A 42420-nucleotide genomic window follows, 5' to 3' on the forward strand; every position below is an offset into this window, starting at 1 on the left:
GGGTACCGGCGGTGGAAATGTCGACGGCGGCATTGGTTTCGGTGAGGTTGGAGACGCCGGTGGACAGCACGGCCGCATCGTTGGTACCGAGGATGTGCACGGTGACCGAAGTGAGGGTGCCRTCGGCACTGCTCACSGCGAAGGTGTCGGTGTAGGTGGTRCCGGCGGCGAACTCGTTGTGCGCGGAGTTGGCGACGTAGGTCCAGGCTCCGTCGGTGCCGATGGAGAACTGGCCGTAGCTGCCGGCGGTGTTGGTTTGCGTGTGGAAGCTTTCCGGGCTGTCGATATCACTGACGGTCAGGCTACCACCCGTAGTCAGCGGAGCATTGGTTTCGGTCAGTGTGACACTGGTCGAGGACAGCACGGCGACGTCATTGCTGCCGGTGACGGTGACAGTGACCTGTTGGGTGTCGACACCGCCGAGGCCATCGCTGACCTGGATGGTGAACACTTCGTTATGACTTTCGCCGGCCTTCAGCGATTGCACCGCACTGGCGACGCCATCGGTGCCGTTGGCTAGGGTGTAGGTCCATTGACCGGTGCTGTCGACGGCGATCGAGCCGTAGCTGCCGGTATTGGACCCGGCGATGCTCCAAGTGGCGGTGGCCGCATGGTCGATGTCGCTCGAGTTGAACTGGCCGCTGACGCTGAGGATGCTGTCTTCCTGCACCGCGCCCATATCATTGCCGCTGGCGAAGCTGAGCACCGGCGCATCGTTGCTGCCAGTGACGGTGACGGTTACCTGCTGGGTGTCGACGCCGCCGAGGCCGTCGCTGACCTGGATGGTGAACACTTCGTTGTGACTCTCGCCGACCTTCAGCGACTGCACGGCACTGGCGACACCATCGGTGCCGTTGGCCAGGGTGTAGGTCCACTGGCCGGTGCTGTCGACGGCGATTGAGCCATAAGTGCCGTTAGCCGTTCCGGCGATGCTCCAGGTAGCCGTGGCCGCATGGTCGATGTCGCTTGAGCTGAACTGGCCGCTGACGCTGAGGATGGTGTCTTCCTGCACCCCGCCGGCATCATTGCCGCTGGCGAAACTGAGCACCGGTGCATCGTTGCTGCCGGTGACAGTGACGGTCACCTGCTGGGTGTCGACGCCGCCCAGGCCATCGCTGACCTGCACGCTGAACACTTCGTTGTGAGTCTCGCCAACCTTCAGCGACTGCACGGCACTGGCGACACCGTCGGTGCCATTGGCCAACGTGTAAGTCCACTGGCCCGTGCTGTCGACGGTGATCGAGCCGTAGCTGCCGGTGTTGGACCCGGCAATGCTCCAGGTCGCGGTGGCCGCGTGATCGATGTCGCTCGAGCTGAATTGGCCGCTGACGCTGAGGGTGGTGTCTTCCTGCACGGTGCCGGCATCGTTGCCGCTGGCGAAACTGAGTACCGGCGCATCGTTGCTGCCGGTGATGGTGACGGTCACCTGCTGGGTGTCGACGCCACCGAGGCCATCGCTGACCTGCACGGTGAATACTTCATTGTGAGTCTCGCCAACCTTCAGCGACTGCACGGCACTGGCGACGCCATCGCCATCGCTGCCGTTGGCCAGGGTGTAGGTCCACTGGCCCGTGCTGTCGACGGCGATCGAGCCATAAGTGCCGGTTGCCGAGCCATTGATCGACCAGGTGGCGGTGGCCGCATGGTCGATGTCGCTCGAGTTGAACTGGCCGCTGACGCTGAGGATGCTGTCTTCCTGCACCGCACCGGCATCATTGCCCGACGCGAAGCTGAGCACCGGCGCATCGTTGCTGCCGGTGACAGTGACGGTCACCTGCTGGGTGTCGATGCCACCGAGGCCATCACTGACCTGCACACTGAACACTTCGTTATGGCTCTCGCCGGCCTGCAGCGATTGCACGGCACTGGCRACGCCATTGGTGCCGTTGGCCAAGGTGTAAGTCCACTGACCGCTGCCGTCGACGGCGATCGAGCCGTAGGTTCCAGTTGCCGAGCCATTGATGGACCAGGTGGCAGTGGCTGCATGGTCGATGTCGCTCGAGCTGAACTGGCCGCTGACGCTGAGGGTGCTGTCCTCCTGCACCGCACCGGCATCATTGCCCGACGCGAAGCTGAGCACCGGCGCGTCATTGCTGCCGGTGACAGTGACGGTCACCTGCTGGGTGTCAACGCCGCCCAGGCCGTCGCTGACCTGGATGGTGAACACCTCGTTATGGCTCTCGCCGGCCTGCAGCGACTGCACGGCACTGGCGACCCCGTCGCTGCCGTTGGCCAGGGTGTAGGTCCAYTGGCCGCTGCTGCTGTCGACGGCGATCGAGCCGTAAGTGCCGGTATTGGACCCGGCAATGCTCCAGGTGGCGGTGGCATTGTGATCGATGTCGGTCGAGCTGAACTGGCCGCTGACGCTGAGGATGGTGTCTTCCTGCACTGCACCAAGCTCGTTGCCGCTGGCGAAACTGAGTACGGGTGCATCGTTGCTGCCGGTAATGGTGATGCTGACAGTCTGCGTTGCCGAAGCAGCGTTAGCCGCGCCGCTGTCATCGGTGGCGACCACCGTGTACGAAAAGGTGATGGTTTCACCCGCGCCGAGGAAGTCGAGGTTCTGGCTGGTGCTGTAATCCCAGCCGTCCTGATCGACCGAGAAGCCGGCGACCAGTGCCGAAGCCACGCCCGCATTGAGTGTGCCGCCGCTCCAGGTGATGTCGCCGTTGGCGGTGTGTGACACGGTCACCACGTCGGTGCTGTCCAGATCGGCAAAGCTCAGGGCGCCGCTGTCGCTCAGCATTGCCGCACCATCGCCCTCGTTCATAGCGCCGGTGGTGTCGGCAATTGTCAGGGTTGGTTGGTCGTTGGTGCCGGTGATAGTCACGTCCACAGTACTAGACGAGAGCGCGCCGTGTTCGTCCTGCATGGTGTAGCTCAGTGTCACGTGCTGGATTGCACCTTGCGCCAGATGATCGAAGTCGCTGCCGGGGGTGAACAGCAATTGGTTGGCGACCACGCTGACGGTGCCCTGGCCGAGCGGCGCGCTGGCGCTGTTCAGGGTGAACAGGTGGCCGTCATCGACGTCGGTGTCGTTGGCCAGCACGTCGATGGTCAGGGTTTGATTTTCCGTGCCGGCGGCCGTATCGGCCACCGCGACCGGACCGTCGTTGGTGCCGGTGACGGTCACGTCCACGGTGGAACTCGAAAGCGCGCCATGTTCGTCCTGCATGGTGTAGCTGAGTGTCACGTGCGCGACGGCGCCTTGCGCCAGATGATCAAAGTCGCTGCCTGGGGTGAACACCAATTGGTTGGCGACCACGCTGGCGGTGCCTTGGCCGAGCGGAGTGCTGGCGCTGTTCAGGGTGAACAGGTGGCCGTCATCGACGTCGGTGTCGTTGGCCAGCACGTCGATGGTCAGGGTTTGATTTTCCGTGCCGGCGGCCGTATCGGCCACCGCGACCGGACCGTCGTTGGTGCCGGTGATGGTCACGTCCACGGTGGAACTCGAAAGCGCGCCGTGTTCGTCCTGCATGGTGTAGCTGAGTGTCACATGCTGGACGGCACCTTGCGCCAAGTGGTCGAAGTCGCTGCCGGGGTTGAACACCAATTGGTTGGCGACCACGCTGGCCGAGCCCTGGCCGAGCGGCGCGCTGGCGCTGTTCAGGGTGAACAGGTGGCCGTCATCGACGTCGGTGTCGTTGGCCAGCACGTCGATGGTCAGGGTTTGATTTTCCGTGCCGGCGGCCGTATCGGCCACCGCGACCGGGCCGTCGTTGCTGCCGGTGATCGTCACGTCCACCGTACTAGACGAGAGYGCGCCGTGTTCGTCCTGCATGGTGTAGCTCAGTGTCACGTGCTGGATTGCACCTTGCGCCAGATGATCAAAGTCGCTGCCGGGGTTGAACASCAATTGGTTGGCGACCACGCTGACGGTGCCTTGGCCGAGCGGCGCATTGGCGCTGTTCAGGGTGAACAGATGACCGTCGTCGACGTCGGTATCGTTGGCCAGCACGTCGATGGTCAGGGTTTGATTTTCCGTGCCGGCGGCTGTATCGGCCACCGCGATCGGACCGTCATTGGTGCCGGTGATGGTCACGTCCACGGTGGAACTCGAGAGCGCGCCGTGTTCGTCCTGCATGGTGTAGCTCAGCGTTACGTGCTGGATTGCACCTTGCGCCAGATGATCGAAGTCGCTGCCAGGGGTGAACASCAATTGGTTGGCGACCACGCTGACGGTGCCTTGGCCGAGCGGRGCATTGGCAGTGTTCAAGGTGAACAGGTGGCCGTCGTCGACGTCGGTGTCGTTGGCCAATACGTCGATGGTCAGGGTCTGGTTTTCCGTGCCAGCGGCGACATCGGCCACCGCGACYGGGCCGTCGTTGGTGCCGGTGATGGTTACGTCCACGGTGGAACTCGAGAGTGCACCGTATTCGTCCTGCATGGTGTAGCTGAGCGTTACGTGCTGGATTGCACCTTGCGCCAGATGATCAAAGTCGTTGCCGGGGTTGAACAGCAACTGGTTGGCGACCACGCTGGCCGAGCCTTGGCCGAGCGGCGCGCTGGCGCTGTTCAGCGTGAACAGGTGGCCGTCGTCGACGTCGGTRTCGTTGGCCARYACGTCGATGGTCAGGGTCTGGTTTTCCGTGCCAGCGGCGACATCGGCCACCGCGACTGGGCCGTCGTTGGTGCCGGTGATGGTTACGTCCACCGTACTAGACGAGAGTGCGCCGTGTTCGTCCTGCATGGTGTAGCTCAGTGTCACGTGCTGGATTGCACCTTGCGCCAGATGATCAAAGTCGCTGCCGGGGTTGAACASCAATTGGTTGGCGACCACGCTGACGGTGCCYTGGCCGAGCGGGGCATTGGCAGTGTTCARGGTGAACAGGTGGCCGTCGTCKACGTCGGTGTCGTTGGCCARYACGTCGATGGTCAGGGKCTGATTTTCCGTACCAGCGGCSGTATCGGCCACCGCGACTGGGCCGTCGTTGGTGCCGGTGATCGTCACGTCCACCGTACTAGACGAAAGCGCGCCGTGTTCGTCCTGCATGGTGTAGCTGAGTGTCACGTGCGCGACGGCGCCTTGTGCCAGGTGATCGAAGTCGCTGCCTGGGGTGAACAGCAATTGGTTGGCGACCACGCTGGCGCTGCCCTGGCCGAGCGGGGCACTGGCGCTGTTCAGGGTGAACAGATGACCGTTGTCGACGTCGGTGTCGTTGGCCAGTACGTCGATGGTCAGGGTTTGGTTTTCCGTGCCGGCGGCGACATCGGCTACCGCGACCGGACCGTCATTGGTTCCGGTGACGGTGACAGTGACCAGATGGGTGGCGACGCCGCCGAGGCCATCGCTGACCTGCACGCTGAACACCTCGTTATGACTCTCGCCAACCTTCAGCGACTGCACGGCACTGGCAACGCCATCGGTGCCGTTGGCCAGGGTGTACGTCCACTTACCGGCGCCGTCGACGGCGATCGAGCCATAGGTGCCGGTATTGGACCCGGCAATGCTCCAGGTGGCGGTGGCATTGTGATCGATGTCGGTCGAGTTGAACTGGCCACTGACGCTGAGGGTGGTGTCTTCCTTCACGGCGCCGGCATCATTGCCCGTTGCGAAACTGAGCACCGGCGCATCGTTGCTGCCGGTAATGGTGATGGTCACGGTCTGCGTCGCCGAAGCAGCGTTAGCCGCGCCGCTGTTGTCGGTGGCGACCACGGTATACGAGAAGGTGACGGTTTCACCCGCGCCGAGGAAATCGAGGTTCTGGCTGGTGCTGTAGTCCCAACTGTTCTGATCGACCGAGAAACCGGCGACCAGTGCCGAAGCCACGCCCGCATCGAGCGTGCCGCCGCTCCAGGCGATGTTGCCGTTGGAGGTGTGCGACACAGTCACCACGTCGATGTTGTCCACATCGGCAAAGCTCAGTGCGCCGCTGTCGCTCAGTGTGGCCGTACCGTTGCCTTCGCTCATGGTGCCGGCGGTGTCGGCAATTGTCAGCGTCGGCCGGTCGTTGGTGCCGGTGATAGTAATGGTCACGGTCTGTACCGTGCCGTCGCCGATCGCCACGTTATAGGTCTGGGTGAGGGTCTGGCCTTCGCCCAGGAACTGCACGGCGGCGTTGTCTACCGCGAAGTGCCAGCCCAGCGAGCCGCTACCGGTGCCGGTGCTGTCGTGCAGTGGATCTGTGGTGAAGCTGCCCAGGTAGCCGGAAGCGCCCGGTGTGACGGTGACGCTGTGGGTGTCGATCAGGTCGGCGTCGGTGAAGGTGATGCTGCCGTTGGCTGCGTAGTCGCCACTGTCTTCCTTGGCATCGCCGGTCTGCACGCCGCTGGTGATGTGCACCTGGTCGTTGGTGCCGGTGAGGGTGATGATCACATTTTGCGTTGTCGACGAACCATGCCCATCGTTGACGGTGACCACATAGGTTTCGGTAGCTGTCTGACCTTGGGCCAGGTACTGGGCTGCCGCATTGTTCACGGTGTAGGTCCAGTTAACGGTGCCGTTGGCCGCATTGGCCGCTTCCATTACAGAGGCAAGGGCGAAGTTGCCCAGCGCTGTGGTATTGCCTCCCGCCGCCACGAATGAAGCGGTATGCGTGTCGCTCAGATCGACATCGCTAAATGCAATCGTGCCGGTCGTGCTCAGCGAGTCGGTCGTGCTCGGCGTCGTGGTTGCATCTTCGGTTACGGTGCCGGCCTGTGCGCCGAGGCTCATCGTCACGCTGTCATTCACACCTGCGAATTGCACCTGCGCAGTGGCCCAGCTGAGGGTGCCATTGCCGAGACGAATCGCGTACGTAAAGCTGTCTGCCAGGGACGCGCCGGCAGCAAGCTCTTGAAGTTGCGCCTTGAAAGCAGTCGATAAGGTCGCGGCGTCATAGCCAACTTTGCCATCCGATGTAATCCAGATTTTTGCCCCGTTGAGGCTGGTGTCGGTACTCGTAGCCTCAATTCTGCACGTGTCCTGGACCAGCAGATCGGCTGGAGCATAAACCTTGGTGGCAGTAGAAAGACTGGTCGCGTTATCAACTGACCAGAGCGTCTTTGCGTTACCGCCCAGGTCATTGGACATGACGTCCAGGTACACGACACCCTGCAGGTCTTCAGTGATGGTCGCGCTGCTCGTACCAATGACACCTGTTGTGAAAATGTCGTCCTGCGCCTGCGGCGTATTGGAAAACGAAGTAACGGTGCCGCCGCTGGTCGTGGTGGTGGTAGCCATGTCTTTCTCCCGAGAATGCTTTTTTATTGGAATCGCCAGGGACTGCTAACAGGACGAAGTCCCGTGTTTGTGCCGCTCAGGGTGTTCAGGAGCGGTGCGGGGCGGCCGCCGGACATCGTCGGCATTCCGGGCCCGACGCAATAGGCGCTGCGGGCAGAGGGACGCTGGTGTCGCGGGGGTGAAAAAGTTCGCCGCACTTGAGGAGCGAATCGCAGGAGCGGTTGGGCGAACGAGGGCCCAAGCCTGGGGCTGCGTTGCGCATGGCGCGCAATGATCTGAGAGTACCCATATGGCAGGGACCCCTGAAGTGATGGCTGGGTGAGGCCGTGTTTTGGTACAGCACTGACTCAGGGATACGGCCTTTCCTGATATCAGTTTGATAGGTGTTTAGTTGTGGGGTCAGGCTTTGTAAAGGTGTTAAACCAAGGTAACAGTACGATGTGCCAATATTCCGACAAGTGGATGTTTTGGTGTCAATATTACGTCGATTTGTTTTTGGCGAAGGGGCCGCAGGCACTCAATACGGGTGCGCCTAAAATGAGCTGAAACCCTTATGCGGCAAGGGCTGGCTGCGTATTTAAAGTGCTGGGACGCCCTCAAATTGCAACGTCAGCGGTTAAGAAAGCCCATCAGAGCATTCCTCTGGCGGTTTTTTTCTTGCTCGAACCACCTGACGACTTACGTGGAAAACCTGTCATGACAACGAATTACGCGATTGCACACCCGCTGCTTCAAGGGATTGCCACTGCTGGCCGATAACCCGATCGGTCGTTGTGAATTTCGTCTCCGGCGACCGGCAAACCTTATTGCGAGATTGTGCGAAATTGCTTGATAGCTGATGGCCTCCCGCTATTATCTGCGCGCCCAAAAAGTCGCCAAGCTGAACTCGCAGCCATTGCCTTTAGGTTGTTCTTCCTTAAATTGCCTGGAAATCTTCGATGCTGTCGTATCACCAAAAAAGCTTTTTGATCGTCGATGATTTCTCGGATTTCCGCAGTTCCGTCAGGTCCATGCTGCGGGAGTTGGGCGTCAAGGACGTCGACACCGCCGATACCGGTGAGCAGGCGCTGCGCATGTGCTCGCAGAAGTCTTACGACTTCATCCTGCAGGATTTCCACCTGGGCGATGGCAAGAAGAACGGTCAGCAGGTACTCGAAGACCTGATGATCGAAAAGCTGATCAGCCATGAAAGTGTGTTTGTCATGGTCACCGCCGAAACCAGCCAGGCCATGGTACTTAGCGCGCTGGAGCATGAGCCCGACGCTTATCTGACCAAACCGTTCAACCGCTCCGGCCTGGCCCAGCGCCTGGAGCGACTGGAACAGCGCAAGACCTTGCTCAAACCGATCCTGCAAGCGCTTGACCGAGGTAAACCGGTTGAAGTGCTCAATGCCTGCATCGCCTTGTGCAAACAAGACATTCGTTATTCGCCGCTGTGCCTGCGTTACCGCGCCGATGCGTTGCGCGACCTGAACCAGAACGAAGCGCTGGAGCGTCTTTACGACAGCATCATTGCGGATCGGCCTTTGCCCTGGGCGTTTGCCGGGTTGGGCCAATTGCTGTTCAAGCGCGGGCAGGTCAGCCAGGCCAAGGGCATTTACGAAAAAGCCTTGAAAGTCTTCCCGATGATGCCGGCCCTCTACGATGGCATGGCCGATGTGCTGGTCGCCGAAGGCGACACCAAAGCGGCGCAGAAAGTGTTGGAGGAAGCAATTCGCCTGTCGCCGCTGGCGGTGCGCCGGCAAGCGTTGCTGGGCAAACTGGCAATGGCCAACGAAGATTTCGACACCGCCTCCAAAGCCTATCGCCAGGCCGTGAACCAAGGGGCGCAGTCACGTTTCAAGGATGCAGAAAGCAACCTCGGCCTGGCCCATGCCTTGATCAGCAAAGGCGCGGAAAAGGGCCTGGACACACGGACCCGCCTGGAAATCAACACGACGCTGAGTGCGGTGGCGAAGGAGAACCCTTCCGACCCGGGCCTGCAGATTCGTGCGCGTCTGATGAAGGCCACCAGCCTGCTGCTCAACGATGCCGAAACCGCCGAGAAGCTCACCGAGCAAGCGATGATGCGCCTCGATGGCATGGAACAGTTCATGAGCGCCGAAGCGGCGCTGCTGGTGGCCAAGCAGTTGCAAATGCTGGGGCAGGCGAGTGCCGGTGCTTCGATGTTGAAAAACTGTGCGGAAATCTACGGCGACGATCCGACCGTGATGAAGGGCATCGCCAAGCTGACCGACGACCCGACCATCCTCAACTCGGGCAACGCCGCCGCCGACCTCAACCGTCAGGGCGTGCGGGTGTACAAGACCGGCAACCTGGTGGAAGCCCGGGAGGTGTTCCGCAAAGCCCTGGCGCTGCAACCGAAGAACATCAGTATTGCCCTGAACATGGCGCAGTCGCTGCTGCATGGCACCGACACCAGCGTCCCGTCGGCCGAGCTGGAAGAGTGCCGGGCCTGCCTGAAAACGGTCGGCCTGATGCCCGATACCGATGCGCGTTATCCGCGCTACCAGAAACTGAAAATCAAGGCGTTCGGCGAATGATCGACAGCGAACCGTCACTCGACTTCTCCACGGTGATTGCCTCCACCGTGCACGACATGAAGAACTCTCTGGCCATGCTGATGCAGGCGCACAGTCAATGGCTGGCACGCTTACCCGATCCTGAGCAGCACACCCCGGAGCAGGGCGTCATCGACTTCGAGTTCGCCCATCTCAATGACATGCTGGTGCAGTTGTTGGGGCTGTACAAACTCGGCGTCAATCAGATGCCATTGCAGCCGGCCTACCATGAGCTGGATGATTTCATTGAGGCGCAACTGGCGGCTCACCAGGACGTGTTCGCCAGCCGCGGCATTATCGCGACCTATGAAGTGGACCCGTTGAGCCCGCTGGGTTTCTTCGATCGAGAGCTGATTGCCTCGGTGCTCGCCAATTGCATCAACAACGCCATTCGTTACGCTCGCCACGCCTTGTTGATCAGCGTCAGCGATGAAGCCGGGCAACTGGTGCTGACCATCAACGACGATGGCGAGGGCTATCCAGCCGAGATGATCGAGCGTCAGGCCGATTACGTGCAGGGCATCAACCACAGCAGTGGCAGTACCGGCCTTGGTTTGTACTTCGCCGGGCGGATTGCTGCCTTGCATCAGCGTGATGGTGTGGGCGGACGCACCGAAATCAGTAATGGCGGGCCATTGGGCGGTGGTGTGTTCAGCCTGTACCTCCCATAAAACGCCGTTTCTGACCTGGAATACTCCCCGTAGGAGCTGGCGAAGCCTGCGATCTTTTGACTTTGTTTTTTAAAGGCAAGATCAAAAGATCGCAGCCTGCGGCAGCTCCTACGGTGCGATTGTGCCTTTTTGTTTGACGCTGCTTGATATTCCGAACGGCCGGAGCCTATTTTGTACGGGTCGCCGTTCGCGGCTCGTACAACAACAAGGATTGCGTCATGACTACCGATGGCCATCGTTCACTCGCTCAGCGATTGACGGGCATTGATGAGATTGAATGTGTCACGCCGGACCTGAACGGCGTACCACGCGGCAAGGTAATGACCGCTGAAGGATTTCTTGAGGGGCGGCGTTTGCAGATGGCGCGGGGAGTGCTGCTGCAATGCATCATGGGCGGCTATCCGCCCGCGCACTTTTACGGCAGCGACGATGGCGACCTGGCGCTGGTGCCTGATCCGGGGCAGATCCACCGCTTGCCCTGGAGTTCGCACCCTCGGGCACTGGCCATATGCGATGCGCAGGAGCTGACCGGCGAGAGCTCGCACCTGTCGACTCGCGGCCAACTCAAGGCGGTGATCGCTCGCTACGCTGCCCTTGGTCTGGCACCCGTTGTGGCGACCGAGCTGGAATTCTTTGTGTTCGCGCCCAACCCTGACCCGACGCAACCCTTCCAGCCGCCAGTGGGCCTGGACGGTCGTCGCGAGGACGGTCATTCGGCATTCAGCATCAGCTCCAATAACGGCTTGCGGCCGTTCTTCACTGAAGTCTACGCAGGCATGGCGGCGCTGGGTTTGCCGCGCGATACCTTCATGCACGAGATGGGCGTCAGCCAGTTCGAGATCAACCTGTTGCATGGCGATCCGCTGTTGCTGGCCGACCAGACCTTGCTGTTCAAGCATCTGCTCAAGGAAGTGGCGCTCAAGCATGGCCTGACCGTGGTCTGCATGGCCAAGCCGTTGGCTCACACGCCGGGCAGTTCGATGCATATCCACCAGAGCGTCGTCGAGATCGACAGCGGGCGTAACGTGTTCAGCGACGAGGCTGGCGAGCCGACCGCGACCTTCCGTCATTTCATCGGTGGCCAACAGGCTGGCCTGGCGGATTTCACCGCGCTGTTTGCGCCGAACGTGAACTCTTATCAGCGCCTGTGCCATCCTTTTGCATCGCCCAATAATGCCTGCTGGTCCCATGACAACCGCGCGGCCGGCCTGCGCATTCCGGCCAGTTCACCGGTCGCTCGTCGGGTCGAAAACCGCCTGCCGGGGGCTGACGCCAACCCGTATCTGGCGATCGCCGCGAGCCTGGCGTCGGGGCTGTATGGCATCGAAAACAAACTGGAACCGAGCGAAGCGGCCCGGGGCGAATTTGTGGTGCCGGATAATCTTGCGTTGCCGTGTACCTTGCATGCCGCTCTTGAACGTCTGAAACGTAGCCAATTGGCGAAGGAACTGTTCGGCAAGGAGTTCATCGAAGGCTACATCGCTTCGAAGACCCTGGAGTTGACCAGCTTCCTCGATGAAATTACTCCCTGGGAACGGCGTGTTCTAGCAGCCCAGGCCTGACGTCCTGTCGCCATCGGGCTATCGTTGTCGATAGCCCGATACTCACTGCAAGGAGCCGCTCGGAACGCCGATGCGCCAAATCCTGAAATCCTTTCGAGGACTTTATTTCGCCTCGCTGATGATGTTGATCGGCTCGGGCCTGTTGAGTACCTACCTTGCCCTGCGCCTGGCGGCCGATAAGGTCGACAGCCTGTGGGTCGGCGCGTTGATGGCGGCCAACTATTTCGGCCTGGTGCTGGGCGGCAAGATCGGCCATCGGCTGATTGCCCGGGTCGGGCATATTCGAGCTTATTCAGCCTGCGCCGGGATCGTCGGTGCGGCGGTGCTGGGCCATGGCCTGGTGGACTGGCTGCCCGCGTGGTTGTTCCTGCGGGTGATCGTTGGCCTGGGCATGATGTGCCAGTACATGGTGATCGAAAGCTGGCTCAACGAGCAGGCAGAAGCCAAGCAGCGTGGCGTGGTGTTCAGCGGCTACATGATCGCCTCGTACCTGGGGCTGGTGCTGGGTCAGCTGATTCTGGTCATGCACCCGGGCCTGGGCCTGGAACTGTTGATGCTGGTCGCGCTGTGCTTCGCCCTGTGTCTGGTGCCGGTGGCCCTGACCCGGCGGATTCACCCGGCGCCATTGCACCCGGCGCCGATGGAACCGCGCTTCTTCATCAAGCGCGTGCCGCAGTCACTGAGCACGGTGTTGGGGGCGGGATTGATCGTCGGTTCGTTCTACGGCCTGGCGCCGCTGTATGCCTCCCAGCAAGGATTGTCCACCGAGCAGGTCGGTCTGTTCATGGGCAGCTGCATTTTTGCGGGCCTGGTGGTGCAGTGGCCGTTGGGGTGGCTGTCGGACCGCTACGATCGGGCGCTGTTGATCCGCAGTTTTGCGTTTAGCCTGGCACTGGCCGCGTTGCCGCTGGCGATCATGCAGCAGGTACCGCTGGAGGTGCTGTTCATCGCCGGGTTCCTCTGTTCGTTGGTGCAGTTCTGCCTGTACCCGCTGGCGGTGGCGTTCTCCAACGACCACGTCGAGGGTGATCGCCGGGTGTCGCTGACGGCCATGTTGCTGGTGACCTACGGTGTCGGCGCGAGTGTCGGACCGCTGGTGGCCGGGGTGCTGATGAAGTTGTTCGGCAGTCACATGCTCTATGCCTTTTTCAGCTTCTTCGCGCTGGTGCTGGTGTGGCGAATCCGTCCGAAAGCGGTGACCAACCTGCATCAGGTGGACGATGCTCCGCTGCATCACGTGGCCATGCCCGACAGCATGTCGAGTTCGCCACTGGTGGCGTGCCTTGACCCGCGTGTCGATGAGCAGGTGGTGCAGGATCAGATGCAGAATCCGGTCAACCCGGAGCCTGATGCCAATCCGGATGCCGGGCCCGAACCTGAACCTGAAACAGTTTCGGATTCAGAAGACCCGGACGCAGGTCGCGAGCAAAGTTTTACCGAAGCGCGGCCTTGATCAAGGCATAAAAAAACGGGCAGTCACCGCAAGGGACTGCCCGTTTTTTATTGGCGGGGCGTATCAGAAATCGTCTTTATCGAAGCGCCGCGCTTCACGCTGAAGCTGATAGACGAACCGCTCGACCTGCCGTTGCACCAAGCCGCTCATGTTGTGAAAACGCACGCCGGCGAAGGTGGTGTTGATCTTTTCTTCAAAGTGCAGGTAACGCAGCTCCACCGGTGCCGTCATGCTGCCGAAGGGCAGGGCGGCGATGAAGCGGTCGTAGACCTGGCCCAATTGCAGCTTGGCGGTGATGTCGCCTTCGAAGCGCAATTTGCAGCCGGTGGCGGAGATGTCCAGCAGTTTGCCGGCGATGGGCGACTTGAGTTTCTCACCCCCCAGCTCGACATTGACCAGTTGTGCCAGCTTCAACGCCGCGCGGAAAGCATTGCGGCGCTGGTGGTAAACCACCTCATCGGGCAGCGTGCCACGGTAGCAGCGGCCATCACCGGATTCGTCGATGGTCAGCGGGCCATTGCTTTCCCACGCGATGCGCACGCCATCGTGGAAGCCTTCGACCTTGAACGGTTCACCGGCCAGCAGAAAGCGTTCGCCGTCGCGCGGGATCATTTCGTCCAGGGCGATCATCTTGCTGTCACGGTCGACGTCCACCAGATAACTCTGGAAGCGCTGGCTGCGCTCGTGGAACGTGATGATCAGCGGGTCATGGCTGTCTTGCAGCTGACGCAGGTTGCCGGAGATTTCCAGGGGCGTGGTGAGCACCTTGGGGGGCTGCGGAGCATCTTCCGCGCTTAAGGCATTGGACACGGGGTATCAATCTCCAGACAAATATGACTACTAGCCAGCATTCTGCCAGCATGTTTCGCGTCTTGATAGGGCGTGCTCATCGAAAGGCTCAAGCCTGACTGAGCTGGCGTGGCTTGGCGAGCTTGGAGGTTGATCCGCGGGCATCGTAGAGCGCTGGCGGCTCGCCGCCGGTGAGGATTTTCAGCTGGTTGGCCGTGGCGGCCTGCTGCACCAGAATCGACTGGCCATTGTTGGCATTGGCGGCCTGGCACTGGGCCAGGAGGTCGGTCAGCACGTCGCTCTGTTCCAGCAACCGTTCGCCAATGCTCGACTGGCTGGCGAGCTGCTCCAGGCCTTGGCGGTTGGTTGGCAGGTTGAGGCTGGCGAGGATTTCACTGCGCTTGCGGCCATGCTGTTCGAGCAGAATGATCAATGCCTGTTTATGCGCCAGAATTTCTTCGAGCAGTGGCATGTCACGACCGTGCAAGGCGAGGGACTCGGTTTGCAGTAGCTCCAGCAGTTGTTGCGCCGGGGCAAAGTCATCGATGATCAGTTGCAGTAAATGAGTGTCGTGCATGGCTGGCCTTGGGTTTTAAGCGTCCAAAAGCCTGGCGCGGGCCGTGGCCTAGCGCTGGGCTTCGAAGTTGAGCAGTTTGCTGGCTACACGGTTGCTGTCGACTTTATAGCTGCCATCGGYAATCGCTGCTTTCAACTCGGCCACGCGGGCGTTGTCGACGGCAGGCTGATCGCGCAGCTTGTCAGTGACCTTCTGCAACTGTTGAGCCTCATTGCTGAGGTGTACCGATTCCCCGCTTTTGGTGGTACTGGCCTGTTCGGCCGGGGTATTCAGCGGCGCGGATTGGCCGGCTTCGGCGGTTTCCTTGGCGGTGCTGGTACGCGTACTGCCCGTAAGTGACGAGGAGCTGTTTAAACGACTGAAATCGATGACCATGACAAAAAACCTCTGGATATTTGGACGCTTGCCATGTTTTCGGCGATTCCCCGAAAAACTTTAGGCCCATTTATCAATGAGCTCGCATGCGCCAGCGCATGCCCTGCATGCGGCACAGTTTAGGCAACCGCCAGGCGGTGCGCCATCACTTCACAAACACAGAGCCCTTACATGGCCACTTCCACCTGGCCGGGCGCGGTGACTTGCGCCTTGATGACCCGCTGGGAGTTAAGGTTCTTCACGCGAATCTGTTCGCTCAGGCCGCCGTTGGACAGCGCTTCACCCGGCATGCGCACACTGAGCGTACCACTGCGGGCGGTAATCACCACCTGGTCGCCCTTGCGAACCACTTCCGCCTGTTCGAGATGCACCAGCGTAATGATCTGATCGGCGACCATTGGTCGGGTAAGTTTTTGCCCGATCGCCTGATCGACGGAAGTCAGAAACCCCTGATTTATCAGGCTGATATCACGCTCGCGCAGGGTTACATCCTGAGGTTCGATAATCCCTGTGCGCTTGAGCGGACGAGTGGTCGTCACGATGTCGCGAAACAGCTTCACTTGAGCGGGCACGAAGACCGTCCAGGGCGAGGCGCCCTCGCAGCGAACCTTGACCGTGACCCGTCCCAGAGGCCTTGCCGGGCTCTCGAGGGTGGCTGTCAATTCCTTGTCGCACATAGGCATGCGCAGGCGCGGATCGAGCTGGTTGACCTGGATTTCGTAGCGACCTTGCGTTTGACTGGTGGCCAGATAGTCCTCTACGGTGAATTCAAGAAAGCCCTGGGTGACGCCGATAAGCATGTCAGGCAAGGTAACCGTATCAGCAAGGGCAGGGCTGCCAGCGTTGAACAGGCAAGCGGCCGACATCGCGCAGAGCAATCTGCGGCAGGTTGATGTCAGGTGTCGGAAAAATGTCGGTTCTGTGTTCATAAGAGTTAAAAAGCAAGCGCCGTGCCGTTTCGTGATGAATGTGCGTCGCAACACACTTAGCGTTGGTGTAGGAGTCTGGGCATGGCTGGTGTAATGGATTCGGTGAACCAGCGCACGCAACTGGTAGGGCAGAATCGCCTTGAGCTGTTGTTGTTCCGTCTCGACGGCCAGCAGCTGTATGGGATCAACGTGTTCAAGGTTCGCGAGGTGCTGCAATGCCCCAAGCTGACCCTGATGCCCAAGTCCAGTCCTGTCGTGTGCGGTGTGGCGAATATTCGGGGGGCAACCATTCCGATCCTGGATCTGGCGATGGCGACCGGTGCCGGTCGGTTGCTGGACCAGAGCAATCCCTTCGTGATCATCACGGAGTACAACACCAAGACCCAGGGTTTCCTGGTTCGGTCGGTGGAGCGCATCGTCAACATGAACTGGGAGGAGATTCATCCGCCACCCAAGGGCACGGGGCGCGATCACTACCTGACGGCTGTGACTCGGGTCGACAACCAGTTAGTCGAAATCATCGACGTCGAGAAGGTGCTGGCGGAAGTGGCGCCGACACCGGAAGCGATTTCGATCGGCGTGGTCGATGTTGAAACCCAGCACAAGGCGCTCTCGTTGCGCGTATTGACGGTCGACGACTCGTCGGTGGCGCGCAAGCAGGTGACCCGTTGCCTGCAAACGATCGGTGTCGAAGTGGTGGCGTTGAACGACGGCCGGCAAGCGCTGGATTACCTGCGCAAGCTGGTTGACGAGGGCAAGAAGCCGGAAGAAGAGTTCCTGATGATGATCTCCGACATCGAGATGCCGGAGATGGACGGGTACACCCTGACGGCCGAGATCCGCGCCGATCCGCGCATGCAAAAGCTCCATATCATCCTGCATACTTCGTTGTCGGGTGTGTTCAATCAGGCGATGGTCAAGAAGGTCGGTGCCGATGACTTCCTGGCCAAGTTCCGTCCTGATGACCTGGCATCCCGGGTAGTCGACCGGATCAAAGCAGCAGATAACAGCTAGAGGCCTTCTGCCCCTGGCGGTCAACACGATTTAAGAGGYGGTATCTTTGTCTACGGGTAATTTGGATTTCGAACAGTTCCGGGTATTCCTGGAAAAAGCCTGTGGCATTTTGCTCGGTGAAAACAAGCAATATCTGGTCTCGAGCCGTCTCAACAAACTGATGGAACAGCAGGGCATCAAATCGTTGGGTGAGCTGGTTCAGCGCATCCAGACCCAGCCGCGCAGCGGTTTGCGCGAGATGGTGGTGGATGCCATGACCACCAACGAAACCCTGTGGTTTCGTGACACCTATCCGTTTGAAGTCTTGAAGAACAAGGTATTGCCTGAAGCGATCAAGGCCTGCCCCGGTCAGCGCCTGCGGATCTGGTCGGCGGCGTGTTCGTCGGGTCAGGAACCGTATTCGCTGTCGATGTCCATCGATGAATTCGAACGGGTCAATATGGGCCAATTGAAGATGGGCGTGCAGATCGTTGCCACCGACCTGTCCGGCACCATGCTGACCAATTGCAAAACCGGCGAGTACGACAGCCTGGCCATCGGTCGCGGTCTGTCGCCCGAGCGCCTTCAGCGTTACTTCGACCCCAAGGGGCCGGGGCGCTGGGCCGTCAAGGCACCGATCAAGAGTCGGGTGGAGTTTCGCTCGTTCAACCTGCTGGACAGCTACGCAAGCCTGGGCAAGTTCGACATCGTGTTCTGCCGCAACGTGCTGATCTACTTCTCCGCCGAGGTGAAGAAAGACATCCTGTTGCGCATTCACAGCACGCTCAAGCCGGGCGGTTATCTGTTCCTTGGCGCGTCCGAAGCGCTGAACGGTTTGCCGGACCATTACCAGATGGTCCAGTGCAGCCCGGGGATCATTTACCAGGCGAAGTGATTCGTTGACGGCATAAAAAACGGGAGTCCATTGGGGCTCCCGTTTTTTTATGCCTGTGACACCACGCTCCCACAGGGTCAAGTGGTGTTCTTTGGATGGTGAGAAGCGGCAGAAAAGCGGCAGGCGGCGGAAATCGGTTGCCGCTTTTCTGGCATTGCCGCCTCGCGACTGCCCGCAAAGCCCCGGTTTACGGGCTTTTTTGAATTGGCACGCCGCTTGCTATGTTCACGTTACGAAAAATCAGGTCACCCGAAGGTTTCCCGACATGAGCATCAGCTTCGATAAAGCGCTCGGTATCCATGAACAAGCCCTGGGCTTCCGCGCTCAGCGTGCCGAAGTCCTGGCCAACAACATCGCCAACGCCGACACCCCGAACTACAAGGCTCGGGATCTGGACTTCTCGAAAGTGCTTGCCGAGCAGAACGAGAAAACCAAAAACGGCAAGTTCGCCTTGAGCATGACCAACAGCCGTCACATCGAAGCTGAAGGGCTGGGCAATGGCGATGAGTCGCTGATGTATCGCACGCCGATGCAACCGTCGATCGACCAGAACACCGTGGACGCCCAACTGGAACAGTCGAATTACGCGGAAAACGCGGTCAACTTCCAGGCCAGCTTCACCCTGCTCAACAGTAAATTCAAAGGGCTGGTGTCAGCCCTGCGCGGAGAGTAATCCATGTCTCTATCCAGTGTTTTCAACATTGCCGGTAGCGGCATGAGTGCCCAGACCACTCGCTTGAACACCGTGGCCTCGAACATCGCCAACGCCGAGACCGTTTCGTCGAGCATCGACCAGACCTATCGCGCCCGTCATCCGGTGTTCGCCACCATGTTCCAGGGCGGCCAGAGCGGCGGCAGCGATTCGCTGTTCCAGAACCAGGACGCGGCCGGTCAAGGCGTGCAAGTGCTGGGTGTGGTCGAAGACCAGAGCAACCTTGAAGCGCGCTACGAGCCGAATCATCCGGCTGCCGATGCCAAGGGCTACGTCTACTACCCGAACGTCAACGTCGTCGAAGAAATGGCCGACATGATTTCCGCAAGCCGTTCGTTCCAGACCAACGCAGAAATGATGAACACCGCCAAAACCATGATGCAGAAGGTCCTGACCCTCGGTCAGTGATAAGGGGCGACTTTCGATGAGTGTTACCGATACCACCAGCGGCGTAAGCATCAAGGATGTCCTGGCCAACTCTTCGGTCAAGACCACGACCACCAGTGATGGTCTTTCCGCGGCGACCAGCAGTGCCACCGGCAGCAAGGCATTGGGCAAGGATGCGTTCCTGCAACTGCTGGTCACCCAGCTGAAAAACCAGAACCCGCTCGATCCTCAGGACAACAGCGCGTTCGTAGCCCAGTTGGCGCAGTTCAGTAGCCTGGAAGGCATCACCACGCTGAACGACACCGTCAGCGGTATTGCCGGCAACTACAACTCGTCGCAAGCCTTGCAGGCTTCTTCGCTGGTGGGCCGTTCGGTCATCGCGCAGACCGACAAAGCCGTGGTCGACACCTCCAAGAGCCTCAACGGTACCGTCGTGGTGCCGACATCGGTTTCTGCAGCCACCGTCAAGATCACCAACTCGGCAGGCACGGTCATCCGCACCCTCGACCTGGGCAGTCAAAGCGCCGGCAATGCCAGCTTCATTTGGGACGGCAAGGACAGTTCGGGCGCGGTGGCACCGGCGGGTACTTACACCTTCGGCGCAACGAGCACCATCGACGGCACGAACACCTCACTGATTACTTACCTGCCGGCAACGGTCAACAGCGTGACCATCAGCCAGACCGGCGGTGAGTTGATGTTGAACCTGGCAGGTCTGGGCAGCGTTGCCCTGTCCAAAGTGCAAACCATTGGTCTATAGAGCCGACTAACACGGCACAAAGGAGTGGAATATGTCTTTCAATATCGGCCTTAGCGGTCTCTATGCAGCCAACAAACAACTGGACGTGACCGGCAACAACATCGCCAACGTCGCGACCACCGGTTTCAAATCGTCCCGTGCAGAATTCGAAGACGTGTACTCGGCCACTCGCCTGGGTACCGGCAGCAAGACCATCGGTAACGGCGTGCGCCTGGCCAACGTTTCCCAGCAGTTCAGCCAGGGTGATGTGAACAACACCGGCAACGTGCTGGACATGGGCATTCAGGGCAACGGCTTCTTCATCCTCAGCGACAACGGTTCCCTGAGCTACACCCGTGCCGGTGCGTTCAAGACCGACGCTCAAAACTTTGTGGTCGATAACAACGGCAACCGACTGCAGGGTTATGGCGTCGACTCCAATGGCAAGATCATCAACGGTGTGTTGACTGACTTGAAGATTGATACGTCGAGCCTGAAGCCGAATCCGACTACCAAGGTTGATCAGACGATGAACCTGAACTCGGCGGAAACCACGCCGACCGTGGCCCCGTTCAGCCCGACCGATACCAACAGCTATAACAAGACCATCTCCACCAAGGTCTACGACAGCCAGGGTAACGAGCACACCATGGACCAGTACTACGTGAAAACGGGTACCAACGCCTGGCGTGTCTATACCTACATGGACGGTCGCTCCCCGGCCAACCCTGCAACCACGCCTCCAGTGGCGATCACTGCTGACATCACTTTCAACTCCGACGGTAGCATCAACACGCTGACGGCGGGTGCCGGCTGGACCCAGACTGGTAACACGTTGACCATGACTGGTTGGGTGCCAGGTGCCATTACCAACGCCGCAACGATTCCTGTGACCTGGGGCCCGAACGGTTCCGTCGCTGCCACTGGCGGTATCGCGTTCAACATGGCGCTGACCACCTCTTACAACTCGCCTACCGCCCGTACCGCCCAGTACCAGGACGGCTACGCCACCGGCCAGATATCCAGCCTGACCATCGACGCCAGCGGCGTCATGACCGCCAACTTCAGCAACCAGCAAACCAAGGCCATCGGCCAGGTTGCGGTGGCCAGCTTCGCCAACGAGCAAGGCCTGCAGCCAATTGGCGGTACGCGCTGGAAAGAAACCTTCGCTTCCGGCGTTGCCGGTGTCGATGCGCCGAAGACCGGTACCCTGGGTTCAGTCGTGTCCAACTCGCTGGAAGAGTCCAACGTCAACCTGACCAACGAACTGGTTGATTTGATCAAGGCGCAGAGCAACTACCAGGCGAACGCGAAGACCATCTCCACCCAGAGCACCATCATGCAGACCATCATTCAGATGACCTGATGCTGTATAGCGCTGCATAAAGAACCCCTCTCACGAGGGGTTTTTTTTGTCTTGCAGAATCAAGATCAAGAGATCGCAGCCTCGTTTCACTCGACAGCTCCTACAGGAAATCGCGCGCCCCTTGTAGGAGCTGTCGAGTGAAACGAGGCTGCGATCTTCTGACCTTAAAAGCAGGCAAAAGAAAACCCCCGACCAGCCAGTGGCTCATCGGGGGTTTCAGGTAAACGCCTTTCAGCGCCTACCAGCTCAGCTTATTGGCAAGCTTCGCAATCCGGCTCGTCGATGGCACAAGCCTTCGGCACTGGCGCAGGACCGGCTGGCGCTGCCAGGACCGAGTCGTCACCGTGGTTGCCGCCGCTGGAAACAGCGTTCAGCTTGCCGGTGTTGATGGTCGACTTCTCGGTGCTGGTCGCGGCCAGGGCACGGAGGTAGTAGGTGGTTTTCAGACCACGGTACCAGGCCATGCGGTAGGTCACGTCCAGCTTCTTGCCCGAAGCGCCGGCGATGTACAGGTTCAGCGACTGAGCCTGGTCGATCCACTTCTGACGACGKCTGGCGGCGTCGACGATCCACTTGGTGTCCACTTCGAAGGCAGTCGCGTAGAGCTCTTTGAGTTCTTGCGGGATGCGCTCGATCTGCTGCACCGAACCGTCGTAGTACTTCAGGTCGTTGATCATGACCGAGTCCCACAGACCGCGAGCCTTCAGGTCGCGAACCAGGTACGGGTTGATCACGGTGAATTCGCCCGACAGGTTCGATTTCACATAGAGGTTCTGGTAGGTCGGTTCGATCGACTGCGACACGCCGGTGATGTTGGCGATGGTTGCGGTCGGTGCGATGGCCATGATGTTGGAGTTACGAATGCCTTTCTGTACACGGGCGCGAACCGGTGCCCAGTCCAGGGTTTCGTTCAGGTCAACGTCGATGTACTTCTGGCCACGCTGCTCGATCAGGATCTGTTGCGAATCCAGCGGCAGGATGCCTTTGGACCACAGCGAACCCTGGAACGTCTCGTACGCGCCGCGCTCGTCGGCCAGGTCGCAGGACGCCTGGATGGCGTAGTAGCTGACCGCTTCCATCGACTTGTCGGCGAATTCGACGGCAGCGTCGGAACCGTAAGGGATGTGCTGCAGGTACAGAGCGTCCTGGAAGCCCATGATGCCCAGACCGACCGGACGGTGCTTGAAGTTGGAGTTCTTCGCTTGCGGCACCGAGTAGTAGTTGATGTCGATCACGTTATCGAGCATGCGCACGGCGGTGTTCACGGTGCGTTGCAGCTTGGCGGTGTCCAGCTTGCCGTCGACGATGTGGTTCGGCAGGTTGATCGAGCCCAGGTTGCAAACGGCGATCTCGTCCTTGTTGGTGTTCAAGGTGATCTCGGTGCACAGGTTCGAGCTGTGGACCACGCCCACGTGCTGCTGCGGGCTGCGCAGGTTGCACGGGTCTTTGAAGGTCAGCCATGGGTGGCCGGTTTCAAACAGCATGGACAGCATTTTGCGCCACAGGTCTTTGGCCTGGATGGTCTTGAACAGCTTGACCTTGCCCGGGTACTCGGTCAGGGCTTCGTAGTACTCGTAACGCTCTTCGAAGGCCTTGCCGGTCAGGTCGTGCAGGTCCGGTACTTCGGACGGCGAGAACAGGGTCCACTTGCCGTCATCGAAGACACGCTTCATGAACAGGTCAGGGATCCAGTTGGCGGTGTTCATGTCGTGGGTACGACGACGGTCATCACCGGTGTTCTTGCGCAGCTCGATGAACTCTTCGATGTCCATGTGCCAGGTTTCCAGGTAGGCACAGACAGCGCCTTTGCGCTTGCCACCCTGGTTAACGGCGACGGCGGTGTCGTTCACCACTTTCAGGAACGGCACGACGCCCTGGGATTTGCCGTTGGTGCCCTTGATGTACGAACCCAGCGCCCGAACCGGGGTCCAGTCGTTGCCCAGGCCGCCGGCGAATTTCGACAGCATGGCGTTGTCGTGGATCGCGTGGTAGATGCCCGACAGGTCATCCGGCACGGTGGTCAGGTAGCAGCTCGACAGCTGTGGACGCAGGGTACCGGCGTTGAACAGGGTCGGCGTCGAGGACATGTAGTCGAAGGACGACAACAGGTTGTAGAACTCGATCGCACGGTCTTCTTTCTGCTTCTCTTCGATCGCCAGGCCCATGGCCACGCGCATGAAGAAAATCTGTGGCAGTTCGAAGCGGATACCGTCCTTGTGGATGAAGTAACGGTCGTACAGGGTTTGCAGGCCCAGGTACGTGAACTGCTGATCGCGCTCGTGGTTGATTGCCTTGCCGAGTTTTTCCAGGTCGAAGGACGCCAGAACCGGGTTCAGCAATTCGAATTCGATACCTTTGGCGATGTACGCAGGCAGTGCCTTGGCATACAGGTCGACCATTTCGTGGTGGGTCGCGCTGTCGGCGACACCGAGGAAGCCCAGGCCTTCGGCACGCAGGGTGTCCATCAGCAGGCGGGCGGTCACGAACGAGTAGTTCGGCTCACGCTCGACCAGCGTACGGGCGGTCATCACCAGAGCGGTGTTGACGTCGGTCAGGGCCACGCCGTCGTACAGGTTTTTCAGGGTTTCGCGCTGGATCAGCTCGCCGTCGACTTCTTCCAGGCCTTCGCACGCTTCGGTGACGATGGTGTTCAGGCGACCCATGTCCAGAGGGGCGAGGCTGCCATCGGCGCGGGTGATGCGGATCGATGGGTGAGCGTTGACGGCTTCTTCGGCAGGGGAGTGCGCTGCGCGCTCTTTGGCGCGGGAATCACGGTAGATCACATAGTCGCGGGCGACTTTCTGCTCGCCGGCACGCATCAGGGCCAGTTCGACCTGGTCCTGGATTTCTTCGATGTGGATGGTGCCGCCCGAAGGCATGCGACGCTTGAAGGTCGCGGTGACTTGTTCGGTCAGGCGGGCAACGGTGTCGTGGATTCGCGACGAAGCGGCAGCGGTGCCGCCCTCAACTGCGAGAAACGCTTTGGTGATGGCGACGGTGATCTTGTCATCGGTGTAAGGGACGACAGTGCCGTTACGCTTGATCACGCGCAGTTGGCCAGGCGCGGTGGCGGACAGATCCGAATTCGAATCGGCGGCCTGCGGCAAGGTGCCTTGCGGGTTCTCGCGAGTTGTGTCGGTTTGCATGGGGGGTTGTCTCCACATTCTCTATGTTTGTTTGGGCACCATCACGGTGCCCACCGTTCTGTCCTGAAGCACTACAACCGGCGAGGGCCGGGCATACCAACTTCGGGACAGATCAGGAAGGGGGCTATTGGGCGCCGCTTCCATGCCGAAGTCTTTGGTGTCACGCCTTGGGCCTGAAACCGAATTCCGTTTTGAGCGGCAGTAAATGACTGCAACACCCGTACCGTTATCGCCGTTTCGGGCTTAAAAACAGTAGCCATCCGCACACGCGGTTTGGTCTTTCGAAAATACGTTTGGTTCAACCGGAAAGAGGCAATAAAAGCGCTTGAAATCGGTGTCCGGTTTGTGTTTGGTTTTTGGCGTAAAACCCTACATGTAGGGTTTTTTTTGCGTCGAGGTACAAGATAATGCGTTTTGGAGGGTGTTGCAACGTACTACCTGTGGATAAACCTGTGCGTAAATTGTGTGTGAAAGAGGGAACAGGCGTGTAGGCCGCGACCTAGCTGGAGCCGACCATTTTTCACTGATTTTCAGCGACAGAAAACAGTCATCCGGATTTTTAAGGGCGCGAACCCTATCACAAAAAACCGTTGTGTCCGAACGCATTTACCGGCTTGTGTTCCAGACGTGTGGCGTTTATACAATCGGCCAATGCAGATGCATTCTTATCCTCCCCAATCATTACAAAAAGACGGGTGGATCCTTCCTTAAGCAGTGGTGTTGGCAAGCAGAGGTCATCGTGGAGCAAGAAGCCTGGCAGGTATTGATTGTCGAGGACGACCAGCGTCTGGCCGAATTGACCCGCGATTACCTGGAAGCCAATGGCCTGCGAGTATCGATCGAGGGTAATGGCGCCCTGGCCGCAGCACGCATCATCAGGGAGAAACCGGACCTGGTGATTCTCGACCTGATGCTCCCCGGCGAAGACGGCTTGAGCATTTGCCGCAAGATTCGCGACCGTTATGACGGGCCGATCCTGATGCTCACCGCGCGCACCGATGACACTGATCAGATTCTTGGCCTGGACCTGGGCGCCGACGACTACGTCTGCAAACCGGTGCGTCCACGTTTATTGCTCGCGCGTATTCAAGCCCTGCTGCGCCGCAGCGAAGCCCCGGAGGTGGCCCCGGAAAAACTCCGGCGCCTGCAGTTCGGCCCGCTAGTGGTGGACAGCGCATTGCGCGAAGCCTGGCTGCATGACAAAGGCATTGAATTGACCAGCGCCGAGTTCGATTTGCTCTGGCTGCTGGTGGCCAATGCCGGGCGTATTCTGTCCCGCGAAGAAATATTCACCGCGCTGCGCGGTATCGGTTATGACGGCCAGGACCGCTCCATCGACGTGCGCATCTCGCGCATCCGCCCCAAGATCGGCGATGACCCGGACCATCCGCGGCTGATCAAGACCGTCCGCAGCAAAGGCTATTTGTTCGTGCCGGAAGCCTGCACCCTGTGAACTCGATCTTCCTGCGTATCTATGGCGGCATGTGCGCGGCGCTGATTCTGGTGGCCGTGCTCGGTGTACTGGCCTTGCACCTGCTTAACCAGGTGCGCAGCGAGCAGTACCGCGAGCGCCTGGCCCACGGCACGTTCTCGCTGATGGCCGATAACCTGCAACCGATGAACGAAACCGAGCGCCACCGGGCGTTGCTGGTGTGGGAGCGCTTGCTCGGGATTCCGCTGGCGCTGAAGACGCTCCCCCAGACCGACCTCGACCTGACCCAGCGCACCCGCGTGTTGCACGGCCAGGCCCTGGTGGAGCAGACCGGTCCGCATGCGGCGAAGGTTTATCGCCTGGTCAGCGAAAAGGAGCAGTTGGTGCTCACCGGTGAAGTCCAGCAGATCAGCGAGCAACTGGCGCGGGCGACCATCTACCTGCTGGCCGATGAACTGGTGCGCTACCCGGTGGCCGAGCAGCCCAAGCGTTTGGAGCAGTTAAAGGAAGCTAAGGGTTTCGGCTTCGATCTGCGGCTGGTGACGGTTGATGAGGCCGACATGGACGAAGACCAGAGCCGCCGCGTGTCAGAAGGCGACACGGTGATGGCGTTGGGCAAGGGCGGCGATTCGATCCGGGTGTTTGCCGGCATGGTCGGTACGCCGTGGGTGTTGGAAATCGGCCCGCTGTATCAGATGAATCCTTACCCGCCCGAGTGGCTGGTGCTGATCGCGGCCCTTGGCCTGAGCCTGATCGGTTTGATTGTCTATCTGTTGGTGCGCCAGCTGGAGCGTCGTTTGCGCGGTCTCGAAGCCGCCGCCACACGCATTGCCAAGGGCAGCCTGGAAACCCGCGTACCGACACGCGGCGCCGACTCGGTGGGGCGGCTGGCCTCGGCGTTCAACGGCATGGCCGAGCACTTGCAGCAATTGTTGGCGATTCAGCGAGAACTGGTGCGTGCCGTGTCCCATGAATTGCGCACACCGGTGGCGCGCCTGCGTTTTGGCCTGGAGATGATCGGCTCGGCCAGCACGCCTGAGGCGCTGGAGAAATACCGCGAAGGGATGGACCACGACATCGAAGACCTCGATCGACTGGTCGATGAGATGCTCACTTATGCGCGGCTGGAGCAGGGCTCGCCGGCGCTGAATTTCCAGCGGATCGATCTGGATGCGTTGGTCAATCAGGTCATCGAAGAGCTGGCGCCGTTGCGCGCCGAGGTCACGGTGCAGCGCGGCTTGTGCCTGTCGGCCGCCGATTGCGACGGCGCCTGGGTCGAAGCCGAGCCGCGCTACTTGCACCGGGCGTTGCAGAACCTGGTGAGCAACGCCATGCGCCATGCCCATTCACGGGTGACCGTCAGCTATCAGGTGGGTCAGCAGCGCTGTCGGGTGGATGTCGAGGATGACGGGCCGGGCGTGCCGGAAACCGCGTGGGAGAAAATCTTCACCCCGTTCCTGCGCCTCGACGACAGCCGCACCCGCGCTTCGGGCGGGCATGGGCTGGGATTGTCGATCGTGCGGCGGATCATCCATTGGCACGACGGGCGAGCGCTGATCAGCAAGAGCAAAAGCCTGGGCGGGGCGTGTTTCAGTTTGAGCTGGCCGAGGAATCAGGAGCGGCGTTGAGGTTGGGCACGTGACAGGGGGCTTCAGGCCTTGATACTGACCAGACTCAACAACTGCCCATCCATCACCGCAAACTGCGCGTCCAGTTCGGTGCCGCTATGCCATTCACTGGACAGGTCGGTCAGCAACCGCAACCGTACTTCACCGCCCTCGCTCCACTCCAGCACTTCGGCGTGTTCGAAATAGAAGCGCTTTTGGACGATCGGGTAGAGCGCCTTGAACAGGCTTTCCTTCACCGAAAACGTCAGCGTCACCACCATCGCCAACTGATCGCGAGCCCCGGCGGCCATGCGCTGCAACTCAGGCCCGGTGAGAATCTCTCCGGCCAGGCGTTCGGCCCGTTCTGCGTCGAGCAGGTTTTCCAGGTCCATCCCCAAACCGCGCCAATGGACCTTGTTCGCGACAATCGCCGCGGCCCGGCCGGTGCTGTGGGTGATCGAACCGGTGATATGCGCTGGCCACACCGGTGCGCGGTCTTCACCAATGGCCGGAATGAAGCTCAGCCCTTCCAGCTGTTGCAACGCGGCCCGAGCGCAAATCCGCCCGGCAAGAAACTCGGCCTGACGCTTGGCCACCGAACGCTGGATGCTCGCGGGCGGCTCGATGGCGCTGCGCTGGAAATCATCGCTGGCCAATTGCTTGGTATCGAAGTGAGTGCCCAGCAGGACCGTATCGGGCAGCACAAACGGCAGCGGCCAATGGGCGTCGAGAGGGGTGCAGCAGACGGGTAGGGCGGGGACGGGATTCATGACGGGCATTTTGCCGGGTTGCCTTGAGGCTGGGTAGTCCCAAGGTGATCGTTCCCACGCTCTGCATGGGAATGCATCCGGTGACGCTCTGCGTCACATCCGGGAAGGGACGCGGAGCGTCCCGGGCTGCATTCCCACGGGGACCGTGGGAACGATCACTGTGTCAGCCAAAGATCTTCTTGAAAAACGCCTGCATGTCCGCCCATGACTTCTCATCGGCGGCCTTGTTGTAACCAATGTCCGGCCCGCCATGATCGCCATGGCTCAGACGATCCGCATCAGGGTTGCTGAAACCATGCTTGGCGCCTTCGAGGCTGACGAATTTATAGTCGGCGCCGGCCTTGTCCATTTCCGCCTTGAACGCCGCCACGTTATCCGCCGTGACCATGCTGTCCTGCGCGCCATGCTCCACCAGGATTTTCGCTTTCACACTGCCAGGCACCGCCGGCGTATTGGTCGCCAGTGCACCGTGGAAACTCACCACGCCCGCCAGCGGCAAGCCCTGACGTGCGGCATTCAGCACCACTGCGCCGCCGAAGCAATAGCCGATGGCCGCCAGTTTGGCCGGATCGGTCTGTGGCTGTTTCTTCAGCAAATCGAGCCCGGCCTGAAACCGTGCGCTGGCTGCCGCACTGTCTTTCGACGCTGCTTGCATGAACGCCATGGCGTCCTTGGGGTGTTCGGTGTTCTTGCCGTCGCCATACATGTCGATCGCCAGCGCGCTGTAGCCTAAACCCGCCAGATCGCGGGCGCGACGCTTGGCGTAGTCGTTGAGCCCCCACCATTCATGCACCACCACCACACCCGGACGCGGATCTTTAATGGCGTCGTCGTAGGCGTAATAGCCAATCAGCTTGGTGCCATCGGCACTCTGATAGGGAATTTCCTGAGTCTTGATGGCTGCCTGGCTGAGCCCGCTCACGGCCAGTAAAACAAGGGCGAGAAATACACGCATGGTTAATCTCCTTATTAAAAAACGTCAAAACAGCGTAGTTGATTTGATTCAGCTCAGGTTCAGAGTGCGTTCAGGGGCTGTACAGGGTGAGGTCAGTAACCTTGCCCCGTACCCAAAAAGCACATAGCGCATGAGGAAACGCCCCAATGACTACTTTGAAAAAACTGCTGCTGGCTTTCACCGTGATGGGCGCCAGTGTTGCCGCCCATGCCGACACCACCAATTTCGCCGGCCTGACGTTTGGCCAGACCAGCGACAAGGTTAAAAAGTCCAACGCCCTGAACGACAACCTCAACCACCCGAACGCCGACGGTGTGATCGGCAAGGACAACACCTGGGGTTTGCGTGTGGGTCAGCAAGACAGCCAGGGCCGCTACTACGCCACTTACGACAACGTGTCGGGCTCGCATAATGGCATTAAACTGCGTCAGGAAAACCTGCTGGGCAGCTACGATCTGTTCTACCCGGTGGGTGGCAGCACCAAACTGTTCGGCGGTGCCACGGCCGGTTTGACCAAAATGACCCAGGAATCGCCAGGCTTCAGCCGCGACAGCGACATCGGTTACGCCATTGGCGGCCAGCTCGGCGTGTTGCAGCAAGTTACGCAAAACACCTCGGTCGAGCTGGGTTACCGTTACCTGCGTAGCAACGCCAGCACCGAGATGAGCGAGCGCGGCGGCAGCAAACAGGGTTCGCTGGACTTGACCAGCAGCGCCCAGACGTACCTGTCCGCCAACTACGCTTTCTAAGCAGCGTTTGGTTGCCAGTCAGTTAAGCCTCGGAACCTGTGGACGCAGGCTTAACTGACCTTTGGAGATGTTGATTTGCCCCGGAGAGCCTTATGAAATTGCTGGTTGTCGAAGATGAAGCGCTGTTGCGCCATCACCTGCAAACCCGTTTGACGGACAGCGGCCACGTGGTCGAGGCCGTGGCCAACGCCATCGATGCGTTGCATCAGGCCGAGCAGTTCAACCATGACCTGGCGGTGATCGACCTCGGTCTGCCGGGCATGGGCGGGCTCGACCTGATTCGTCAGCTGCGCTCCCAGGGCAAGACGTTTCCGATCCTGATCCTCACCGCGCGCGGCAACTGGCAAGACAAGGTCGAAGGCCTCGCCGCCGGTGCCGACGACTACGTGGTCAAGCCGTTCCAGTTCGAAGAGCTGGACGCCCGGCTCAATGCCTTGCTGCGTCGCTCCAGCGGTTTCACCCAGTCGACCATCGTCGCCGGTCCCTTGCTGCTGGACCTCAATCGCAAACAGGCGACCCTCGATGACCAGCCGCTGGCGCTGACCGCCTACGAATACCGGATCCTCGAATACTTGATGCGCCATCACCAGCAAGTGGTGGCCAAGGACCGCTTGATGGAGCAACTCTACCCGGATGACGACGAGCGCGATCCGAATGTGATCGAAGTGCTGGTCGGCCGCTTGCGTCGCAAACTCGAAGGCCCGGCCGGGTTCAAGCCGATCGATACCGTGCGTGGCCTCGGCTACCTGTTCAATGAGCGCTGCACTTGATTCGTTCCCTTCGTGTCCGCTTGATGCTCGCCGCCACCACCCTGGCGGTGTTGTTCATGCTGGCGTTGCTGCCGGCGATGCAGGGCGCGTTCAGCCTGGCGTTGCAGGACTCCATCGAGCAGCGCCTGGCGTCGGACGTCACCACGCTGATCTCCGCCGCCCGGGTGGATAACAACCACTTGCAGATGCCGGCGCAGTTGCCCGATGAGCGCTTCAACCTCACCGACAGCCGTTTGCTCGGCTACATCTATGACCGCGAAGGTCACCTGGTCTGGCGTTCGAAGGCTACCCAGGAAGAGAACATCAACTACAAGCCGCGTTACGACGGGCGCGGTAACGAGTTCGCGAGAATTCGCGAGGCCAATGGTGAAGAGTTTTTCGTCTATGACGTCGAGGTCAAGCTGCTCGGCGGCAAAAGCGCGGCGTTCAGCATCGTCGCGCTGCAACCGGTGCGCGAATACGAAGTCACCCTCGAAGGCCTGCGGGAAAACCTCTATCTGGGCTTCGGTGCCGCGTTGCTGGTGTTACTCGTCTTGCTCTGGGTCGGCCTGACCTGGGGCTTGCAGGCGTTGAGCCGGCTGAGCCAGGAGCTGGACCAGATCGAAAGCGGCACCCGCGAAAGCCTTAGCGAACAACACCCGCGCGAACTGCTGCGCCTGACCGGCTCGCTCAACCGTTTGCTGCACAGCGAGCGTGAACAGCGCAGCCGTTACCGCGACTCCCTCGACGACCTGGCCCACAGCCTGAAAACTCCGCTGGCGGTGTTGCAAGGGGTCAGCGAAGACATGGCGCAAAAGCCGCAAGAGCGCGATCAGGCCTGGGTGCTGCAAACCCAGATCGAACGCATGAGCCAGCAGATCAGCTATCAACTGCAACGGGCCAGCCTGCGCAAAAGCGGCCTGGTGCGCCATCAGGTACGTCTGCGCCCGGTGCTGCAAAGTCTCTGCGACACCCTGGACAAGGTCTACCGCGACAAACGCGTGCGGGTCGCTTTCGATCTGCCGGATCAGTGCTACGTGCCGATTGAGCAGGGCGCCTTGCTGGAAATGATGGGCAACCTGCTGGAAAACGCCTATCGCCTGTGCCTCGGCGAAGTGCGCATCAGCGTGCGTGAAACCCTCAGTGGCATTGAGCTTTGCATTGAAGACGATGGCCCCGGTGTACCGCCGGACCAACGCGCGCGAATTCTCGAACGCGGCGAGCGCCTGGATCGCCAGCATCCGGGGCAGGGGATTGGTTTGGCGGTGGTCAAGGACATCATCGAAAGCTACAGCGCCAAGCTGACGCTGGGGGATTCGCCGATGGGCGGGGCGGCGTTCCGGATTCATTTTTCGGTGGTTTGAGAACGGCGGTGTGACCGAAAAGATCGCAGCCTTCGGCAGCGCCCACAGGTGCGTAGGAGCTGCCGAAGGCTGCGATCTTTTGATCTTAAACGGCGATGTTTAATAGACATCTCCAGAAACTCACCCAGCCTACACATCCTTGCGCCGCTGCCTACGACTACGCCAGAATCCGCCGGCTAGTGCGCCTTGAGGCCGGGCTATATCGTTTCCCTGTCGCTGAAAAACAGCGATCGGGTCTCGCAGCCCGTGTATCTCTAGACGCACAACATCCTCCGTTCATGTTATGGCGGCTGTACGTGGGAGACCTTCGGGTCTGCCGGTTCTAGAGTCCCGGTCTGCGACCCGCGTATAGCTGCCACCTTCTTTCGTCTCGCAGCGAACAGTGGCGGCTCCATGACTCTAGGAGGCTTTATCTATGTTCAAACCAACACCCAATCCACCGGCACCCGACGACGTTTCCCCCTACGAATCCCCTGATTCCAAAAAACTCCACGAAGCCGCCGACCGCGCCCTCGACCACTACCTCAAACCGCCCACCCCCAAAGACACCAAGCGCAAACCCAGCACCATTTACCATGTCGGTGCGAAGGTCGATAACGAAACCCTGCTGGTCAACGCCTGCGAATCCCTGGCGTCAGCGAGCGTGATGCTCAGTGAGTTCGCCGGGTTGATGGACATGCCACATCGCAACATGATGTTGGGGATTCAATCGGTGGTCATGCTGGGTGAGTTGGCCGTGAATCGAGTGCTGGATAATCTCGATCCACAAGGCTAGCCAGCAAAAGCAAAAGCAAAATCAAAAGATCGTCCGAACGCGGCCCGAGCCTGCGGCAGCTCCTACAGGAGATTGTGTTCCACCGCGATGTGGCGGCGAACACCGAACCCGTAGGAGCTGCCGCAGGCTCGGGCCGCGTTCGGACGATCCTTTGATCTTAAAGCTCCTGGGCGCGATAGGCCCCCGGCGTCAACCCGGTCCACTTCTTGAACGCCCGGTGAAACGCCGAAGGCTCTGAAAACCCCAACTGTTCGGCAATCTGTTGCAACGACAGGTCCGCCCGCCCCAGGTGATAAATCGCGATGTCCCGGCGCAACTGATCCTTCAATTCCTGAAAACTCGTGCCTTCCTCACGCAAATGCCGACGCAAGGTTTGCGGGCTGATGTGCAGGTGTGCCGCCACCGCTTCCAGGTCCGGCCAGCGTGCGCTGTCGCGGCTGAGCAAGCGCCGCAACTGGCTGCTCAGGCTGTCGCCTTCGTCGGGGCGTGACAGCAGGTCGGCGGGGGAGCGTTCGAGAAAGTGCTTGAGGGTTCGTTCGTCCTGCAACAGCGGCATGTTCAGGTAGCGGCTGTGGAACAGCAGGCTACTCTGAGTAGTATCGAACGTTAGCGGGCAGGAAAACAGCAAGTCGTATTCGGCCCCGTGCTCGGGCCTCGGGTAGCTGAATGTGGCGTGCTCCAGACGAATGCGCTGGCCGATCAGCCAGCTGCCGAACCGATGCCAGATCACCAGCAGGCTTTCGCTGAGGAAGTGGTCCGGGTCCCACAGCGGCGAATCGTCGAGACTCAGGCGAATCATCTCGCCTTCGCGGCTCAGAGTCAGACGCGGCGCCCCGGGAAACAGGCTGTAAAACAACAGGCCGCGATTGAGTGCTTTCTCCAGCGTGCGGCAGTGGATCACCGCGTGGCACATCATCGCGAAGCTGCCGGGTTTGCTCGGGGCCTGCCCGAAGCCCAGGTATTCGTCGTCCAGGGCCAGCCACAATCCCTGGATCAACCGGGTGAACTGTTCAGGCGCGATTCGGGCGCGCGGTTCTTCAAGCAACTCGGGGCTGATCCCCAGTTGCTGCATCAGGCTCGAATAGTCGTAGCCACGTCGGCGCGCGCCGCCGAGGGCGGCACGGGCGAAATGGCTGGCGATGGTGCGTTCACGCATGGGGCAGGTCCGTCCACTGAGCAATGGATGGTAGCGGTGCCCATCGACGATGAACAAGGCGGATATCCGCCAAATTGCAGGACGAGGTCAGGCGGGTTGGCGGAAATCCGCCACATAGTTGTAACTGGTTGGTGACCAAAAGAAACCTGTAACCCTTGATGTCAAAAGGCTCGCAGGCTTTTTGGCGAATGTGGCACGGGCCTTGCGATACAACCAGCAGATGCCTGCCGTTGCGCAGCTCGACAAAACAAATCCCTCCAGTGCAGGAGGGTTCGCAATTGAAGTGTCTTGGGCAACAGATGGATGTTGTCACCGGGCGCTCTTGAGGAACTTTGCAATGACGACTCGTCAGCCACTGTACAAATCCCTGTATTTCCAGGTGATCGTTGCCATCGCCATCGGCATCCTGCTCGGTCACTTCTACCCGCAGACCGGTGTAGCCCTCAAGCCGTTGGGTGACGGGTTCATCAAACTGATCAAAATGATCATCGCTCCCATCATTTTCTGCACCGTCGTCAGCGGTATCGCGGGCATGCAGAACATGAAGTCGGTTGGCAAGACCGGCGGTTACGCGCTGCTCTACTTCGAAATCGTTTCGACCATTGCACTGCTGGTCGGTCTGGTGGTGGTCAACATCGTGCAGCCGGGTAACGGCATGCACATCGATGTCACCACGCTGGATGCCTCCAAAATCGCTACCTATGTGGCTGCCGGTGCGGATCAAAGCGTCGTTGGCTTCCTGCTTAACGTCATCCCGACCACCATCATTGGTGCGTTCGCCACGGGCGATATCCTGCAAGTACTGATGTTCTCGGTGATCTTCGGTTTCGCCCTGCATCGCCTGGGTGCCTACGGCAAGCCGATCCTGGACTTCATCGATCGCTTCGCCCACGTGATGTTCAACATCATCAACATGATCATGAAGCTCGCGCCACTCGGTGCCTTGGGCGCCATGGCGTTCACCATCGGTGCCTACGGTGTGGGCTCGCTGGTGCAACTCGGTCAGTTGATGGCCTGCTTCTATATCACCTGCCTGCTGTTCATTCTGGTCGTGCTGGGTGGTATTGCTCGCGCTCACGGCTTCAGCGTGCTGAAAGTGATTCGTTACATCCGTGAAGAGCTGCTGATCGTGCTGGGTACTTCCTCTTCGGAGTCGGTACTGCCACGCATGCTGATCAAAATGGAGCGTCTGGGTGCGCAGAAATCCGTGGTAGGTCTGGTGATCCCGACCGGCTACTCGTTCAACCTCGACGGTACTGCGATCTACCTGACCATGGCGGCAGTGTTCATTGCTCAGGCCACCGACACCCACATGGACATCACTCACCAGATCACTCTGCTGGTGGTGTTGCTGCTGTCCTCCAAAGGCGCTGCTGGCGTGACCGGTAGTGGCTTCATCGTACTGGCCGCTACCTTGTCCGCTGTTGGCCACCTGCCGGTTGCCGGCCTGGCGCTGATCCTCGGTATCGACCGTTTCATGTCCGAAGCCCGCGCGTTGACCAACCTGATCGGTAACGCGGTTGCCACCATTGTTGTGGCCAAGTGGGTCAAGGAACTGGACACCGACGTGCTGCAATCCGAGCTGGCCTCGGGCGGTCGCGGCATTGCCGACGAGCCTAAAGACGATGTTTTGGGCCACGTCGAAGGGGCAACCCCGACGAACGCCAAGTAAGCCTTGTTGTAATGAAAAACCCGCTTCGGCGGGTTTTTTGTTGCCTGCGATTTGAGCGTAACGGTCAGCCTCACTGGCACATAAGGTGATTGCTGCAATGTCCCGGGCTGCCTAGGCTTGGGGGACTGCACTGGAGAACGCTCATGCTCGGTCCACTGGCATCACTCAAGGTTCTGGATTTCTCAACATTGTTGCCGGGGCCGTTCGCCTCGTTGCTGTTGGCGGACATGGGCGCCGAGGTGCTACGCATCGAATCGCCGACCCGCATGGATTTGCTGCGGGTGCTGCCGCCCCATGATCAAGGCGTGTCGGCCAGCCACGCGTACCTCAATCGCAACAAGCGCAGCCTGGCGCTGGATCTCAAGCAGCCCGAGGCGCTGGAGGTGATCAAGCAATTGCTTGTGGACTACGACATTGTGCTGGAGCAATTCCGCCCTGGCGTGATGGAACGGCTGGGCCTGGGGTATGAGGCCTTGAAGGCGATCAATCCACGGTTGATTTATGTGTCGATCACCGGTTACGGCCAGACCGGCCCCTACAAGGACCGCGCCGGCCACGACATCAACTACCTGGCGCTGGCGGGCCTTTCGAGCTACACCGGCCGCGCCGACAGCGGCCCGTTGCCGTTGGGCATGCAGGTGGCGGATGTCGCGGGCGGTTCGTTGCATGGGGTGATCGGGCTGCTGGCAGCGGTGATTGCGCGGCAACAGACCGGGCAGGGGCAGCATCTGGATGTGAGCATGACCGACTGCGCCTTCAGCCTGAACGCCATGGCCGGTGCCGGATATCTGGCCTGCGGCGTTGAGCCGGGCAGGGAAGACCAGATGCTCAACGGCGGCAGCTTCTACGATTACTACCGGTCACGCGATGGCCGCTGGTTGTCGGTGGGCAGTCTGGAACCGGGGTTCATGCAGCAACTGTGCACGGCGCTGGGCCGTCCGGAACTGGCGGCCGAGGGACTGTCGTCCGACCCCGCCCGGCAACGGGCGCTCAAGGACGCGCTGAACATTGAATTCGAAAAACACGACTTTGCCTGGCTGTGTGAGCTGTTTGCCGGGGTCGATGCATGTGTCGAGCCGGTGTTGAGCCTGGGCGAAGCGGTCAGGCACCCGCAGTTGCAGGCGCGGGAACTGGTGGCTGAGGTGCCGCGGGGCGATGGCTCGACCCAGGCGCAGATGGCCTGTCCGTTGAAGTTTTCAGCGGGGTTGCCTGAGCCGCGGCACATAGGCGCCCGGCTGGGGCAGCATACGGATCAGGTGTTGGGGGAGTTGGGGTTTAGTGTTGAGCGGATTGAAGCGCTGCGGCGGGCCAAGGTAGTTATCTAGCGTCTGTCCCGGTCGAAACTCAACTTATTCGACCCGCATCTCCCCACTGAACACCAACGTACTGCGACAGCGCCGGCACAAATACCGCCGCCCCTGGCGCACTAGGCTATGACGCTGGGCCGAAAACGGGAAATCGCTGTCGGCGCAGGGGCATTTGTAGATGTAGCGGGTCACGCTTCGGCGTTTGACGTCATAGGTGTGGCAGCGGTTGGGCGGCAGTTCGTAGACGCCGCGCATGATCAGTTGCCACTCTTCGCCGTGGGGCTGGATGCGGTCGCCGAACAGTTGATGGGCGATCAGGTGCGCGACTTCATGCGCCACGGTCTGCTTGAGGAAATCTTCGGTGTTTTCCCGGTACAGCTGCGGGTTGAAGCGCAGCAGGTTCTCGTGCAAATGCGCGACACCGGCTTTTTGCCCGCGCAGCTTGAGGCTCACCACGGGGCGTTTGAAAGGTCGTTTGAAAAAGGATTCGGCTTGCAGGAAACAGTCTTCGACGCGGGTATTGAGTTGCTCGGGCATGCTTGATGGATCTCCAAGGATGTCGAGTATGCCGCAACCCCGAGGGCTTGCGAATCGCTCAGGCGCCGAATGGTCGTTGCTCGCATTAGAAGGCCGCCTTGCGGCGGCCTGTAGTGGCGGAACGTGTTTTTTATGTCGGCGCTGGTTTGTCAGTTGGTATAGACCGGTCCCACGCCAAGGCCCCAGACAATCACGGTAAACGCCATGATGGCCACCAGCACCACCAGTCCTACGGCGAGCACCGAGCTCGAAAACAGGAAGCCCTCGTCAGATGGAATGTTCATGAAGGTCGGCAGCCCCACATATAGCAAATACACCGTGTAGCAGACAGCCGCGGTGCCGACGATCATCCCCAGCCACAAGTGCGGGTACAGCGCCGCCAGGCCGCCGACGAACAGTGGGGTGGCGGTGTACGTGGCGAACGCGATACAGCGTGCCAGACTCGGGTTGGCGTCATAGGTGCGGGCCATCCAGTGAATGAAGGCGCCCATCACCGCGACGCCGCCGAGCATCGCCAGGTACGACATGATGGTCATCCATAGCGCGCTTTCCATGGTCAGCATGACCGGCGCTCGATTACCGATGACCCAGCCGACTTGTGTAGTGCCGATAAACGCCGAGACGGCGGGGATCGCCGCCAGAATCAGGGTGTGCGTCAGATACATGTGGCTGATGCTTTCTTCCTCGTCGCCACGGATTTCTTTCCATTCCTGGTCAGGGTGGGTGAAGAGCCCCACTACGTGATGGATCATGCCAGTCACTCCTCTTGTTGTTGCCATCGCCCCCCAGCGGAGCGCTTACGGGCCAAAGTGGCCAAGTAAGAACAGGTCTGAATACGTGTGCGACCTTATGTCGCAGTATAGAAAGGAGTTACTTGCAATAGTGCGAGGGCTTTAGAGCAAATCGCGCTGTAAAGCACACCGTTAATCGCGGAAGTGTCTTGAGATTTTGATCCTCGGTGGTGCTGAAATGACCGAAGATCGCGGATATGTACCCGAATCTCGTACGATCCGTCAGGGCTCTTCGCCCTTGAAGGGTTTTTGCGTAAAATGCCGGCCTTTCGTCACACCTCACGGATTTCGCGTCATGGGCACTCTTACGGTCAACCAGAACAAACTGCAAAAGCGCCTTCGCCGCCAGGCCGGTGAGGCTGTTGCCGATTTCAATATGATTGAAGACGGCGACAAGGTCATGGTCTGCCTGTCCGGTGGCAAGGACAGCTACACCATGCTCGACGTGCTGATGCATTTGCAGAAAGTCGCCCCGATCAAGTTCGAGATCGTCGCCGTGAACATGGACCAGAAGCAGCCAGGCTTCCCCGAGCACGTGCTGCCGGCTTACCTCAAGGAACTGGGCATCGAGTACCACATCGTCGAGAAAGACACCTACTCGGTGGTCAAGGAGCTGATCCCGGAAGGCAAGACCACTTGCTCGCTGTGCTCGCGCCTGCGTCGCGGCACGCTGTACACCTTTGCCGACGAAATCGGCGCGACCAAAATGGCCCTCGGTCACCACCGGGACGACATCGTCGAGACGTTCTTCCTGAACATGTTCTTCAACGGTTCGCTCAAGGCCATGCCGCCAAAGCTGCGCGCCGACGACGGGCGCAACGTGGTGATTCGCCCGCTGGCCTACTGCAACGAAAAAGACATTCAGGCCTACTCGGACCTCAAGCAATTCCCGATCATCCCGTGCAACCTCTGCGGCTCCCAGGAAAACCTGCAACGCCAGGTGGTTAAAGAGATGCTGCAGGAGTGGGAACGCAAGACCCCGGGCCGCACCGAGAGCATTTTCCGCAGCCTGCAGAACGTGATCCCGTCGCAACTGGCGGACCGCAACCTGTTCGACTTCACCAATCTGCGTATCGACGAAAGCGCGGCATCGCGGTTCGTCAACGTAGTGAACCTCTGACGGTTCAAGTCACTCAGGCACACGGCGCTCGCGGGCGCCGTTTTCATTTCATCCCATAGGAGAGGGCATGCGCGATTACAAGTGGCTGCACGAATACTGTCTGAACCGCTTCGGTTCGGCGGCTGAACTGGAAGCCCATCTGCCGGTTCCCAAGACCCCGGCGCAATTGCGCAAGATCAGTGACGACCGCTACCTCTCGACCATGGCGTTGCGGGTATTCCGTGCCGGGCTCAAGCACAGCCTGGTGGATGCCAAGTGGCCGGCGTTCGAAGAAGTGTTCTTCAAGTTCGACCCGGAAAAAGTCGTGCTGATGAGCGCCGAACATCTGGAGCGCTTGATGCAGGACGCGCGAATCATCCGCCACCTGGGCAAGCTCAAGAGCGTGCCGCGCAATGCGCAGTTCATTCTGGATGTGGCCCATGAGAAGGGTAGTTTCGGCGCGTTGATCGCCGACTGGCCGGTAACCGATATCGTCGGCTTGTGGACCTACCTGAAAAAGCACGGCCATCAGTTGGGCGGGTTATCCGCACCGCGATTCTTGCGCATGGTCGGCAAGGACACCTTCGTGCCGAGCTACGACGTGGTGGCAGCGCTAAATGCACAGCAGATCATCGACAAGGTGCCGAGCAGTTTGCGCGACCTGGCCACGGTGCAGAATGCGTTCAACCAGTGGCACGATGAGAGCGGTGGACGGCCGATGAGCCAGATTTCGATGATGCTGGCGTACACCGTCAACCATTGAGAGCGCCTCGCGGCCAAAAGATCGTCCGATCGCGGCCCGAGCCTTCGGCAGCTCCTACAGGTGTTCGCATATACCTGTAGGAGCTGCCGAAGGCTGCGATCTTTTTTGTCAGGCGGGGGAAATCTCGCCTTCCCCCGCCAACTTGCGGTTCAACTGATAGCGCCACCGCACATACAGCATCGCCGAGCAGAACACCGCCAGGCTCGCACCCATCTCCAGTAAACCGAACAACTGCCGGTTCGGGTCATAGGCGGCCAATGCGCCCTTGATGAAATACAGATTCACCACAAAACACATCCACGAATGCCCACGGGCACTGCCGACGATCATTCCTGGTGCCAGCAACAGCAGCGGCACCAGTTCGATCAGCAGAATCACCCACGGCCGCGCGCCATGCAGGTCGGCGAACACCAGGTAGTAGGCGCAAAGCAGCCCCGCCAGACCGAAAAAGCACAGCAGGCTGATGACGCGCATCGCCCGTACACGCGGTTCGAGCCATTCGATGGCAGGCAAAACCTTAGGCTTTTTAGCCACGATGGCTCTCCAGTTTCTGCGCAGTCTTCGCCAGGCGCAGGCCCAAAGCACGGCACAATGCGACTTCATGTTCGTTCAAACCGCTTTTGCCATCGGCCCCGGCGTGATGACTGGCGCCGTAAGGCGTGCCGCCGCCACGGGTTTCCAGCAGCGCCGATTCGCTGTAAGGCAGGCCGGTGATCAACATGCCGTGGTGCAGCAACGGCAGCATCATCGACAGCAGCGTGGTTTCCTGGCCGCCGTGCAGGCTGGCGGTCGAGGTGAAAACCCCGGCCGGTTTGCCCACCAGGGCGCCGGTCAGCCACAGGTTGCTGGTACCGTCGAGGAAGTACTTCAACGGTGCGGCCATGTTGCCGAAGCGGGTCGGGCTGCCCAGGGCCAGGCCGGCGCAGTTCTTCAAATCGTCGAGGCTGGCGTACAGCGCGCCTTCATCGGGAATGTCCGGCGCCACGGCTTCGCATTCAGTGGAGATCGCCGGCACCGTGCGCAACCTGGCTTCAAGGCCGGCCTGCTCGACGCCACGGGCAATCTGCCGGGCCATTTCATTGGTCGAGCCGCTGCGGCTGTAATACAGCACCAGAATGTACGGCGCGCTCACGGCAACAACTCCAGCACATTCTCCGGTGGACGACCGATGATGGCTTTGTCGCCGACTTCGAGAATCGGCCGCTCCATGAGTTTCGGGTGCGCAGCGATGGCGGCGATCAATTGCGCCTCGCTCAAACCGCTGTCGGCCAGGTTGAGGGTTTTGTACTCGTCCTCGCCGGTGCGCAGCAATTGCCGGGCGCTGATGCCGAGTTTGCTCAGCAGGCTCTGGATTTGCACGGCGTCCAGCGGCGTTTCCAGGTAGCGGACGACCGTTGGCGTCAGGCCACGGGCTTCGATGAGTTCGAGCGCACCGCGGGATTTCGAGCAGCGCGGGTTGTGATAAAGCGTCAGATCGGTCATGTGCGGGTCGCTTCTTGCGTAAAGTGGCGGCTATTCTAACTGTGCGGCGCGTAATCCAGAACCTTGGGAGGCGATGGGTCGCAGGTGCATTCCATTTTTGACAAGGATTGAGACATGACAAGGCGACTGGCAGCGGCATTGGCGATCATGGGGGCGTTATTGCTGGGGGGCTGTGGCAACGACTATGGCATCGACCAGAATGGTCACAAGGTCGCCGCCGAGCGTCTGGACAAACAATGGCTGGTGCTCAATTACTGGGCCGAGTGGTGTAGCCCGTGCCGGACCGAAATCCCGCAGCTGAATGTGTTGGCCGAGCAGCTCCAGGGCAAGAAGATCGGCGTGTTTGGGGTCAACTTCGACAATGTGCAGGGCGAAGAGCTGAAAAGCGCCAGCGAGAAACTGGGGATCAAGTTCACCGTGCTGGCCCAGGATCCGGCCGACCTTTTCGAATTGCCGCGCAGTGAAGCGCTGCCAGTGACTTACATCATTGATAACAAGGGCAAGGTGCGGGAACAGTTGATGGGCGAGCAGACGGCGGCGGGGGTGATGGCGAAGCTTGAGGCGTTGCAGGCGGTCAACTGAGACGATGATCGTTCCCACGCTCTGACGTGGGAATGTATCTAGTGACGCTCTGCGTCACAGGGACGCTCTGCGTCCCGGGCGGCATTCCCACGCGGAGCATCACTAGTGTCCGGTAAAACCTTTTCAGAGCTGAAGGCTGCCTTGGGCAGCCTTCAGCTCTGTTCGCTTTTGCCTTCGGTATTCAAGGTGTTCGATGCTTAATGGGCGCTCGAACAAACTGTGGGTCAGCCGAATGGCGAAGTCTGAAATAGCCCCCGAACAACCTGAGCGGCGCTGATAAAGGTGCAGCAAAAGGTAGGTAATCAAGGCACTG

General features: G+C 60.1%; 35 protein-coding genes and 1 pseudogene. 21 read left to right on the forward strand and 15 right to left on the reverse strand.

The features are described from left to right. Nucleotides 1-7162: beta strand repeat-containing protein (locus AC1D2Q_RS28470; protein ID WP_477815391.1), on the reverse strand; the 7162-nt coding region annotated here is incomplete at its 3' end. Between the two features lie 938 nt (nucleotides 7163-8100). Here AC1D2Q_RS28470 and AC1D2Q_RS28475 point away from each other — a divergent pair. From AC1D2Q_RS28475 to AC1D2Q_RS28490, 4 genes are all read left to right on the forward strand, one after another. Continuing rightward, complete coding sequence (locus AC1D2Q_RS28475; RefSeq protein WP_019582899.1) at nucleotides 8101-9705, forward strand: tetratricopeptide repeat-containing response regulator; 1605 nt, start codon at nucleotides 8101-8103, stop codon at nucleotides 9703-9705. After that, nucleotides 9702-10394, forward strand: coding sequence for a sensor histidine kinase (locus tag AC1D2Q_RS28480; protein ID WP_477815392.1), 693 nt, complete (start codon nucleotides 9702-9704; stop codon nucleotides 10392-10394). The genes AC1D2Q_RS28475 and AC1D2Q_RS28480 overlap by 4 nt, the downstream gene beginning before the upstream one ends. A 320-nt stretch (nucleotides 10395-10714) precedes the next feature. After that, nucleotides 10715-11956, forward strand: coding sequence for a glutamine synthetase family protein (locus AC1D2Q_RS28485; RefSeq protein ID WP_477815414.1), 1242 nt, complete (start codon nucleotides 10715-10717; stop codon nucleotides 11954-11956). A gap of 70 nt (nucleotides 11957-12026) precedes the next feature. Further along, the gene (locus AC1D2Q_RS28490; protein ID WP_477815393.1) at nucleotides 12027-13409 is read left to right on the forward strand and encodes an MFS transporter; all 1383 of its coding nucleotides are present in this window, start codon (nucleotides 12027-12029) and stop codon (nucleotides 13407-13409) included. Nucleotides 13410-13472: 63 nt separating this feature from the next. Here AC1D2Q_RS28490 and AC1D2Q_RS28495 read toward each other — a convergent pair whose 3' ends face one another. From AC1D2Q_RS28495 to flgA, 4 genes are all read right to left on the reverse strand, one after another. Next, entirely contained in the window at nucleotides 13473-14219 is a 747-nt protein-coding gene (locus AC1D2Q_RS28495) for a flagellar brake protein (RefSeq protein ID WP_477815394.1), read from the reverse strand. An 88-nt stretch (nucleotides 14220-14307) separates the two neighbouring features. Beyond that, nucleotides 14308-14775, reverse strand: a complete 468-nt coding sequence (locus AC1D2Q_RS28500) for a flagella synthesis protein FlgN (RefSeq protein WP_477815395.1) — start codon at nucleotides 14773-14775, stop codon at nucleotides 14308-14310. A gap of 48 nt (nucleotides 14776-14823) precedes the next feature. Further along, the gene (flgM, locus tag AC1D2Q_RS28505; RefSeq protein ID WP_477815396.1) at nucleotides 14824-15150 is read right to left on the reverse strand and encodes a flagellar biosynthesis anti-sigma factor FlgM; all 327 of its coding nucleotides are present in this window, start codon (nucleotides 15148-15150) and stop codon (nucleotides 14824-14826) included. A gap of 167 nt (nucleotides 15151-15317) precedes the next feature. After that, the gene (flgA, locus tag AC1D2Q_RS28510; protein ID WP_026286438.1) at nucleotides 15318-16079 is read right to left on the reverse strand and encodes a flagellar basal body P-ring formation chaperone FlgA; all 762 of its coding nucleotides are present in this window, start codon (nucleotides 16077-16079) and stop codon (nucleotides 15318-15320) included. Between the two features lie 81 nt (nucleotides 16080-16160). Between flgA and AC1D2Q_RS28515 the strand changes: the two genes are divergently transcribed. From AC1D2Q_RS28515 to flgE, 6 genes are all read left to right on the forward strand, one after another. Then, nucleotides 16161-17093, forward strand: a complete 933-nt coding sequence (locus AC1D2Q_RS28515) for a chemotaxis protein CheV (protein ID WP_477815397.1) — start codon at nucleotides 16161-16163, stop codon at nucleotides 17091-17093. 46 nt (nucleotides 17094-17139) lie between these two features. Continuing rightward, complete coding sequence (cheR, locus tag AC1D2Q_RS28520) at nucleotides 17140-17967, forward strand: protein-glutamate O-methyltransferase CheR (protein WP_477815398.1); 828 nt, start codon at nucleotides 17140-17142, stop codon at nucleotides 17965-17967. 265 nt (nucleotides 17968-18232) lie between these two features. Further along, nucleotides 18233-18640 carry a flagellar basal body rod protein FlgB gene (flgB, locus tag AC1D2Q_RS28525; protein WP_007937506.1) on the forward strand — a complete coding sequence of 136 codons (408 nt, stop codon included), beginning with the start codon at nucleotides 18233-18235 and terminating at the stop codon, nucleotides 18638-18640. A gap of 3 nt (nucleotides 18641-18643) precedes the next feature. Then, on the forward strand, nucleotides 18644-19087 hold the full coding sequence (flgC, locus tag AC1D2Q_RS28530) for a flagellar basal body rod protein FlgC (RefSeq protein ID WP_007937507.1): 444 nt from the start codon (nucleotides 18644-18646) through the stop codon (nucleotides 19085-19087). Nucleotides 19088-19103: 16 nt separating this feature from the next. Further along, nucleotides 19104-19826: a flagellar hook assembly protein FlgD gene (gene flgD / locus AC1D2Q_RS28535; RefSeq protein ID WP_305409910.1), complete on the forward strand. Its 723-nt coding sequence runs from the start codon at nucleotides 19104-19106 to the stop codon at nucleotides 19824-19826. 31 nt (nucleotides 19827-19857) lie between these two features. After that, a complete protein-coding gene (gene flgE, locus AC1D2Q_RS28540) occupies nucleotides 19858-21171 on the forward strand; it encodes a flagellar hook protein FlgE (RefSeq protein ID WP_477815399.1) in 1314 nt (437 codons plus the stop codon). 251 nt (nucleotides 21172-21422) lie between these two features. Here flgE and AC1D2Q_RS28545 read toward each other — a convergent pair whose 3' ends face one another. Further along, nucleotides 21423-24317 carry a ribonucleoside-diphosphate reductase subunit alpha gene (locus AC1D2Q_RS28545; RefSeq protein WP_477815400.1) on the reverse strand — a complete coding sequence of 965 codons (2895 nt, stop codon included), beginning with the start codon at nucleotides 24315-24317 and terminating at the stop codon, nucleotides 21423-21425. A gap of 739 nt (nucleotides 24318-25056) precedes the next feature. Here AC1D2Q_RS28545 and AC1D2Q_RS28550 point away from each other — a divergent pair. Continuing rightward, on the forward strand, nucleotides 25057-25770 hold the full coding sequence (locus tag AC1D2Q_RS28550) for a response regulator (protein WP_477815401.1): 714 nt from the start codon (nucleotides 25057-25059) through the stop codon (nucleotides 25768-25770). Beyond that, on the forward strand, nucleotides 25767-27377 hold the full coding sequence (locus AC1D2Q_RS28555) for an ATP-binding protein (protein ID WP_477815402.1): 1611 nt from the start codon (nucleotides 25767-25769) through the stop codon (nucleotides 27375-27377). The genes AC1D2Q_RS28550 and AC1D2Q_RS28555 overlap by 4 nt, the downstream gene beginning before the upstream one ends. 23 nt (nucleotides 27378-27400) lie before the next feature. On the opposite strand, the gene AC1D2Q_RS28560 is transcribed toward AC1D2Q_RS28555, so the two are convergent. Both AC1D2Q_RS28560 and AC1D2Q_RS28565 read right to left on the reverse strand, forming a co-directional pair. Then, the gene (locus AC1D2Q_RS28560; protein WP_477815403.1) at nucleotides 27401-28126 is read right to left on the reverse strand and encodes a 4'-phosphopantetheinyl transferase family protein; all 726 of its coding nucleotides are present in this window, start codon (nucleotides 28124-28126) and stop codon (nucleotides 27401-27403) included. A 163-nt stretch (nucleotides 28127-28289) separates the two neighbouring features. Beyond that, nucleotides 28290-29081, reverse strand: coding sequence for a dienelactone hydrolase family protein (locus tag AC1D2Q_RS28565; protein WP_477815404.1), 792 nt, complete (start codon nucleotides 29079-29081; stop codon nucleotides 28290-28292). Between the two features lie 146 nt (nucleotides 29082-29227). On the opposite strand from AC1D2Q_RS28565, the gene AC1D2Q_RS28570 reads away from it, so the two are divergent. The 4 genes from AC1D2Q_RS28570 to AC1D2Q_RS28585 all read left to right on the forward strand — a co-directional run bounded on the left by AC1D2Q_RS28570 (nucleotide 29228) and on the right by AC1D2Q_RS28585 (nucleotide 32718). Next, nucleotides 29228-29830, forward strand: coding sequence for a hypothetical protein (locus tag AC1D2Q_RS28570; RefSeq protein ID WP_477815405.1), 603 nt, complete (start codon nucleotides 29228-29230; stop codon nucleotides 29828-29830). Between the two features lie 92 nt (nucleotides 29831-29922). Next, nucleotides 29923-30600: a response regulator gene (locus AC1D2Q_RS28575; protein WP_477815406.1), complete on the forward strand. Its 678-nt coding sequence runs from the start codon at nucleotides 29923-29925 to the stop codon at nucleotides 30598-30600. Next, nucleotides 30597-31943 carry an ATP-binding protein gene (locus AC1D2Q_RS28580; RefSeq protein ID WP_477815407.1) on the forward strand — a complete coding sequence of 449 codons (1347 nt, stop codon included), beginning with the start codon at nucleotides 30597-30599 and terminating at the stop codon, nucleotides 31941-31943. The genes AC1D2Q_RS28575 and AC1D2Q_RS28580 overlap by 4 nt, the downstream gene beginning before the upstream one ends. A gap of 415 nt (nucleotides 31944-32358) precedes the next feature. Next, nucleotides 32359-32718 (forward strand): DUF6124 family protein, encoded by a 360-nt coding sequence (locus AC1D2Q_RS28585; RefSeq protein ID WP_477815408.1) that lies wholly within the window; start codon nucleotides 32359-32361, stop codon nucleotides 32716-32718. 157 nt (nucleotides 32719-32875) lie between these two features. On the opposite strand, the gene AC1D2Q_RS28590 is transcribed toward AC1D2Q_RS28585, so the two are convergent. After that, entirely contained in the window at nucleotides 32876-33874 is a 999-nt protein-coding gene (locus AC1D2Q_RS28590) for an AraC family transcriptional regulator (RefSeq protein WP_428636392.1), read from the reverse strand. Nucleotides 33875-34211: 337 nt separating this feature from the next. Here AC1D2Q_RS28590 and AC1D2Q_RS28595 point away from each other — a divergent pair, with 337 nt between their 5' ends. Both AC1D2Q_RS28595 and AC1D2Q_RS28600 read left to right on the forward strand, forming a co-directional pair. Then, nucleotides 34212-35546, forward strand: coding sequence for a dicarboxylate/amino acid:cation symporter (locus AC1D2Q_RS28595; RefSeq protein WP_111455173.1), 1335 nt, complete (start codon nucleotides 34212-34214; stop codon nucleotides 35544-35546). A 143-nt stretch (nucleotides 35547-35689) separates the two neighbouring features. Continuing rightward, a complete protein-coding gene (locus AC1D2Q_RS28600; RefSeq protein WP_477815409.1) occupies nucleotides 35690-36871 on the forward strand; it encodes a CaiB/BaiF CoA transferase family protein in 1182 nt (393 codons plus the stop codon). Nucleotides 36872-36895: 24 nt separating this feature from the next. Here AC1D2Q_RS28600 and AC1D2Q_RS28605 read toward each other — a convergent pair whose 3' ends face one another. Both AC1D2Q_RS28605 and AC1D2Q_RS28610 read right to left on the reverse strand, forming a co-directional pair. Beyond that, complete coding sequence (locus tag AC1D2Q_RS28605; protein ID WP_007937535.1) at nucleotides 36896-37390, reverse strand: SprT family zinc-dependent metalloprotease; 495 nt, start codon at nucleotides 37388-37390, stop codon at nucleotides 36896-36898. 149 nt (nucleotides 37391-37539) lie between these two features. Then, nucleotides 37540-38142, reverse strand: a complete 603-nt coding sequence (locus AC1D2Q_RS28610; protein ID WP_477815410.1) for a Yip1 family protein — start codon at nucleotides 38140-38142, stop codon at nucleotides 37540-37542. Between the two features lie 334 nt (nucleotides 38143-38476). On the opposite strand from AC1D2Q_RS28610, the gene ttcA reads away from it, so the two are divergent. Both ttcA and AC1D2Q_RS28620 read left to right on the forward strand, forming a co-directional pair. Further along, nucleotides 38477-39301 (forward strand): tRNA 2-thiocytidine(32) synthetase TtcA, encoded by an 825-nt coding sequence (gene ttcA, locus AC1D2Q_RS28615; protein ID WP_007937538.1) that lies wholly within the window; start codon nucleotides 38477-38479, stop codon nucleotides 39299-39301. 67 nt (nucleotides 39302-39368) lie between these two features. Continuing rightward, on the forward strand, nucleotides 39369-40043 hold the full coding sequence (locus tag AC1D2Q_RS28620; protein ID WP_477815411.1) for a DNA-3-methyladenine glycosylase I: 675 nt from the start codon (nucleotides 39369-39371) through the stop codon (nucleotides 40041-40043). Between the two features lie 108 nt (nucleotides 40044-40151). Here the strand turns inward: AC1D2Q_RS28620 and AC1D2Q_RS28625 are convergent, their stop codons facing one another. The 3 genes from AC1D2Q_RS28625 to arsC are packed head-to-tail and all read right to left on the reverse strand — an operon-like array spanning nucleotide 40152 to nucleotide 41525. Next, entirely contained in the window at nucleotides 40152-40577 is a 426-nt protein-coding gene (locus AC1D2Q_RS28625) for a DUF2069 domain-containing protein (RefSeq protein ID WP_019581230.1), read from the reverse strand. Then, entirely contained in the window at nucleotides 40570-41175 is a 606-nt protein-coding gene (gene wrbA, locus AC1D2Q_RS28630; RefSeq protein ID WP_018926302.1) for an NAD(P)H:quinone oxidoreductase, read from the reverse strand. The genes AC1D2Q_RS28625 and wrbA overlap by 8 nt, the downstream gene beginning before the upstream one ends. After that, on the reverse strand, nucleotides 41172-41525 hold the full coding sequence (arsC, locus tag AC1D2Q_RS28635) for an arsenate reductase (glutaredoxin) (RefSeq protein WP_477815412.1): 354 nt from the start codon (nucleotides 41523-41525) through the stop codon (nucleotides 41172-41174). The genes wrbA and arsC overlap by 4 nt, the downstream gene beginning before the upstream one ends. A 114-nt stretch (nucleotides 41526-41639) precedes the next feature. Between arsC and AC1D2Q_RS28640 the strand changes: the two genes are divergently transcribed. Beyond that, nucleotides 41640-42107, forward strand: coding sequence for a TlpA family protein disulfide reductase (locus tag AC1D2Q_RS28640; protein ID WP_477815413.1), 468 nt, complete (start codon nucleotides 41640-41642; stop codon nucleotides 42105-42107). Between the two features lie 123 nt (nucleotides 42108-42230). Here AC1D2Q_RS28640 and AC1D2Q_RS28645 read toward each other — a convergent pair. Next, nucleotides 42231-42420: pseudogene (locus tag AC1D2Q_RS28645) on the reverse strand (IS4 family transposase); the annotation flags it as partial.

This window comes from Pseudomonas sp. P1_A1 (genome assembly GCF_056406935.1).

Bases quoted from the DNA above. Each gene is read 5' to 3' on its own strand.
- AC1D2Q_RS28640 (WP_477815413.1), top strand. From the start codon at position 41,640: ATGACAAGGCGACTGGCAGCGGCATTGGCGATCATGGGGGCGTTATTG.
- AC1D2Q_RS28490 (WP_477815393.1), top strand. From the start codon at position 12,027: ATGCGCCAAATCCTGAAATCCTTTCGAGGACTTTATTTCGCCTCGCTG.
- AC1D2Q_RS28565 (WP_477815404.1), bottom strand. From the start codon at position 29,081: ATGCGTGTATTTCTCGCCCTTGTTTTACTGGCCGTGAGCGGGCTCAGC.
- AC1D2Q_RS28595 (WP_111455173.1), top strand. From the start codon at position 34,212: ATGACGACTCGTCAGCCACTGTACAAATCCCTGTATTTCCAGGTGATC.
- AC1D2Q_RS28475 (WP_019582899.1), top strand. From the start codon at position 8,101: ATGCTGTCGTATCACCAAAAAAGCTTTTTGATCGTCGATGATTTCTCG.
- AC1D2Q_RS28480 (WP_477815392.1), top strand. From the start codon at position 9,702: ATGATCGACAGCGAACCGTCACTCGACTTCTCCACGGTGATTGCCTCC.
- AC1D2Q_RS28600 (WP_477815409.1), top strand. From the start codon at position 35,690: ATGCTCGGTCCACTGGCATCACTCAAGGTTCTGGATTTCTCAACATTG.
- flgD (WP_305409910.1), top strand. From the start codon at position 19,104: ATGAGTGTTACCGATACCACCAGCGGCGTAAGCATCAAGGATGTCCTG.
- AC1D2Q_RS28575 (WP_477815406.1), top strand. From the start codon at position 29,923: ATGAAATTGCTGGTTGTCGAAGATGAAGCGCTGTTGCGCCATCACCTG.
- flgC (WP_007937507.1), top strand. From the start codon at position 18,644: ATGTCTCTATCCAGTGTTTTCAACATTGCCGGTAGCGGCATGAGTGCC.
- flgB (WP_007937506.1), top strand. From the start codon at position 18,233: ATGAGCATCAGCTTCGATAAAGCGCTCGGTATCCATGAACAAGCCCTG.
- AC1D2Q_RS28585 (WP_477815408.1), top strand. From the start codon at position 32,359: ATGTTCAAACCAACACCCAATCCACCGGCACCCGACGACGTTTCCCCC.
- AC1D2Q_RS28605 (WP_007937535.1), bottom strand. From the start codon at position 37,390: ATGCCCGAGCAACTCAATACCCGCGTCGAAGACTGTTTCCTGCAAGCC.
- AC1D2Q_RS28560 (WP_477815403.1), bottom strand. From the start codon at position 28,126: ATGAATCCCGTCCCCGCCCTACCCGTCTGCTGCACCCCTCTCGACGCC.
- AC1D2Q_RS28485 (WP_477815414.1), top strand. From the start codon at position 10,715: ATGACCGCTGAAGGATTTCTTGAGGGGCGGCGTTTGCAGATGGCGCGG.
- AC1D2Q_RS28500 (WP_477815395.1), bottom strand. From the start codon at position 14,775: ATGCACGACACTCATTTACTGCAACTGATCATCGATGACTTTGCCCCG.
- flgA (WP_026286438.1), bottom strand. From the start codon at position 16,079: ATGAACACAGAACCGACATTTTTCCGACACCTGACATCAACCTGCCGC.
- arsC (WP_477815412.1), bottom strand. From the start codon at position 41,525: ATGACCGATCTGACGCTTTATCACAACCCGCGCTGCTCGAAATCCCGC.
- flgE (WP_477815399.1), top strand. From the start codon at position 19,858: ATGTCTTTCAATATCGGCCTTAGCGGTCTCTATGCAGCCAACAAACAA.
- AC1D2Q_RS28515 (WP_477815397.1), top strand. From the start codon at position 16,161: ATGGCTGGTGTAATGGATTCGGTGAACCAGCGCACGCAACTGGTAGGG.
- AC1D2Q_RS28590 (WP_428636392.1), bottom strand. From the start codon at position 33,874: ATGCGTGAACGCACCATCGCCAGCCATTTCGCCCGTGCCGCCCTCGGC.
- AC1D2Q_RS28620 (WP_477815411.1), top strand. From the start codon at position 39,369: ATGCGCGATTACAAGTGGCTGCACGAATACTGTCTGAACCGCTTCGGT.
- AC1D2Q_RS28610 (WP_477815410.1), bottom strand. From the start codon at position 38,142: ATGATCCATCACGTAGTGGGGCTCTTCACCCACCCTGACCAGGAATGG.
- ttcA (WP_007937538.1), top strand. From the start codon at position 38,477: ATGGGCACTCTTACGGTCAACCAGAACAAACTGCAAAAGCGCCTTCGC.
- AC1D2Q_RS28570 (WP_477815405.1), top strand. From the start codon at position 29,228: ATGACTACTTTGAAAAAACTGCTGCTGGCTTTCACCGTGATGGGCGCC.